Origin of the sequence: Pseudarthrobacter sp. P1 (genome assembly GCF_050156935.1) — a bacterium.
Lineage (GTDB): Bacteria > Actinomycetota > Actinomycetes > Actinomycetales > Micrococcaceae > Specibacter.
Window position 1 is genome coordinate 3,796,264 of record NZ_CP189584.1, and the last position, 56,908, is coordinate 3,853,171.

Here is a 56,908-nt window from a genome sequence, read left to right on the forward strand (position 1 = left end):
CATGGTGATGGACGACGGCAGCGGCGAGTTCCCGGCGGTGGCCCGCTTCACCGCGGTGGAGCCGCCGTCGCGCCTGGAACTGCATGAGCCGGCCTCGGAAATGTTCCCGTTCGAGATCACCATGAAGATCACCTTCGAGGACGTGGACGGCCGGACCCGGATGACCATCGTGCAGCACTTCGCGACGGAGTCCTTCGACTTCGACGATTCGGTCAAGGGCTGGGGCACGTCCTTGGAGAAGCTGCGCCGCCTGGCTTCATAGCCCAACTAGGGCGCATTTATCGTCGAAAACAGCGCGTTTTTCGACGATAAGTGCGCCCTAGTTGGGCGTACGGGCGGGGTGGAGGCGGAAATGCAGCTCGACGCCGGAGCGCCGGCCCGTGGCGGCGACGGCGACGGCGAGGGTTGCGGACGCAGCGTGCCAGCGGGGCGGGGCGACGGCGCGGTCCAGGGCGGCGCCCAGGGCGGCGGGGTCGGTGCACCACCAGCGGCACCAGGAGCGGCCCAGCCGGAATTCGACGGTGCCCAACAAGGCGTCGACCGCGGGCAGGGTCCGGACGCCCGCGGGCGCGGAGGCGGCGGACGGGGCGGCAAGGGAGGGGATGGTGCGGGCCATGGCGGACAGCCTTCGGTCGGTGCTCTTGACCGCGCCGGTGTGTCTTGGGCCGGGCGCGGACCGCTTCCTCATCCGAACCACCCGCGAACATGGGGTTGGTGTGCGGCCAGTCGGAGCTTGGCACCGCATCTCTTGAAGCTGGAACCAGCCTAAACCCAAGCCAACTACAACGGCGGCCGGGCTGCGCCATATGACGCAACCCGACCGCCGTCGGCGATGTAGTGCAGGTGTAGTGCGGTGGAGCCTAGTTGGCTGACGATGCGGCGCCCTCGGGCACCTCGTCCAGCTTGGCGCCGGCCACGCGGGCATCCCAGGCCGTGCGGATGGCTGCGGGGGTGGGCTTGGTGGACAGCGAGACCACGATGTAGACCACCAGGGAGGCGGCCAGACCGTAGTAGATGGGCTCGTTGGCGTAGACGCCGTCGGCGCTCGGGATGGCCCCCGTGGAGTAGAGGATCAGCAGGGTCAGGGTCAGAACACAGCCGACAGCCATGGACCAGGCCGCGCCGATGCCGGTGCCGCGCTTCCAGACCAAGCCACCGAGGATGGCGACCAGCAGACCGCCCACCAGGATGTCGTAGGCAATGGTCAAGGCGACGACGACGTCCTGGGTGATCATGGCGATCAGCACCGCGACCACGCCCAGGCCCAGCACCCAGTAGCGGTTGGCCTTGACGTCGTGCTCGGGGTTGTCGGTGTCGGAGGTGTCGATGGTCTTGCCGAACCAGCTGGCCACAAACGGGACGACGTCGGCGCGGGCCACGGTGGCGGCGGCGATCAGGGCGCCGGAAGCAGTGGACATCATCGCAGCCACGGCAGCGGCCATGACGATGCCGCCGATGCCGATCGGCAGGATGTGCGTGGCAACCTCGGCATAGACAACGTCCTTGCCCAGGGTGGCCACGTCAATGTCGGGCAGGGCCACGCGGGCGGCCAGGCCAATCAGCGCGCCGGCCACACCGTAGAGGATGCAGTAGATGCCGGCGGTGGAGCCGCCCCAGCGGGCCACCGTGGGGTTCTTGGCGGTGAAGACGCGCTGCCAGATGTCCTGGCCGATCAGCAGGCCCAGGGTGTAGACCACGAAATACGTGATGATGGTCTGGATGCCGATGCCGTCGAGCTGGAAGAACGAGGCGTCGACGCGGGCGCGGATGCCGTCCAGGCCGCCGGCCGCATTGAGGGCGAACGGCAGCATCAGGAAGAAGACGCCGACGGTCTTGATGACGAACTGGACCTGGTCGGCCAGGGTGATGGACCACATGCCGCCGATGGTGGAGTAGACCAGCACGATGGCGCCGCCGACGGCGATGGCCAGCCAGCGCTCCCAGCCGAACAGCACGACGAAGATGGTGGCGTAGGCGCCGGTGGAGGTGGCGCACAGCATCAGCGTGTAGGCCAGCATGACGATGCCGGAGGTCTTGGTGGCCTCCTGGCCGTAGCGCAGGCTCAGCATCTGGGAGACCGTGTAGATCTTCAGCTTCTGGATGGTGCCGGCGAAGAGCAGGCTCAGCAGCAGGACGCCGACGCCGATGGCGACCACCAGCCACATGCCGGAGATGCCGAACTTGTAGCCCAAGCCCACACCACCAACGGTGGATGCGCCACCGAGGACGACGGCGGCCATGGTGCCGGTGTAGAGGAACGGACCCAGGCGGCGGCCGGCCACTAGGAAGTCGCTGTTGTTCTTAGTGCGGGACTTGCCCCACCAGCCGAAGGCCAGCATGGCCACCAGGTAGATGGCGACAATGGCAATGTTCAGTGCCATGAGATGAACTCCAAGTGCAAGTGATGTGGACGGGATTCCCCAATGAGATTTGCCTCACAGGCAACATCTGTTGCCTTCTAGGCTATGCTGTGATCACGGTTACAGTCAATCGGCAACCCGGAACCCGTTGGGTTCCGCATGCTGGGGGACCGTGGCCAAACAAGGGCGGCCAAGGTGTGTAAAGTCACTCAGGCACGATCTTGCTGAGAAAAAAGGTGTCCCATGAAAGCGCTCCCCGTTGAACCCAGTGCCGCCCCGGTGGCGATCGGCTCGCGGCTGCGCGCGGCACGCCAGGCCCAGCGGTTGACGATAGAGCACGTCGCAGACGCGACGGGGCTCACCAAGGGCTTCCTGAGCCGGGTCGAACGGGACCTCACCTCACCCTCCATCGCCTCGCTGGTGACGCTCTGCCAGGTCCTCTCCATCGCCGTCGGCGACCTCTTTGCCGTTCCGGAAACCCACCTGTGCCGCAGGGACGAGGGGCCCAGGATCTCCCTCGGCGGTGAGGGCATCGTGGAGCGGCTGCTGACGGCCCGCTCCGAACGCCGGCTGCAGATCCTCAGCGCGACCATTGACCCGCACGGCAGCGGCGAATCCGAGCTTTACGCGGTGGACTGCGATGTGGACGTCCTGCACATCATCAGCGGCCGCCTGACCTTGCGCATGACCAACGCCACGTACGACCTCCACACCGGCGACACGCTGTCCTTCCCGGGCCGCGAGCCGCACACCTGGGTCAACGAGACGGACCAGCCGGTGGAGGCGCTGTGGATCCTGGTCCCGGCCGCCTCCGGCACGGGCGGCTGAGGCCCCCGGCGCTGTCTCAGCCGGTGCCTGCCTGATTCAAAGGCTCCGCATAGGAAGCCTGCGGATCATTGATTGCCTAGGGTGCTTTGGCACAAAGGCAAGGGGCAGGACATGGATGCACGCACAACCGGCAAGAGGATCGCCGCGGGGGTGACGACGGCGGTGGCGCTGGGCAGCCTTGGTGTGGCCGGGATTGCCGGCGCGGCCATCTACGCCGCCATCCCCACCACGGCATCCCCGGCGCCGTCCACCTCTTCGACGCCGTCGTCCTCCTCGCCGGACACGGGGTCCGGCTCCTCGGAGGACGGCTCAACCTCCGCCACGCAGCCCAGCGATCCGGGCTCCTCCGCCGTCCTGCCGGGCACCGGCGGCGCCGTGCACGGCCGGTCCGCGGGGTCCTGAGATGGAAACAACGCAAAACTGGACCGGCTGGGGGCTGGCGGCGTCCGTCGTGGTGACCGATGCCCGCCTGCTGGGCGAGGCCGCCGGGCTCGTCCGCACCACCATAGACGCCGTCGATGCCGCGTGCAGCAGGTTCCGCCCCGATTCCGAGCTCGCGCGCCTGGCACCCCGGCTGCCGGCCGGCGCCTGCGCCAGCCCGCTGCTGGCGCGGCTCGTGGAGCGGGCGCTGCTGGCCGCGGCCTGGACGGACGGCGACGTCGACCCCACGCTCGGCCACGACCTGGTGGCCCTGGGCTACGACCGCGACATCCTGCGCATCGACCCGTTTGCGCCTGCGCCGGCCCCGGGCCTGCCGGCCGGTGCGCTCCCCACCGGCGGACGGGCGCCCAGGACACCGGGCTGGCAGCGGATCGGCCTGGCCGGCGGTGTGCTCACCGTGCCCGCCGACCTGCTCCTGGACCTCGGAGCCACCGCCAAGGCCGTGGCCGCGGACCTGGCCGCGGAGAGCGTGGCCAGCACGCTGGGCTGCGGGGTCCTGGTCAGCCTGGGCGGGGACATCGCCACGGCCGGCCCGGCGCCGGAGGGCCGCTGGCAGATCCTGGTGCAGGACACCGACGGCGATCCGGGCCAGCGGATCTCCCTGGCGCCGGGGCACGCACTGGCCACCTCCAGCACCGCCAAACGGCGCTGGCAGCGCGGCGGACGCACCGTCCACCACATCCTGGATCCGCGCTTCGGCCTGCCGGCGCAGACCGTGTGGCGCAGCGCCACCGTGGCGGCCCCGACCTGCCTGCGGGCCAACGCGCTGAGCACGGCGGCCATCGTCCGCGGGCACGCGGCCGCCGGCTGGCTGGACACCCTGGGCGCCAGCGCCCGGCTGGTGGACCAGCAGCGCCGGACGGTGCGCACCGGAGCCTGGCCGCGCGGGGAGCAACGGCCGGTGGGTGCACATGGATGAGGCACTGTGGGCATTTGGCCGGGCCAGCGGATTCCTTTCCCTGGGCCTGTTGACCGTCTCCGTCCTGCTGGGCATCCTGACCCGCTCCGGGCGGCCGCTGGCCGGCCTGCCACGGTTTGCCGTGGCCCTCGTGCACCGCAACGTCGCCCTGCTGGCCAGCGGATTCCTGCTGCTCCACGTGGTGTCGCTGATGCTTGACTCGTACGCCCAGCTCAACCCGGTCGACGCCGCCGTCCCCTTCCTGGGCGCCTACCGGCCGCTCTGGCAGGGGCTGGGCACCGTGGCCCTGGACCTGCTGCTGGCCATCGTGGCCACCAGCTTGTTGCGGCGGCGGCTCGGCGCGCGGATGTTCCGGGTGGTCCATTGGCTGGTCTACGCCATGTGGCCGCTCGCGCTGGCCCACGCCATCGGCAACGGCACCGAGGGCACCAGCGGCTGGTTCCTGGCCGCCGGGATCGGCTCCGCGGCGGTGGTGGCCGCGGCCGTGGCGTGGCGCGCGTCGGGCCTGTTCACCGAATCGGCCAAGCTTCGCCAGGGAGGAACCCCATGAGCACCATTGCCAGCGCCGTGCCCGACGCCTGACCGGCCGCGGCGGAGCGGCCTTCGCCGCGTGGCGCAAACTGGCGGCCACCGGGGGCGCCGCAGGGAGCGCCGCCGGGACGGCCGGCCGCGGGCGCCGGAGAGGTCCGGTGGCGGTGGTGGCCAACGGTGCCGAGGGGGAACCCGGCAGTTTCAAGGACCGTACGCTGCTGCAGAATGCGCCGCATCTGGTGATCGACGGACTGCTTGCGGCCGCCGCTGCCTTGGCCGCCTCGGCGCTCTATGTGTATACGAATGCCGAAAACCTTCCGGCCGTCTCCGCGGCGCTGGCCGAACGGCCCGATGCGCGGGGCATCCGCCTGGTGGAGGCGCCGGAGACCTTTGTCGCGGGGGAGGCCAGCGCCGTCGTCCGGGCGGTCGGCGGCGGTCCGGCGCTGCCTCGGGACAAGACGGCGCGGATGAGCCAGAGCGGCGTCCGGGGCGGACCCACTCTGGTGCACAATGTGGAAACCCTGGCCCACATCGGGCTGATTGCCCGCTTCGGGGCGCTCTGGTTCCGCCTGCTCGGCACCGATGCCGATCCCGGCACCCGGCTGGTGACGGTGTGCGGCGACGTCCCCCAACCCAGGGTCTATGAGATTGCCGGCGGCACCCCGCTGCGGGACGTGCTGGGCACGGCCGGCGCAGCGGCCAACAGCGCGGTGCTGGTGGGAGGATTCCACGGCCGCTGGGTCCACCCGGGGGAGCTGCGGCTTTCGCCCGCCGGGACGGACTTGGACGCCGCCCACCCCGGCGCGGGCGTGCTGCAGGTGCTGGGCCCGGGCCGCTGCCCACCTGGCCGGGCACTGCAGCGCCACCGGCCGGAGGCTCCGGTGACGGCCGGCCGTCCGGCGGGGCTGCTCCACATTGACTGGACGGCGTGCGAGGGCCGGGGCCTGTGTGCGGAACTGCTGCCCGGCGTCCTGGCGCGGGACGAGTGGGGCTATCCGGTGGCGCGCGGTGCGGACCCGGGGGAGCGGACGGACGTTCCGCTGGTGTGGGAGGAGCTCGACGGCGCCCGGGACGCCGTCGCGCTGTGCCCGCGGCTGGCCCTGGCCCTGAAGCGGCTGCCCTAGCCCACGTGCACCCACTTGCACGCAGGGGCGCTTGGCCGGGTCCGCCGCAGCGGCTGGGGTGACCAAGCTAGCCCACGTGCACCCACTTGCACGCAGGGGCGCTTGGCCGGGTCCGCCGCAGCGGCTGGGGTGACCAAGCTAGCCCACGTGCACCCACTTGCATGCAGGGGCGCTTGGCCGGGTCCGCCGCAGCGGCTGGGGTGACCAAGCTAGCCCACGTGCACCCACTTGCACGCAGGGGCGCTTGGCCGGGTCCGCCGCAGCGGCTGGGGTGACCAAGCTAGCCCACGTGCACCCAGGGGCGCTTGGCCAGGTCCGGCTCGGCCTCGCGCAGCACCTCGCGCGTGACGGGGGCGATCTCACCCTCGCCAAAGAACAGGAACTTCAGCAGGTTGGCGATGGGGTTGCCCTCCGTCCAGCGGAAGTAGATGTGCGGCATGAGCTCGGTCTTGTCGCGGATGTGCAGCAGTACCGCGGCCACCGTGTTGGGCACATTGGAGGCGTGGACCTGAAGCACCCGGTAGCCGTGGTGGAGCACGCCGTTGACCTCCAGGGCCGTTTCAAAGTCCGAGGAATCGTCCACGATGACCTCCAGGAACACCACGTCCCGCGGATCGCCGATCTGGCTGACGGAGGCCGCGTGGTCCACCTTGCGGCGGTAGGCACCGGCGTCGGAGGTCTTGGGGTCGTGGGAGATGATCCGCAGCGTATCCTCCGGGATGTCTGCCATGAAGTCCATGGCGGCCCGGTCCAGCTGGATGTGGGTGGCGCGCAGTTCAAAGGACCGGCGCACGCGGGACATGAAGCTGACCACCAGGATGCCCAGAATGAACAAACCCGCGATCTTCAACCCGTCCGGGCGCTCGATCGAGTTGGCCACCGTCGTGTAGACGAACGCCACCGAGACGGTGCCAAAGCCCAGCGTCTGGGCGCGCTGGCCCTTGCGCCGGGCCGAGAGCGTGACGGCGATGGAGGCCGAGGTGATCAGGACCAGCACACCCGTGGCGTAGGCGCCGCCCTGGGCGTTGACGTCGGCCTTGAAGATGATGGTGATGATGATGGCGATGACGGTGAAGACCAGCACCAGCGGGCGCACGGCCCGGGCCCAGGCCGGCGCCATGCCGAAGCGCGGCAAGTAGCGCGGGACCAGGTTCAACAGGCCGGCCATGGCCGAGGCCCCGGCGAACCAGAGGATGGCAATGGTGCTCACATCGTAGACGGTGCCGAACCCCTCCCCGAGCAGTTCGTGCGCCAGGAAGGCCAGCGCGCGGCCGTCCGCCTTGCCGCCGGGCTGGAACTCGGCGGCCGGAATCAGCACGGTGGTGGCCAGACTGGAGGTGATCAGAAACGTGCTCATGATCAGTGCCGCGGTGGTCAGCAGCTTGTGTGCCCCGGCAATGCGTCCGGCCGGGTTGGCCTCGGTGTCCCCGGGACGGCCCTTGATCTGCGGCATCACGGCGACGCCGGTTTCAAAGCCGGACAGGCCCAGGGCCAGGCGGGGGAAGACCAGCAGGGCGATGGCCACCACCATGATTGGGTTGCCGTGCTGGGTGGTCAGGGCCGTCCACCAATCCGTGACGGCCAGCGGGCTGGTGGACACGTGGAACAGCGCGACGACGACGACCACGGCGTTCAGTGCCAGGAATGCCGCCACCAGCACCACGGCGACGCCGATGGCCTCCTTGAAGCCGCGCAGGAAGACGGCGCCGAGCATGACCACCAGGACCAGCGTGATGGCGATGTTCTGGCCCTGCAGGAAATCGGGGGCAAACGGGTTTTCGATCAGGTGGGCCGAGGCATCCGCCGCGGAGAGCGTAATGGTGATCATGAAGTCCGTGGCGGCAAAGCCCAGCAGGGCCAGGACAAAGATCTTTCCCCACCAGCGCGGGAGCAGCTTCTCCAGCATGGCGATGGAGCCCTCGCCCCGGGGGCTCTCGCTGGCCACCCGCCGGTAGACGGGCAGTGCGCCGACGAGGGTGACGATGACCAGCACGATGGTGGCCAGCGGCGCCAGCACGCCCGCGGCAAGGGCGGCGATGGCCGGCTGGTAGCCGAGGGTGGAGAAGTAGTCTAGGCCGGTCAGGCACATGACCCGCCACCAGGACGTTGGCTTGTGCTCGGCGGTGGGCTGCCCGTGCGGGCCTTGCCGTTTGCCGGCGGATTCCGGCATCCCCTCCAGCAGCCAGGCCTTGAACGCGGCCCGGCCCTTCGGCTTGCCGAGTTTGCCTGGCATGGCGGGCGGGTGCTGCATGGTGGTCACGATGGCCTCGAGGGATGGGTGGCGTATTGGCTTACGGAGCGTAGCAGTGGCGGGTGCCCCGTGGAGGGGGTCTTGATGAAATCTTTACGGCCGGACTGTTCTGTTGCGGAGTGGGTCTAGGGAGGTGCGAGGTGATGCTGGAAAAACTTTTGGTTCACATTAGGCAACAACGGTTGTACGATGGAACACATTCGCCCGGCTGTGACCTGGTCAACATTGTGTACGAAAAGAGGACGTTCATGAAAGAGCTTCGCATCGAAACCAACGGGATCCTTGGTCCGATCGACTCCGCACGGATTCCGCGCTACGCGGGCGCTGCCACCTATGCCCGCCTGCCGCGCCTGGACCAGGTCGCCAAGGCCGACGTTGCCGTCGTCGGCGTTCCCTTTGACTCGGGTGTGTCCTACCGCCCCGGCGCACGCTTTGGCGCCAACCACGTCCGCGAGGCCTCGCGCCTGCTGCGCCCGTACAACCCGGCCTGGGACGTGTCCCCGTTTGAGAACATCCAGGTGGCCGACGCCGGCGACATGGCCGTGAACCCCTTCAACATCAACGAGGCCATCGAGACCATCCAGGAGAACGCCCTGGACCTGACGGCCGGCGGCGCCAAGCTGCTGACCCTCGGTGGCGACCACACCATCTCCCTGCCGCTGCTGCGCGCCGCCGCCGAGCGCGCCGGCGCGCCCGTGGCCATGCTGCACTTCGACGCGCACCTGGACACCTGGGACACCTACTTCGGCGCCGAGTACACGCACGGCACCCCGTTCCGCCGCGCCGTCGAAGAGGGCATCCTGGACACCGAGGCCATCAGCCACGTCGGCACCCGCGGCCCGCTGTACGGCAAGAAGGACCTGGACGACGACCACCGCTTCGGCTTCGGCATCGTCACCAGCGCCGACGTCTACTACCAGGGCGTGCTGGAGACGGTGGCCAAGATCCGCGACCGGATCGGCAACCGCCCGCTGTACATCTCCGTGGACATCGACGTCCTGGACCCGGCGCACGCCCCCGGCACCGGCACCCCCGAGGCCGGCGGCATCTCCAGCCGCGAGCTGCTGGAGATCATCCGCGGCTTCCGCGGCATGAACCTCATCGGTGCTGACATCGTGGAGGTGGCCCCGGCCTACGACCACGCCGAGATCACCGGCGTCGCCGCCAGCCACGTGGGCTACGAGCTGCTGACCCTGCTGGCCGACAAGGCCATGGAGGGCGACCGCTTCGGCGCCCCGAACGGCTATGCCGCCCAGGCGCTCGACGCCGAGCCCGCCCGGGTCCCCGCAGGATTCTCCGCGGGGGGAACCAAGTGAGTCCCCAGCCGCTCCCCACCCTCGCAAGCTCGGCCGGGGACCCCTCGCGGCCGGAGGCCCCTGCGGACACCGCCGAGCGCAACGGTGGCGACCTGGTGGTGGAGACCCTCGCCGCCCTGGGTGCCCGCACCGTCTTCGGCATCCCCGGCCAGCACGCGCTGGGCCTGTTCGATGCCCTGAGCCGCTCGGAGCTGCACTTTGTCTCCTCCCGTGTGGAGAACAACTCGGCCTTCGCCGCGGACGGGTACTCCCGCGCCACCGGTGAGGTGGGCGTGCTGTTCCTCTCCACCGGCCCCGGCGCCCTGACGGCGCTGGCCGGCCTGCAGGAGGCCTACGCCACCGGCGTGCCGATGATCGTGGTGGCCAGCCAGATCCCGCTGGAGGGCCTGGGCGCCCGCCGCAAGGGCATGCTCCACCAGCTGGACGACCAGAAGGCCTCCGCGGCCAACGTCACCAAGAGCCAGCGCCTGATCCAGCACGCCTCGGGCATTCCCTCGGCCATCCAGGACGCCTGGACCGAGGCCGTGTCCTCGCCGGCCGGCCCGGTGTGGCTGGAGATCCCGCAGAACGTGCTGCTGGATCCGATCATGGTGCCGATGGTGGAGGACGCGCTCGCCGAGCCGTTCGACAACCCGCCGCGGGTGGAACTGATCCGCGAGGCCGTCAAGTGGCTCTCCGCGGCCGAGCGCCCGGCCATCATCGCCGGTGGCGGCACCCGCCGCGGCAAGGCCGAGGCCCAGCTGCTCGCCGTCGCCGAGAAGCTCAATGCCCCGGTGGTCTGCACCCCCGGCGGCAACGGCGCGTTCCCGTGGAACCACGAGCTCTCGCTGCAGTCCTGGGTGGAGGACCGCCACGTCACGGACGTCCTGGAGGACGCCGATGTGCTGGTGGTCGTGGGCTCCTCGCTCGGCGAGGTGACCAGCAACTACTTCACCATGGAGCCGCGCGGGCGGATCATCCAGATCGACGCCGAGCCGCGGGTGCTGGAATCCAACCGTCCGGCGCTGGGCATCCGTGCCGACGCCGGCCAGGCCCTGTCCGCGCTGGACGCGGCGCTCACGGAGCCACATGGCGAGCGCGCCAACTGGCACGGTGCCACCCCGCAGACGCTGGTCAAGGAAACCCTGGCGAAGGTTGCGGCGCGGCTGGACAGCCAGGACCTCGCTCTGGAGCGCAGGTTCATGGCGGACATCCGCGAGGCCGTCCCGGCGGACATGCAGACCTTCTGGGACATGACCATCTCCGCCTACTGGGGCTGGAGCTGCTGGGATTCGCGCCAGGGACAGTTCCACTCGGCGCAGGGTGCCGGCGGCCTCGGCTACGGCTTCCCGGCCGCCATCGGCGGCGCCCTGGGCCTGCAAAGCCAGGGCAAGAACGCCCGCGTGCTGGCCGTCTCCGGCGACGGCTCCTCGATGTACTCCATTGCCGAGCTGGCCACCGCCCGCCAGCACAATGCGCCCGTCACCTGGCTGATTGTCGACGACGGCGGCTACGGCATCCTGCGCGAGTACATGGTGGGCGCCTTCGGCAAGGCCACGCACACCGAGCTGTCCCGCCCGGACTTCGTGAAGCTGGCCGAGTCCTTCGGCGTTCCGGCCAAGCGTGTTCCGGCCGACAAGGTGGGGGAGGCCCTGCGCGAGGGCTTCGCCGCGGACGGCCCCAACGTCGTCGTGGTTGACGTGCTGCTGAAGATGTTCGGCCCCACGCACCTGGACCAGTAGGGACCGCGCATTTTTTGTCCGCGCGGCCCGCCTACGGTGCCATGGCTGCCATGGCTGGCAGGGCCGCCGGTGCCAGGGCGACGCCGACGGCGATCGCGGCCAGCGCGAGCGCGACGGCGCGGTTGGCCAGCCGCTTCCATGGGAGCATCTTTTCGACGGCGATGAACGCCCCCACGACAGCCATCCAGCCGACGCTCATCACACCGAGCGCAAACAGGGCCACCATCAGCGCCCAGCAGCAGCCCACGCACCAGGCTCCATGCTCGACCCCCATCCGCAAGGCGCCGCCATACCCGTTGCGCATGCGGTGCAGGATGAAGTCCATCGGCGTCCGGCACTTCACCAGGCACACGTCCTTGGCAGGCGTGAGCTGGTAGAGGGCGGCCGCGAAAATCACCCCGGCGGCCAGGTAGCGGCCGCCTTGGTTGGGGGCCAGCGCGCCGGGAAAGAGCGACGCCGCCACCCCATAGAGGGCAAAGGACACGAGGCCATAGGCCGTCCAGGTGGCCACGTAGGCGGCCACGAACACGGCCGTGCCGCCCGCCGGCGCCTGCCGCCCCGACTCGCGGCGGTGCCGCAGGATCCGGGCGTAGGCGACGACCATGGGCGCCACGGAGGGAAACATCATCGCCGCCAGCATCACCACCCACGTCGTGGTGAAGAAGCCCAGGGACCCGGGGTCCGTCCAGCTCCCCATGTCCATGCCGTCCATCCGCGCGGCCGTGAACACCCAGCTCACGGCCGCGAGTGCCAGCAGCACGGCCACCAGAGCGGCCTCGCGCAGGTCAACCCCGGCCAGCGTGGCGCGCGGATGCGCACCGGCTGCCGGCGTCAGCTTCCTGCGCGGCACGGTCCACCGCCGGTCATTTCCCAAGACATTGGATTCTCCTTGCTGGCGCCCGCGCCCAAGCGACATGCGCCGTGGGCGCACGGGGAGATTCGCAGAAACGAGACGAATGCCCCGCTAATCCCGACGCTAAACCCGTGGTCCAGGGGAGTCAATGGATTCCGGCGGCGGGACGGTCGCGGAACCGAATGCGAGTGATTGTGATTCGTAATGATGCTTTGCAATCACAAAATTTCACGCAAGCATGGGTGGACCACTGTCGATCCACCTGGAGCTGATCTTCCATGCCGCACCCGGCAACCGCCACCAGTCCGCGCCTGCATCCCGACCTCGACTGCGGAACCGGGGAGTGGGACAAGCTCCTCTACGGCAACCACCGGATGGTGGTGGAAGCGCCGGACGCCGCAGCGGCCACGGTGGTGCTGCCGTGGCGCCGCCAGGATGCGGACCCCGCGTCGGTGGACGTGATTGTCACCTCCGCCGCCTCCGGCCGGCGCGTGCGCAACGTCGTTGCCGGAGCACGGACAGCGCAAAGCGGAGAGTTCACCTTTGAGCCCATTGACGGCGCCGGCAGCTACTACTTCCACTACCTGCCCTACGCCATGGGCGGCCACGCCCACTATCCGCAGGCCGCCTACCTGCCGCACCGGCCGACGGCGGATCCGGCTTGGGTGGACCGCAATGCCTCCAGCATCTGGGACCAGGAGGCCGCCGCGGGGAACTCGGTGCTGCCGCCGGCGGTGGCCATCCGCTACGAGGCCGCCAGCGAGTGGGATTCGTTCGCCCCGATGAACTTCACCGCCACCGCCGCCGAAATGGAAGCCCTGCACGGCGCCCACGAGGGGGAGCCGTTTCTGCTCTTCGCCGAGGACCGGCGGCATCCGATCTCGATGCGCCGGCAGCTGCCCGCGCACTGGGCCATCGGGGGCCCGTCCGCCGGGCTGGCGGACACGGCGCTGCCCGGCGAGGACTATGTGGTGCAGCTGGGCCTGTACGCCCGGGTGGACCTCGACGGCGTGGCCGTCACAGTGGACTCCGCCGATGCCACCGGCCACTGCCTGAACACCACCGGAACTGACCGGCTGGGCCGTCCCCTGTCCAAGTCATTGGCAGTGCCAGCCGGCGAGGTGCAGGCGCTGTACATCCCGCTGCATCTTCCCGCCGCCTCGGCCGGGACCACCGTCCGGGCCACCATCACCGTCTCGGCCGACGGCGTCCCGGGCTCCGCCGTCGAGGTTGAGCTGGCGGTCGCCGAGGTGCCGGACCCGGATATCCTGGCTGGCGGCTTTGGCGATCCGCGGCTGTTGCGCCGGCTGGCCTGGCTGGATTCCACGCTGGCCCAGGACCACGGGTTGGTGGCACCCTTCACCGCCGTCGAACTGACGCGCGAATCCCGCACGTTGGGCATTCTGGGCCGGACCATGGAACTGGCCCCCAATGGCCTGCCCGCCCAGCTCGGATCCACCTTCACCCCGGCTGTCACGGGCACCGACGGCCCGGAGCGGACCCTGCTGGCCGCCCCCATGGCCTTTCTGGAGGGCATCGCCTGGGAGCATTCGCCGCTGGAATTCACCGTCAACGGCCCGGCCTCCGTGGCCTGGACCTGCCGGTGGACCAGCCCGGACTCGCCGCTGGAACTGGTGCTGGAAGGGGAGCTGGAGGCCGACGGCGCCGCCGGCTTCTCGCTGCGGCTCGCCAACGCCGGCCCCGAGCACGTGCGGCTCGACGACGTCCGGCTGGCCCTGCCGCTGGAGTCCGCCGCGGTTCCCTATGCGATGGGGCTGGGCGTGCCCGGCGGGCTGCGTCCGCAGGAGCTGGACTGGCGGTGGAACGTGGCCGAGAAGAACCAGGACGCGCTCTGGCTCGGCGATGCCAACATCGGGATGCAATTGGCGCTGCGGGACGATTCCTACGAGCGGCCGCTGAACACCAACTTCTACACCCAAAAGCCCCTGCTGGAACCGCGCAGCTGGGCCAACCGGGCCGGTGGCGATGTCCGTGGCGGCATCAGCCTGCGCACTGTGGGCCAGACGGTGGAGCTGGAAGCCTTCAGCGGGCCGCGCAGCCTGGCGCCCGGCGGGCAGCTGGACTTCGGCTTCCGGCTGCTGCTGACGCCGTTCAAGCCGATCGAACCCGCCCGCCACCTGGCAATCGATACTTCCATGGTGCGGGGACGCCGGAGCAGATCAAGGAAGCCGGCGCCACGGTGGTCAACATCCACCACGCCACCGCGCTGGCCCCGTACATCAACGATCCGCTGCTCAGCGCTGACACGCTGGCGGCCTACACGGAGTCGGCACACGGGCTGGGTCTGAAGGTCAAGGTCTACAACACCGTCCGTGAGCTCACCGCGCACAGCCCCGAGGTGCTGCCCCTGCTCCAGCTGGGCGGGGAGATCTTCCCCGACGGTGCGCAGACCGGCGGCGCGGGTGCCGGCCACATCTGGCTCCAGGAGCATGCCCCGGCGGGCTACGTCTCGGCCTGGTACGCGCCCAATGTGGACGACATCGCCGTCGTCACCGCGGGGGAGTCGCGCTGGCAGAACGCCTACATCCACGGGCTGGACCAGCTTCTCCGGCGCACCGGGCTGGACGGCGTCTACCTGGATGACATTGCCTATGACCGGCACACCATGAAGCGCGTCCGCAAGGTGCTGGCGCGCCACTGTGCGCAGCCGGAGGTGGATATCCATTCGGCCAACCAGTTCAACGCCAAGGACGGGCTGGCCTCCTCGGCCAATCTGTACCTGGAACTGCTGCCCTACACGGACAGGCTGTGGCTGGGCGAGTACTTTGACTACGACGCCGCCAGCGCCGCCTACTGGCTGGTGGAGGTCTCCGGGATTCCCTTCGGGTTGATGGGGGAGATGCTTGAAGGCGGCGGCAACCCCTGGCGGGGCATGGTCTTCGCCATGACGGGGCGCGCCCCGCGGGTGGACAACCGGCCGCTGTGGGACTTCTGGGCCAACCACCGCCTGGCCGAGGCGGACATGGTGGGTTGGTGGGCGGCCAACGCCCCGGTGCGGACCAGCCACCCTGAGGTGCTGGCCACCAGCTGGCTGACCCCTGCCGGGCTCGTGGTGGCGCTTGCCAGCTGGGCCGGCACAGAGGTGGATGTGCAGCTGGAGTTCTCTCCGGGCTACGCGCAACTGGCCAGCGCCGAAAGGGATGCCCCGCCCATACACGACTTCCAGGCTGGCCGGCGCTATGCTCCAAAGGAGCACATCACTGTTCGGCCGCAGCGCGGATTGCTGCTAGTGATTGGAACCTCCGCATGAACAATGCCACAGCCCCCGCCACGAGCCTTGCAGGGACCTCCACGCTGAGCGTGGAACGGCGGACCCTGGCGATGGCCGGGCTCGGCGCCGAATCCCCGCTTCCCGCCGTGGAGCCCCTGCTCGAGCCGCCCTACCGGGTGGGAGGGGACATCCCGCCGCAGATCGTTGCCGGGGCCCGCTACGGCAAGGCCCGCAACATCTACCCGTACCAGCTCCAGGATGCCTACGGCCGGGCCACCCGTCCCACCGAGCTCACCGCCGTCGTGCTGGAAAACAGCAGGATCAGGGCGGTGTTCCTGCCCGAGCTGGGCGGGCGGCTCTGGGAGCTGGTGGACAAGGCCAGCGGCAAGGAGCTGCTGCACACCCAGGACAGGATCCAGTTCGCCAACCTGGCCCTGCGCAACGCCTGGTTCGCCGGTGGGATCGAGTACAACATCGGCACGCGCGGCCATTCGCCCACCACCTGCACACCCCTGCACACGGCCGTGGTGACGACGCCTCAGGGGCAGCAGGTGCTGCGGATGTGGGAGTTCGACAGGCTCCGCGAGGTGGTCTTCCAGATCGACGCCTGGCTGCCGGCGGACTCGCCCGTGGTCTTCGTGGCCGTGCGCATCCGCAACCCCAACGCCGCGGAGGTGCCCATGTACTGGTGGACCAACGCCGCCGTCCCGCAGACGCCCGGCAGCCGCGTGGTCGCGCCCGCACGGGAGGCGTACGCCACCGACTACGACGGCAGCATGACGCGCGTCCGCCCGACGTCGTTCCATGGGCTCGACGCCAGCTGGCCGATGCGCAACAAGGCCGCCGCCGACTTCTTCTTCGACCTGCACCAGGAGCAGCGCCGCTGGATCGCCATGGCCGACGCCGACGGCGACGGGCTGGCACTGGTGTCCTCGGACCGGCTGCGTGGACGCAAGCTCTTTGTCTGGGGCGAGAGCGTGGGCGGGCACCGCTGGCAGGACTGGCTCAGCCCGGAGGGTGGCAGGTACGCCGAGATCCAGGCGGGCCTGGCCCAGACCCAGTTTGAGCATGTGCCGATGCCCGCTGAAGCCAGCTGGCAGTGGGTGGAGGCCTACGGCAATGCCGCCCTGGATCCCGCCGCGGCGCATTCGCCGGACTGGGACGCGGCAGTGGCCCACGGCGAGGAGCGGGTGGCAGCATTGGTGGACGCACGCACCGTGGAGCGGGCACTGGCCGACGCCGGCCGCTGGGCGGACGTGGCACCCGGGCCGCTGCTGGTGGCAGGCAGCGGGTGGGGCGCGCTGGAGACCATCCGCCGCGAGGCCGCAGCGACGACCTGGATCAACACCACCGGGACGCCCTTTGCGCCGGAGACCATGACGGAGCTGCAGCGGCCTTGGGCCGGCCTGCTCCAGGCGGAGACCGCGGAGGAGCATTTCACCGGCGCTGCGAGCTACGTCCGCGGCAAGGACTGGGTCAGGGCGCTGATGGCCCCGGAGTGGCTGGCCGATGCTCCCGTGGAGCCCAGCGCGGAGGCCGTCTTCCACCTCGCCGTGATGGCGCACGCGGCCGGCGACGTCGGCTGGGCGGCCGCCACCTACCGGCACGCCCTCGAGGGTGCCACCTCGCGCACCGATGCCGCCGCCCGGCTCTCCGGACCCAGCCGGGCGCTGGCCCTGCGCGGGCTGGGCCTGGCCCTGCTCTCGCTCGCCGATGGCGGGGACGAGGAGGGCAGCGGCGCCGTGGATGAGGAACCAACTGTCGACGGCGGCCTGGCCCTGCTGCGCGAGGGCTGTGCGGCGGAGCCGGGCAACCGCTGGCTGCTGGCGGAGGCCATGGCTGAACACATCGCGCGCTCGCAGGCGCCCGGTGCCTTGGAGCTGGTGGCCGGTGCCCCCGCGGCGGTGGCCGAGCTGGGCCGGATCCGGTTCCTGGCGGCGCTGGCCCATGCGCGGTCCGGGGCTCCGGAGCGGGCGGCATCGATGCTGCGCGCCGGGCTCGAGGTGCCTGACCTGCGCGAGGGGGAGAACTCCATCACCGAGCTCTGGAAGGAAGTCTGCCCCGGCGAGCCCGTCCCGCCGCAGTACCAGTTCAGCATGCACTGATTCCCGCCCCCGCCCCCGCGAACCGTCACTTGTGGCCAATCCGGACGCCCCGGACTGCCCACAAGTGACGGTTCGCGCATGGGCGGGGAGGCCTGGCGCCGGATGCATTGACAGCCACTGTGAGCCATGACATAGTTCTTTCCGTGAACCTGTCAGACAGCTGGACAGCCCAGCATGCCCCGATCCAACGCGTCAGCGCGGCCGAAGCGGTGCTGGACTCGCTCCGCTCCGCCATCGAGGGAGGGCACATCCCCGTGGGCGGGAAGCTGGCCGCCGAGACCGCCCTCGCCGCCCAATACGGGGTGAGCCGGTCGGTGCTGCGCGAGGCGCTGCGCTCCTGCCAGGCCCTCGGGCTGACGGAAACCAAGACGGGCAAGGGCACCTTTGTGGTCTCCGACCGCGCCTCCGGCGACCTTGCCCTGGGCCGGTTCTCCGCCCGGGCCTTGATGGAGGCACGCCCGCACATCGAGGTCCCGGCCGCGGAGTTGGCCGCCACGCGCCGCACCGGCGAGGACCTCGATTCGCTGCACGGCATCCTGGACGCCATGGTCCACGAGGACGATCCGCAGCTGTGGGTGGCCCTGGACGCCTCCTTCCACGCCGCCGTTGCCCGTGCCAGCGGCAACGAGGTCTTTGAACGGGTGCTTGCGGACATCCGCGACGGGCTGGCCAGCCAGTCCGAAACCATCAACCTGATGACGGGCCGCCAGCACTATTCCGACAAGGAGCATCTGGCGATCCTGGCCGCCATTGAGGGCGGCGACGCTGCCGCCGCTGCCACGGCCATGGGGGAGCATCTGGGCCAGGTGGCCCACGCGCTGGCAGAGATTTTTGGAACCAACGAAAGGAAGGCCGCGCATGCCCGGCACTGACGCCGCAGGACCCGGCACCACCACCCACCCGGCCGCCGCCTGGCTCGACGGTGCACTGCGGGTGCCCCGGCATGTGCCGCTGGTGGCGCAGGTGCGCTCGGGGATGGTGGAAAGCGTCCACTACGGCTCCTACATTGCCGTGGACGCCGACGGCGGAACCCTGCGCTCGGCCGGCGACCCCGGTGCGCTGTACTACCCCCGGTCCTCGCTCAAGCCGCTGCAGGCGGTGTCCATGCTGCGCGCGGGCCTGGACCTGCCGGCGCCGCTGCTGGCCCTGGCAGCCGCCAGCCACTCCGGCGCCGCCGTCCACGTGGACGGCGCCCAGGAGATCCTGGCCCGGCACGGGCTGGATGCCTCCGCCATGGCCAACCAGCCGGATCTGCCCTATGGTACGGCCGAGCGCGAGGCCTGGCTGCGGGCCGGCGGCGTGCCCACCGTGCTGGCGCAGAACTGCTCCGGCAAGCACGCCGCGATGCTGGCCACCTGTGCGCTCAACGGCTGGCCGCTGGCCGGCTACCTGGAACCGCACCATCCACTCCAGCGCCTGGTCCACGACGTCGTCGAGGAGCTGGCGGGGGAGCGCCTCACCCATGCCAGCACCGACGGCTGCGGCACCCCCGTCTACGCCGTGACGCTGGCCGGCATGGCCCGCGCCTACGCCGCCATCGCCGGCGCGGCCCCCGGCAGCGCCGAGGCGCGCGTGGCGGCGGCCATGGCCTCGTTCCCGGAGAATGTGGCCGGCGAGGGCCGCGACGTTACGGCCCTGATGCGGGCCGTCCCGGGGCTGCTGGCCAAGGACGGTTTCGAGGGCATCCAGGCCGTGGGCCTGCCCGACGGGCGGGCGCTGGTGGTCAAGATCGCCGACGGCGGGGACAGGGCGCGCATGCCCATCACGCTGGAACTGCTGCGCCGGCTGGGCGTGGACGCCGCGGCGCTGGCGGGGATCGCCACGGCGCCCGTCCTGGGCGGCGGACATCCCGTGGGAGCACTGGTGGTGCTCCCACACACCAACGGACCAACGGCACACCTGGGCGAGGAGCACCATGACTGAGACCGCGACGCGGCGCGAACACGATCTGCTGGGGGACAGGGATGTCCCGGCGGACGCCTATTGGGGCGTCCACACGCTGCGGGCGGTGGAGAACTTCCCCATCACCGGGCAGCAGCTCTCCAGCAACACCAACCTCATCCGCGGCCTGGCCATGGTGAAGATGGCCGCCGCCTTGTCCAACCAGGAGCTCGGACTGCTCGATCCCGTCCGCGGCGGGGCCATCGTGGCCGCCTGCCAGGAGATCATGGACGGCAAGCTGCACGGAGAGTTCGTGGTGGACGTGATCCAGGGCGGTGCCGGGACCTCCTCGAACATGAACGCCAACGAGGTCATTGCCAACCGTGCGCTGGAAATCCTCGGCCATGCCAAGGGCGACTACGGGCACCTGCACCCGAACGACCATGTGAACCTGAGCCAGTCCACCAACGACGTCTACCCGACGGCGGCCAAGGTGGGCACCATCTTTGCCGTCCAGGCGCTGGGGGCCGCGATGGCCGTGCTGGCCGAGGCCTTCGCCGCCAAGTCCACCGAATTCCGCGATGTCGTGAAGATGGGCCGCACCCAGCTCCAGGACGCCGTGCCCATGACCCTGGGCCAGGAATTCGGCACCTACGCCGTCATGATCGGCGAGGACCGGGCACGCCTGGCGGAGGCCGCGCAGCTGGTCCACGAAATCAACCTGGGCGCCACGGCGATCGGCACCGGGCTCAACGCCCCGGCCGGCTACGCGCAGGTGGCCTGCCGCCACCTGGCCCAGATCAGCGGCCTGCCGCTGGTGACGGCCCTGGACCTGATCGAGGCCACCCAGGACGTGGGCTCGTTCGTCCAGCTCTCCGGCGTGCTCAAGCGCATCGCCGTGAAGCTGTCCAAGATCTGCAACGATCTGCGCCTGCTATCCTCCGGCCCGCGGGCCGGCTGGGCGAAATCAATCAACCTGCCGCCCGTCCAGTCCGGGTCATCGATCATGCCCGGCAAGGTCAACCCGGTCATCCCGGAGGTGGTGAACCAGGTGGCCTACGAGGTGATCGGCAACGACGTCACCATCACCATGGCCGCCGAGGGCGGGCAGCTGCAGCTCAACGCCTTTGAACCGATCATCGTGCACTCCCTCACGGGCAGCATCCTCCACCTCGAGGCGGCCTGCCTGACACTGGCGGAGCGCTGCGTCCGCGGCATCACGGCCAACGTCGAGAAGCTGCGCCTGAGCGTGGGGCAGTCCATCGGGCTGGCCACGGCGCTCAACCCGCGGCTGGGCTACGCCGCGGCCACGGCCATTGCACTTCAGGCCCAGCAGACGGGCCGCGGCGTGGCCGAACTGGTGCTCGAGCACAGCCTGCTCAGCCCCGAGGAACTCAACGAACTGCTTTCGCCCGAACGTCTGGCAAATCTCTCCGACTAAGGCCCGGTGGCGCAAGGGGGCGCCAGTGGGCCAGTTGAAAGGAACCACCATGCAGCACCCGTCACAACCCGAGACTTCCGACCTGGTCCAGGACATCCCTGACCCGTCCCTGACCGCCGAGGATGCCGGCTACCACAAGGGCCTCAAGGCCCGGCAGATCCAGATGATTGCCATTGGCGGGGCCATCGGCACGGGCCTGTTCATGGGCGCCGGCGGCCGGCTGGCCACCGCCGGGCCCGGCCTGGTGCTCAGCTACGCGCTCTGCGGCTTCTTTGCCTTCCTGATCCTGCGGGCCCTGGGCGAGCTGGTGCTGCACCGCCCGTCGTCGGGCTCCTTTGTCTCCTATGCCCGCGAGTTCTTCGGCGAGAAGGCGGCGTTCGTCTCCGGCTGGCTGTACTGGCTGAACTGGGCCATGACGGCCATCGTGGACATCACCGCCATTGCCCTCTATATGCACTTCTTCGCCAAATACGTGCCTTGGATCGGTTCCGTGCCGCAGTGGGTGTGGGCCCTGGCGGCCCTGCTGGTGGTACTGGGGCTGAACCTGGTCTCGGTGAAGGTGTTCGGCGAGATGGAATTCTGGTTCGCCCTGATCAAGGTGGTGGCGCTGGTGGCCTTCCTCGCCATCGGGCTGTTCTTTGTCATTTTTGGCACCCCGGTGCCCGGCCAGCAGGTGGGCTTCAGCCTCCTTGCCGACCACGGCGGCATCCTCCCCAACGGGCTGCTGCCCGTGGTGCTGGTGATGCAGGGCGTCGTGTTCGCCTACGCTTCCATCGAGCTCATCGGCACCGCGGCCGGCGAGACGGAGAACCCGGAAAAGATCATGCCCAAGGCGATCAACACGGTGGTCATCCGGATCGGCGTCTTCTACGTCGGCTCGCTGATCCTGCTCTCGCTGCTGCTGCCGTACACCGCGTACAAGGCCGGGGAGAGCCCGTTCGTGACGTTCTTTGGCTCCATCGGGGTCGATGGCGTGGACGCCATCATGAACCTGGTGGTCCTCACCGCCGCGATGTCCTCGCTGAACGCCGGGCTCTATTCCACCGGACGCATCCTGCGCTCCATGGCCATGTCCGGCTCGGCGCCGAGGTTTGCCGCCCGGATGAACAAGAACGGCGTCCCTTACGGCGGCATCGCCCTGACTGCCAGCGTCGCCGTGCTTGGTGTGGTGCTGAACGCGGTGCTGCCGGCCAGTGCCTTCGAGATTGTGCTCAACGTGGCCTCGCTGGGCATCATCAGCTCCTGGGGCACCATCGTGCTCTGCCAGCTGGCGCTGCACCGGCTGGCCAAGAAGGGCCTGCTGGTGCGCCCGGCGTTCCGGATGTTCGGCGCCCCCTACACCGGCTACCTGACGCTGGTCTTCCTGGTGAGCGTGCTGGTCCTGATGGCCTTCGATGCCCCGGTGGGCACCTGGACCGTGGGGTCCATCGTGGTCATCGTGCCGCTGCTGATGCTCGGCTGGAAGCTGTCCAAGCACCGGATCCTGGAGATCGCGCACGGCCGCGAGGGCTTCACCGGCCCGCATCCGGTCATTGCGCACCACTCGCTGGGCGCCGGCGCAGCGTCCACGAAGGACTAGGGAATATTCGGGCAGACCCGCGGGTTGGAGTGTATAGATGCAAACGCATGAATACATGCCACCTCGTAGGGAGCCCACAATGCAGCGCAAGATCCTGGTAGTTTCGGCCGGACTCGGCGTTCCGTCGTCCACGCGCATGCTGGCCGACCAGCTGGCCCTTGCCACCAAGGGCCAGCTGGAACAGCTCGGCACCACGGTGGAGATCGACGTCGTCGAACTGCGCGACTACGCGGGGGAGATTGCGAACAACCTGGTCACCGGCTATGCCGGCCCGGCGCTGGCGGACGTCATTGCGCGCCTGGCCGACGCCGATGCCCTGATTGCCGTCACGCCCACCTTCAGCGCCTCCTACAGCGGCCTGTTCAAATCCTTCTTCGACGTGCTGGACCCCAAGATGCTCGACGGCATGCCCGTGCTCTTCGGTGCCACCGGCGGCTCGTCCCGGCACTCGCTGGTCCTGGAGATGGCCATCCGCCCGCTCTTCAGCTACCTGCGCGCCCGCACCATGCCCACCGGCGTCTATGCCTCGCCGGAGGACTGGGGCCAGGGCGAGGCCGGCACGGGCGGCCTTGACCGCCGGATCGCCCAGGCCGCGGGGGAGCTGGCCACCGCCATCGCCCCAGGCCGGACTGCCGGGACGCCCGACGGCGGCGCCGCCGGGGTGCCCGACCACAAGGCCAAGCGCAGCGCGCGCGAGGCCGAAAAGATGGAGTCGCTGCCGTTCGAGCAGCTGCTGGCACAGATCACCGGGCGTTAGGCAGCGCGGGCGTTGGGCGCACCGCGCCCCCGGGCTCCAACCGGGGGGCGTGCGCTCAGTTTTCCAGGATGCCGGCGGGCAGCATCGAGAGGGCGATCCGCCGGGCCGCATCAAGGATTTCCACGTCCGTGGCCTCCACGCCTTCGGAGACCATGCCGACCATCGTGACGGACATGAGCGCCATCTTGACGCGGAGCCTGTCTTCGACGCTGGCATTGGGCGGTGTGATGAGCCCGGTCAGGATGTCCACCTGGCCGGACATGCCCGCCTTGTCCGGGCGGATGCCGTGGATCAGCGCCTTGTTGGCCATCATGAAGCGGAACATCGCCACCCCGTGCGCCTGGAGAATGACGCCCCAGCGCTCCAGGATGTCCCGGCGCAGGGCCGGCGTGACCTCCTGGTCCGCGGCCCATTGGGCCAGCGCGGTGATCTGGTCCATGGTGGACTCCACCACGGCCCGGACAATGTCTTCCTTGCTGCTGAAGTGGTAGTAGAGCGCGGCCTTGGTGATGTTCAGCTGTTCGGCAATCTCGCGCATGGACGTGGCCTCGTAGCCGCGCCCGGCAAACAGCTCCAACGCCACCAGCGGGATCCGCTCCTTGGTGCTCAGGCCCGCCGTGTGGCCCTGCGTGACGCTCATGGTGGCTCGTTCTTTCCGCAAGTCAAATAGGTGGTTCCAGCATACCCGATTGCTTACTTACCGGTAGGTAAGTAGACTGCTAACCGATCGGTAAGTGCTCTGAACAACCATTCCCGGAAAGACTCCCATGACAAGCAATGCACCACAGCCGCCGGCGCAGGCGGCCCCCGACGTGGACAAGCGCAGCATCCTGCTGGTGTTTGCCGGCCTGTTGGTGGCCATGCTGCTGGCCTCGCTGGACCAGACCATCTTCAGCACCGCCCTGCCCACCATCGTGGGCGAGCTCAACGGCGTCGAGCACATGCTCTGGGTGACGACGTCGTACATCCTGGCCGCCACCATCATGCTGCCCATCTACGGCAAGCTCGGCGACCTGATCGGCCGCAAGGGCCTGTTCATCTTTGCCATCAGCATCTTCCTGGTGGGCTCCGTCATCGGCGGCCTGTCCCAGAACATGACCGAGCTGATCATCGGCCGCGCGGTCCAGGGGCTGGGCGGCGGCGGGCTGATGCTGCTCTCGCAGGCCATCATTGCCGACGTCATTCCGGCCCGGCAGCGCGGGAAGTACATGGGCGTCATGGGTGGCGTCTTCGCGCTGTCCTCGGTGGCCGGCCCGCTGCTGGGCGGCTGGTTCACCGAGAGCATCGGCTGGCGCTGGGCCTTCTGGATGAACCTGCCGCTGGGCGCACTGGCCATCCTGGCCGCCGTGCTCTTCCTGCACCTGCCCCAGGGCACCAACGCCAAACCGCGGCTGGACATCGCGGGCATGGGCCTGCTGGCCATCGCCACCACCGCCCTGGTGCTGTTCACCACCTGGGGCGGCACCCAGTACGCCTGGGATTCGGTGCAGATCATCGCGCTGATTGCCGGCACCATTGTGGCGGGCGTGCTCTTCGTCCTGGTGGAGCGCCGGGCCGCCGAGCCGATCATGCCGCTGCATCTGTTCAAGGACCGCAACTTCAACCTGGCCACGCTGGCCGGACTGATCACCGGTGTGGCCATGTTCGGCGCCATCGGCTACCTGCCCACCTACCTGCAGATGGTCACGGGCGTCAACGCCACCCTGGCCGGATTCATGATGATCCCGATGATGGCGGCCCTGCTGGTCACCTCCATCGTCTCGGGCATCCTGGTGAGCCGGACCGGGCGGTACAAGTGGCTGCCCATCACCGGCACCACCATCGTGGCCGGCGCCCTGGCGCTGCTGTCCACGATGACCCCCGACACCCCCGTCTGGATCCTCTGCTCATACCTGGCGCTGATGGGCCTGGGGCTGGGCATGACCATGCAGATCTTCATCCTGATCGTGCAGAATTCCTTCCCCATCACCCAGGTGGGCACGGCCACCGCCGGCAACAACTTCTTCCGCCAGGTGGGCGCATCGCTGGGCTCGGCCATCGTGGGCTCCCTGTTTGTCTCGCGGCTGACCACGCTGCTGGCCGAGCGGCTGCCGCAGACCCCGGGGGCGCCGTCGTCGGGCGGGTTGAACTCGCTCACGCCGTCCCTGGTGAAGGCCATGCCCGACGCCGTGCGGATGCCCATCATCTCCTCCTACAACGACGCCCTGGTGCCGGTGTTCCTGTACATGGTGCCGCTGGTGCTCATCGCCGTCGTGCTCCTGTGCTTCCTGGTGGAGAAGCCGCTGGCCACGCGCATTGAGCGGGACATCCTGCCCGAGTCCATCGCCGAGGGTGAGCTGCTCATCACCGGCGGCCTGGAGGCCGTGGGCCCGGACGGTGCGCCCATCACGGACGACGGCGGGTCCCCGGCCACCAGGCGTACAGCCTAGAAATACCGCCTAGAAATACCGCCGGCGCGGCTGCGGGATGCCCGGCAGGGGGGCCAGGGCATCCTGCAGCACGCGCAGGGCCGTGCTGTAGGTCTCGGAGTTGAACTCGGGGCTGGCATGGCCGGTGTGCGGCACATCGTATTGGAAGGCCGTGTTGGCCGGCAGCAGCACCCGCCAGCCGCGGATCGCGGCGGCCGCGTCCACGATGAAGTCCTCGGGATCGTAGAGCAGCCCGACCTCTGTCGCGGGGGAGACCCCGCCGTCGAACTGGGCCGGGAAGGCCTGCAGGAAGGTGGCCTGGGTGGTGGCCAGGATCAGCGAACTGTGCGTCGGGTCCAGCTGCTGGGCCACGCCGGAGCGCGCCGCCTGGTACATGTCCTCCCCGTTCGGGTTGGCCAGCCCGCTCCACACCCCGGCGGCCAGCCGGCCCACCACGCCCATGTAGGGCACCACCACCCCGGCGAGGGCGATGTATTCCTTGCCCGGATCCTTCACCTGGGCCACATTGCTGGGGGCAGAGGCCAGCACCATCATCCGCACATGGATGCCATTCTGCTCCAGCAGCGGGGCCAGCACCGCTGCCACCATCCCGCCAAAGCTGTCGCCGTAGAGGTAGGCGGTGGTGATCTTGCGGGCGTAGGCATCGGCCCGGATGGCAATGAAGAGCTGGGCTACGTCGATGCCCTCGTTGGAATAGCCGATGTACGACGCCGGCGCCCGCTCGTTCATCGCCCCCTGCAGGGCCGCAAGCTTCCGCGCCGCGGTCCGGTTGGACACCCGGAAGCCGCCCAGCAGGTACCAGGCCGAGCCGGGATGCCGCGCGGCGGCGGCGTCGTTGCCCGGGTTCGGCGGCGTGACCACCTTGAAGGACTTGTCCTCGGTGAGCTGGTAGTCGGCGGCGATGTTGGCCCGGAAGGCTGTCACCACGGCCGCGGCGCCAAGGGCCATCAGCAGTCGGCGGCGGCCGATGTCTGCGATCTGGTGCTTGCTGGCCCGGCGCGGGCCCGGTGTGGTGTTCATGGAAACCTCTAGAGCGATTCTTGCACAGTCCCGGCCCGTCGGTGCGGCGCGGTTGCGTTGAGCCGGGGCGGAGGTGGTGCGACGATGGGTGGGTGCAGCCCTTCTTCGATTTCCTGTCCCATTATTGGTGGTTGGTCTTTCCGCTGGCCGGCATTGCCGGCGGCTGGGGGCGGGCCTGGTCCAAGGCCGCCGAGCGCCGCCACCAGCGCAGGCTGGAGCTGCTGGCGGTCCGCAACCAGCTGGCCGGCGTGCAGCAGCAGGCCGACGCGGTGGACTCGGCCAAGGTGGCGGAGGTCCAGGCCCTGGTGGACCGGCACGACGGCGTCAACGCCCGCTGGCTGGACTACGAGCTGGACGTGGCCAAGCTGATCGACTTCCCGATGATGACTGACGTCCGCCAGCCGCTGACGGTGGCCTTCCTGCGGGCCAAGCGCGACGCCGATGCCCTCCGCCCGGACGATCCCGCACAGATGTCCACGCGGGCCAGGCTGGACGAATACCGCTCGGCCGTGAACGCCTATGACGTGGCCTTCGACGTCGCCGAACGCGAGGCCCGCCGCGTCAAGGACAGCGCCTACAACGAGCCCGAGCGCGCCCGGCTGGCCACCGCCCGCACCCTGGCCGCCCTGGCCGGGGACGACGGCGCCACCCCCGCCGAGCGGTCCACCGCCTACCAGCGGCTCAAGCGCGAGCTGGACGGAGTGCTGGTGCTCCCCGATGCCAGCGTCGCGGCCCTGGAGGAAAAGGTTGCCAAAATGCTGGGCACCGGCACCGCCTAAGGTTTCAGCCACCGCCGTGCCTGGTCTCGACAGGCTCGACCACCGGTCTCGGTGATCTTCCCTCGGATTGCCTGTGCAACTTAATGAGAGTGCGCCCACCGACTTTCGCGTCAATCATTTCGCAGATACGCAGCTCCATAAGTGCAATGGACTGGTAGTTGAGGGCCGCGCTGCTGCCATTACCCGGTGGGCCAAATTGTCCAGAATTGGCGTGCGCGTCAATGGTGGCTCCCCATAATCAAAATGCGGGGGCCGGGCCTTCCGGACAGTATCGGGGCAAGGATCCGGCAGCGTCGGGGCAATTGCCCTATTCACCATCAAACAATGAGGTGTTCTCGATGGCGGGCGCCCACGGCTGCTCGACAGGCACGGACCGGAAGGTCAGTGCAGCGATGACTGTAACGCTCAACCACAGCGTGCCAAGGGTGGTGAACGATTCGTCGGTGAACTGAAACCAGGACAAGGCCAAGACGTAGACGGTCAGACCAAGCAGGAGTGCGCCGGATGCCTTGAGCAAATCGAGCGACCGCCGATGCGGGTCTGCCGCCACCGGTGGCATGAACAGCAGGAGCGACGCCAAGGCCAGTGCAACCATGAGGAATCGTGCCGCCCCGCTCCACGCGGCCGGGAGCAGCATGCCGGCATGGATGACGACCAATGGAACCACGGCAAGGCCAAGGACCACGTTGGAATCAATCCGCCATCTGGGGTAGACACAGGCACCCAGCGCCAAGACCGTGGCGATGACGGTCAGCAGCAGGGTGATTTGGACCGCCGTCGCAATGCTGTACCAAGGCGGCAACGCCGAATCGAAGACAACCAGCACGAGCACGGGTACAAGGTATAGGACGGTTGAAAGGGCGATCCACTGGCCCGCCGTGCCATGGAACCGCGGCCACAACACCACGATGCCCAGCGAGACCAGGATGGCGAGCTGGATTAATGGGTACCAGTCGACCCAGCCATCGGGAAGGTAGCTGGCGCCGGAGACAGCTGTCACTGCCATCCCCACGACCACCGCGATCCATGAGAGCGCGAGCTGGAGAATGCCGGCCACCGAAATGGCGGAGGAAACCCTGCGGACACCGCGCCGGATGAGTGGACGGCGGGCCGAGCGGACGGCGATGAAGGCCAGCAGGGAGGCCACCGCCGCGGCGTGGATCCACGACATGGGCAGTTTGTGCCATGGATCCCAGATCCGGCCGTCGTACTCGCTGAAAATGCCGCGCGCCACGGTGAACCGGAGCGCCAGCACTGCGGCTGCCGCCAGCACCACTGCCAGAACGACGCCCGGGGGCAGCCTGCGGCGCTGTCGCTGCCTGACCAGCCGGACGCGCGATTCCGAGGCCTTAACAATCCCGTAGTACGTTCCGAACGCAGCGAACGTGGCCGCGAACCAGAAAATGGCGAGCCATGACCAGCTGCTGGTCCCCGGCAAAGGCGTGAATTGGTAGGCGAACATCAGCAACCACGGCAGGGCAACCACGACCCCGACGGGTGGTGCGGCCGCTGCTCCCTTCCCCTCCCACATGAGGTGGACCAGGACCTCGACGAAAACGAACAGCGCTGTTGCACCGATAGCGAACACTGTCGCTCGGTCGGCGGCCATGGCCAGTGCCGGAAACCCTGCGACTATTGCCAGGACCGCCTCGGGAAGCACCCGGGACCGGCGCGCCCGGGGGATCCGTGCGGTGCGGGCCATGGTCATCACGACGACACCCGTGACGGCCAGGACCCCAACGACGGCGGACAAGGCGAGGCGGAACCAGAGGGGCGCTTCAAACCCCGCGACTGGGTCGCCGTCGGCAGTTTGCTGCGGCCTGAGAATCGAGGACGGATCCCCGAAGACGACGATGGCCACTAAGACGACGGTTGCAGCCCAGCATCCCAGAACAAAGGCCAGATGCCTGCGGGGAATCATGTCCGGCCGCAATCGGCGCATGCGGGTCTTGACATCCGAAACCACACGGCGGGGGATCGAGGCCTTCTGAGTCATTGCCATGGCAGTCCACTCATCGAGTTCAGGTGGCACGGACACTACTCCGGCCCCGGCCCCGAAGCAAGGGAATCCATCCGCGGTGAATGCTGCTTGGCCCGCGCGTCTGCGCCAATGGTGCCCCGGCCGTTCCGCTAACAATCATCAAACAGTTGGCAAACGGGCCGGAACATGGCGGCGGAGCCGAAATCCGCCGTCGTGCCCGCCCCGGCACAGCTGGACCGCGGGAATCCGCGCAGGCCCCTCGGTGGCGGATCCTGGCCGCAAATGGGTGCGGAAGCGGCCGCAAAGGAGGCGATGTGGCCTTCGTCACGACACGCAGTGACGGCTATCTCTTTTAGGGCTGGCACCGGGATGCGATTTATGTATACTGGCGTTAGTTGTAGTGTTGCGCATTTCGAGGTTGAAGCGACGACCCCCTAAAGGGACGCCGCTTTTCTGAAGATAGCGGACAGGACACCGTAACTGGAGGCCCGACGGTCGGGCGGAATCTCCAACTTCAGAAGGAAAAGAATAATGGCAACAGGTACCGTCAAGTGGTTCAACTCCGAAAAGGGCTTCGGCTTCATCTCCCCGGATGACCAGAGCCAGGATGTTTTCGCTCACTACTCCGCAATCAACTCCAGCGGCTACCGCTCCCTCGAAGAGAACCAGAAGGTTTCCTTCGATGTCGAGCAGGGCCCCAAGGGACCGCAGGCAGTAAACATCCAGGCCATCTAATTCATTAGATCCTGGACGAAGGCAGGGCCGGCATTGCGCCGGTCCTGCCTTTGTTTTGCCCCCCAAGCGCCCGTTTCCGGGCCCGTACCAGGCCCGCAGTGGCGGTGGAGGTGCGTTCCACCCCCGCCCGGCCCGGCGTTGCAGCCGGTGTTGCACAGCCAGCCATGGCACCATTGGAGACGATGAAAAAGAAAGCAGACACTAGCGGCGGACTGCCAATGCCGCTGTGGCTGCAGGGCATGGTGGAGAGCGCGGGGGCCGCACTGGTCTCCGCCCTGTTGGTGATTGTCCCGTTGTTGGGCGTGTGGTGGGCTGACGGCTTTGCCGACAAGTCCCTGTCCACGCTGGCGCGGCTTGCCGGCCAGGCCTGGTTGGTCATCCACGGCGTGCCGCTGCACCTGACCACCAACGACGGCCCCAGCTCGGCCACGCTGCAAAGCGGCACCCTGAGCCTGGTCCCGCTGGGCCTGACCCTCATTCCCTTCCTGCTGTCCTGGCGCGCCGGGCGGCGGCTGGCCCGCGCCTCCTACACCGACCAGCTCTGGCAGGCCCTGCTGGGTGCACTGGCCATCTACGCCGGGGTGGGGCTCGCGACGGCGTTTGTCTGCAGTGCCCCCGGCGTCGAGGCCAGCCTGGCCCTGTCCACTGTGGTGCCGCTGGTCCCGGTGGGGCTGGGGCTGGTAGTCGGAGCGCGGCGCGAGGCCGGCGCCTGGGGCCGGCTGATCGGCGTCGAGGCGGTGGACTGGATTGCGGCCACCAGCCAGCATTCGCGCTGGGCCGGTTCGTATTTGTGGGCGGCCGTGCGGGCCGGTTTTGTCGCCGCTGCCGCGGCGCTGGCGCTCTCCGCCGTGCTGCTGGCCGTGAACCTGGCCCTGCATTGGGCCGACATCGCCGCCGTCTTCCAGGGTCTGCGCTCCGGCGCGCTCGGCGGTGCGGTATTGACCGTCGCCCAGCTCGGTTTCATCCCCAACCTGGCCATCTGGACGCTGTCCTGGGCCTCGGGCGCCGGCTTTGCGCTCGGCACCGGATCCACGGTGGGGCCGCTGGGCACCGTCGTCGCGCCGATACCTGCCATCCCCGTGCTGGGCGCCCTTCCGGTGGGCGAGCTGTCCTGGGGTGTGGTGGCCATGGTGCTGCCCGTGCTTGCTGGCGTGCTGGGCGGCTGGTGGTTCCTGCGTGCGGGGGAGAACCACTTTGACGAGTGGCTCTCCATCAAGGTCAAGCACCGCTGGTTCACCGCACCGGCCTCGACGCTGGTGCTCGGCGCCGTCGTCGGCTCCGCCGCGGGCATCTTTGCCGGTGCGCTGGCATGGCTGTCGCACGGCTCGGCGGGCATTGGCCGCCTGACGGACCTTGGCCCGGACTTCCTCACCACCGGGCTCTGGGTGGCCGCCGAGGTGGGGATCGGCGTCGTCGTGGGCTCCGCGCTGGGGCCGTGGCTGGAACGCGAGCCGCAGCCGGCCACCACCCCGGGCGCCGCTGCCCGCAGGGCCGGCAGAAGCGGCGAATAGGGCCGGGCCCGCCCGCTCGCCTAAGGTTGTTCCATGCGCATTGTTGTTCTTGTCTCCGGCACCGGCTCCAACCTCCAGTCCGTCATTGACGCCGCCGCCACCGGGGAGCTGCCCGTCGAGATTGCCGCCGTCGGCGCGGACCGGCCCGGCACCGCCGGCATCGCCCGCTCCGCCGACGCCGGGCTGGAGACCTTCGTGGTGGACTTCAAGGACTTCGCCACCCGCGGCGAGTGGGATGCCGCCCTGCTGGCCGCCGTCCAGGCCTACACGCCGGACTACGTGGTGTCCTCGGGCTTCATGCGGATCGTGGCGCCGAGCTTCATCGACGCCTTCCCGGGCCGCTACGTCAACACGCACCCGGCCCTGCTGCCCGCCTTCCCCGGCGCGCACGGCGTCCGCGATGCCATGGCATACGGCGTCAAGGTCACCGGTTGCACGGTGCACTTTGCCGACGCCGGCGTGGACACCGGCCCCATCATCGCCCAGACGGCCGTGGAGGTCCTGGACTCGGACACCGAGGAGTCGCTGCACGAGCGCATCAAGGTCGCCGAGCGCACCCTGCTGATCTCCGTGCTCAAGGACCTGGCCGCGCCCTTCAACTGACGGGCCCCGTCCTTTGGGCGGCCCCGTCCTGAGGGCGGGGAGCACGACGGCGGCTGCCGGGTCCAGCGCCGCCGCTGCCGCCGCACCGACGGCCGCCTCGGCCACCGCCGCCGCCCGCAACATCCCCGTACCCACCCCGTTCACGGGCATGGACAAGGACGGCGTCGACGGGCTGAAGGCCTTCACCTTCTACTGGTTCGACGTCCAGAACTACCTGCTGCAGACCGGCGATGACGCGCCGCTCAGGGCGCTCTCCGACCCCGCCTGCGTGTATTGCACTGAGCAGTCGGCCGCACTGGCCACGCTGTACAAGGATGGCGGCTGGATGCAGGGAGGCCAGCCCAAGGTGCTGAACATCTACCCGGCGGACGCCACGGACGGCGGCGTGGTGAAGGCCGTACTGGACTACCGCTCCGACGCCTCCACCACGTACGCCAAGGATGGCTCCACCACGGCGTCGGTGCCATATGTGGCGGCTTCCACGCTGATGACCGTCGAGGCGAAGTACGCCCACGGCAAGTGGACGATGCTCTCCGTGGCCCACACCCCTGACGCTGCCATTCCGGGCGAGGCGGGCTAGCGGATCAATCCAGCCGGATCCCCTTGGTCTCCGGCGCGGCGACGGCCATCGCGATGACCGCCAGCACCACCAGCAGCCCCGTGAGGGCGAAGGTCAGCGGCAGTCCCAGCACCGGCCACAGCAGCGAACCGAAGATCAGGGGGACCAGCCCGGCGCCCACCCGGGAAATGGTGGAGGCCCAGCCAAAGCCCGTGCCGCGCAGCTCGGTGGGGTAGAGCTCCGAGACGTAGGTGTAGAGCACCGGGATGGCCACCTGGATGAGCAGGCCAAACACCAGCAGCCAGGCCTGCGCCGCGGCGGGGGCGTCCAGCACCAGGGCGAAGACCACCAGCGACGCAGCGGACAGCGGAGCGGTGATGGCCAGCAGCCATTTGCGGCCCACCCGCTCCACCAGCAGCGCCGCCAGCACCACGCCCACCAGCCCGATGCCCGTCATGCCCGCGGTGGCCATGAATGCCTTGGCCTCGCCAAAGCCGGTGGAGACCAGAATGGCAGGCATCCACGTCAGCGCCCCGTAGTAGACCAGCAGGATGGTCAGGAACAGCGACCAGGCCACGGCGGTGGTCCGCCAGTTGTAGCGCCACAGCTGCGCCAGCTGCACTGTGACCTTGCCGAGGGAGAGTTTGGGGGCTTCGCTGACCAGCGGCAGCCGCCAGCCGCCCACGGTGGCCCCGGTGCGGCGGATGAGGGAATTGATGACCTGGGCCGCCTCCTCGGGCCGCCCGGCGCGCACCAGGTAGAGCGGGGACTCCGGCACGGAGCGCCGCACCCAGAAGACCAGCAGCGCCGGCAGCACCATCACCAGCATCAGCGCGCGCCAATTGCCGGTGGCCGAGATGAGCGCAGCGGAGACCAGCCCGCACAGCGAGGCGCCGATGGGCCACCACGCATCCATCACCGTCAGGACCCGGCCGCGGTGCCGGCGCGGGGTGAACTCGCCCACCAGTGCGTAGTCCACGGGGATGCAGCCGCCCAGCCCGAAGCCGGCAACGAAGCGGAAGATGTAGAACCACACATAGTCCGGTGCTGCCGCCCCGAGCACGGTGAAGAGGGAGAAGACCAGCAGCGTCAGGGTGAAGGCCTTCTTGCGGCCGATCTGGTCCGCAATCGAGCCCCAGGCGAACGCGCCGATGGCCATGCCGATCAGGTTGGAGGTGCCCACCCAGGCGGCACCGCCGGCGTCGAGGTGCCATTCCTTGGACAGCAGCGGGATGAGGAAACCGTTCAGGGTCACATCCCAGGCATCGAACATGAAGCCCAGGCCACCGATGAGGAAGATGCTGCCCTGGACGCGCCAGCGCCACGGCAGGTCCTGGACGACGGCGTCGCCACTGGGAAGTGTGGTGCTGGTGGTCATGGGGTGCCTCCGTGGGTGCTGTGCCTGCACTCCATTATCGGCCCCGGGACAGCTCCCGGACGGCCTCGGAGACTTGGACGCGCAGGGCCGTTGCGTCGGAGCGGCCGCGGTTCGGGTGCACCCGGTTGGCCAGCACGACGGCGCTGGAGCCGGCCGCGCGGTCCACCAGCAGCGAGGTGCCCGTGAATCCGCCATGGCCGCGGCCCTGCCCGCCGTGCTTTCCCATCCAGTCCAGCTGGCCGATGCGCAGGCCCAGCCCCTGATGCCAGCCCGGTGCGCCCGCCCGCCATGACGGGCCCAGCACCCGCGGCAGCTGGTTCTCCCACATCTGCTCCGCCAGCGCGGGGGAGAGGATGCCGTCCAGCCCGGTGCGCAGGGCCTCGGTAAAGTCCAGCAGCGCCGGCGCGCTGGCGAACAGCCCGGCGTTCCCGCTCACCCCGCCCAGCTGCCAGGCGGCCTCGTCGTGGACCACTCCGCACACCATGCCGCGGCCCAGTCCGGGCATGTCCTCGGTGGCCGCGCAGGCTTGAGCCGAGGGCGTGCCGGTGATGGCGCCGGTGCCCAATGGATCCAGCACGCGCGCCCGGACCCGGGCCGCCCAGGGCTGCGGCGTGGCGGCCTCGGCCAGCGCCATGACGGTGTTGAAACCCGTGCAGGAATAGGAAAACCGGGTCCCCGGTGTGGACTCCAGCGGTGTGGAGAGCAGATCGGCCACCAGAGCGGCCCTGCCCACGGGCGCGCCGGCGGCCAGCGGGGCCCGCCAGCCGTCCCATTCGGCCGGCAGGCCCGCGGTGTGGGTCAGCAGATGCCGCAGCGTCACGCTGGCCTTCGCCCCGCTCCGGTAGGCCGGGAGCCAGGCGCCCACCGGCTCGTCCAGCGCCAGTGTGCCGCCGTCCACCAGGGCCAGGGCCGCGATGGTGGTGAAGAGCTTGGTGACGGAGGCCAGGTCGTACAGGGTCTCCGGGGTGGCCGGAACCCGCTCGGCGGCAGGCAGCACGGCGTCGCCGGCCGGATCGGCGCCCGCGGCCGCGTAGCGCACGGCATCGCCCACGGCGACCACCGGCAGCCGCTCGCCGTGCAGGGCCACGGCGCACACGGCCGACGGCGCCACGCCGCCGGCCACCGCGGCCGAGAGGATGCCCTCGATCCGCTGCGCCGCGCCGCGGGCCGCCATGCTAGCTGTCCGGGTGGGCGATGGCCTTGGACAGGTGCCCGCCGTGGGACGCCAGCACAGTGGCCGCGGCCGCGGGGGAGAGCCCGGTCAGAACCACCAGGATGGCGGCCTTCACCGAGCCGTCGACGCTGGCCAGGGCCGCCGCCGCGGTGGCCGGGTCCGTGCCGGTGGCGCGGAGAACGGTGCGTTCGCTGCGGGCGCGCAGCTTGTCGTTGGTGGCGCGCAGGTCCACCATCACGTTCTTGTACGTCTTGCCCAGCCGGACCATGGTGATGGTGCTGATCATGTTCAGCACCAGCTTCTGTGCGGTGCCGGACTTCAGCCGGGTGGAGCCGGAGAGGAACTCGGGGCCCACCTCCGTCTCGATGGCGATGTCTGCGGCGGCGCCCAGCGGGGAGCCGGCGTTGCAGGCGAAGCCCACGGTGTAGGCCCCGGCGGCCCGGGCGGCGGCGACGGCGGCCAGTACATAGGGCGTGCGGCCCGAGGCGGAGATGCCCACCACGGAATCGTCCGGGCCCAACGCCAGCGCGGCCATGTCGGCGGCACCGGCGTCCTCGTCGTCCTCGGCGTTCTCCACCGCCGAGCCGATGGCCGCGCTGCCGCCGGCGATGACGCCCACCACGGTGGAGGGGTCGGTGCCAAAGGTGGGCGGACACTCGCTGGCATCCAGGATGCCCAGCCGGCCCGGGGTTCCGGCGCCGGCGTAGATGAGCCGGCCGCCGCGGGCCATCCGGACCGCAATCTCGTCGATCGCGGCGGCGATGGCCGGAACCACCAGGGACACGGCGGCGGGCACTGTACTGTCCTCGCCGTTCATCGCGGTGGCCAGCGCCAGAGTGTCCAGCGCGGCCAGATCGGGGTACCGGTCGTTGGCGGATTCGGTGACGAGCGTGCCCAGCTGGCTGCGCAGTGCCGCGTTGGTGTCGGTGCCGTTCATGGTGCCTTCCGTAGGTGTGGGCGCGTGGTGTCGCGGCTACGCGCCGGCCAGCAGCAGCCGGGCCACGGCCGCGGCGCTGACCCGGCTGGAGCCGTGGCAGTGGATGGTGCTCAGCGGAGCGAGCTGGCCGGGGGCCGGCGCCAGGCCGGCATTGATGCAGATCGCGGGGACCCCTGCCGCCTTGGCCGCCGCCGCGACGTCGGCCAGGACCGCCTGCTGGCCGGGGCTGGCCAGCGCATCGGCGATGGCCACCACGGGCAGCCCGGCCGGCAGGGCGGCGGTGAGGTCCCCGGGGCCGAGCAGGTGCACGGTGACGCTGGCCTCAAGCGCGGTGGCAAAGAAGTTGGCGGTGGGCCCGGCGGCCATGTTGTGCTCGGTGCGCGCGTCCAGCACGACGACGTCGGTGCTGCCGGGCGGCAGCGTGGCCGGGCCGTGCGTGGCCGAGACCGTGCAGGCGCGCTCGGCGTCGTCGACCCAGCGGAAGGGCGATCCGGCGGTGGCGCCGGTGGCCTCCCAGTGGGCGGCGGACCATTGCGCAAAGGCCGCCACGCGTTCGGCGGCCCGGGTGAGGACCCCGGCGGACAGCCGGCCGCTGCCCGCGGCGGCGATGAGGGCGTCGCGGACCTGGACATAGCAGTCGAAATCGTTGCCGCCGCTGCTGTAGTCGTTGAGCGGGTTGCCGACGCACAGCAGGTCGGCGCCGGCCAGCATGGCCAGCACCGCCCCCTCGCCCGGTCCGACGGTGGCGCGGATGGCCGCCATGTCCAGGGCATCGGTGATCTGGAGCCCGGTGAAGCCGCTGGAGCGCAGCAGTGCGCCCACGGCGGGGTTCAGCGTGGCCGGGGCCTCGCCCAGCTCCGGGATGATGATGTGCGCGCTCATCACGGACGCCACGCCGGCCTCGAAGGCGGCGGCGAACGGGGGCAGGTGGGCCGCGGCGATCTCGTCCATGCCCAGTTCCAGCCGCGCGGTGTCAAGGTGGGAATCGGCCACCGTGTCCCCGTGTCCGGGGTAGTGCTTGGCGCAGGCGCCCACGCCGGTGGACTGGATGCCGCGGACCACCGCCGCGGTGTGCCGGCTGACCAGGGCGGTGTCGGCGCCAAAGGCCCGCACGCCGATGACGGGGTTGAGCGGGTTGGTGTTCACGTCGGCCACCGGGGCAAGGGCCAGGTTGATGCCGCCCGCGTGGCAGAGCAGCCCGAGGTCCCGGCCGGCCGCCTCGCTCACTGTAACGTCGTCGAGCGCCCCCAACACGGCGGCACCGGGCACGGTGGACCCGTCCCGGGCCTGCAGCCGGGTGACATTGCCGCCCTCCTCGTCCACGCCGATCACGGCGGCGGGGTTCGCGGCGCGGATCGCGGCGGAAAGGGCCGGCAGCTGGGTGCGGGACTCGGGGTCGATGTTGTGGCTGAAATAGACCACTCCGGCCAGTCCGTCCGAGAGCGCCTGGGCGAGCCAGACCGGGACGGTGGTGCCCACAAAGCCCGGCCAGATCACCGAATTCACCAGCCGGAGCAGCTGCTCGGGAACATCGGGACGTGTCTGGATGTGGGCTGTCTCACGTGCAGTCATAGGGACAGCCTACCGGCGAGGCAGTGGCCTAAACTTGAAATGTCGCCTTCTTCGACCAACCCCTGGAGATTTTCCGTGAGCAACTCACACTTCGATCGTGTTCCCATCCGCCGGGCCCTTATCTCGGTGTACGACAAGACCGGGTTGGAGGAGCTGGCCGCGGGCCTGCACGCCGCCGGTGTCCGCATCGTGTCCACCGGTTCGACGGCCAAGAAGATTGCCGCCGCGGGCATTCCGGTCCAGGAAGTCGAAGAAGTCACCGGGTCCCCGGAAATGCTGGATGGCCGCGTCAAGACGCTGCACCCGCGCGTGCACGGCGGCATCCTGGCCGACCGCCGCGTCCCGGCCCACATGGAGACCCTGGCGTCCATGGAGATCGAGGCCTTCGACCTGGTGGTGGTGAACCTCTACCCGTTCGTGGAGACGGTCCGCTCCGGCGCCGCCATGGACGACGTCGTCGAGCAGATCGACATCGGTGGCCCCGCCATGGTGCGTTCGGCCGCGAAGAACCACGCCGCCGTCGCCATCGTGGTTGACCCGGCCAGCTACGCCGACGTCGTTGCGGCCGCCGCCGCCGGTGGTTTCGACCTGAAGACCCGCCGCCGCCTGGCCGCCAAGGCCTTCGCCCACACCGCCAGCTACGACACCGCCGTGGCCACCTGGACCGCCAGCCAGTTCCTGGACGAGGACGGCGACGGCGTCATCGACTGGCCCGCCTACACCGGCATGGCCCTGGAGCGCTCCGAGGTGCTGCGCTACGGCGAGAACCCGCACCAGCAGGCCGCCCTCTACGTGGACAAGGCCGCCCCGGCGGGCATTGCCCAGGCCGACCAGCTGCACGGCAAGGCCATGAGCTACAACAACTACGTCGACGCCGACGCCGCCCTGCGCGCCGCCTTCGACTTCGACGCCCCGGCCGTCGCCATCATCAAGCACGCCAACCCGTGCGGTGTGGCAGTGGCCTCCCCGGACGCCGTGGACCCGATTGCGGACGCCCACGCCAAGGCGCACGCCTGTGACCCGCTCTCCGCCTTCGGTGGCGTGATCGCCGCCAACCGCCCGGTCACCGCCGCCATGGCCGCGACGGTGAAGGACATCTTCACCGAGGTGGTCATCGCCCCGAGCTTTGAGCCGGAGGCCGTGGAGATCCTGTCCAAGAAGAAGAACATCCGCCTGCTGGCCCTGCCGGAGGGCTATGGCCGCTACCCGGCCGAAGTCCGCCAGGTCTCCGGCGGCGCGCTGGTGCAGGTCAGCGACAAGGTGGACGCCGACGGCGACAACCCCGCCAACTGGACGCTGGCCGCCGGCGAGGCCGCCGACGCCGCCACGCTGGCCGACCTCGTGTTTGCCTGGACGGCCGTCCGCGCCGCCAAGTCCAATGCCATCCTACTGGCCAGCAACGGTGCCGCAGTGGGCATCGGCATGGGCCAGGTCAACCGCGTTGACTCCTGCAAGCTGGCCGTCGAGCGCGCCAACACCCTCGGTGTGGCCGTCGAGGGTGCCGACGCACCGGGCGGTGCCTCCGGCGCGGCCGAAGGTTCCGTCTCCGCCAAGCGCTCCTTCGGTGCCGTGGCCTCCTCGGACGCGTTCTTCCCCTTCGCCGACGGCCTGCAGATCCTCCTGGATGCCGGCGTGAAGGCTGTTGTCCAGCCCGGCGGCTCGGTGCGCGACGAAGAGGTCATCGCCGCGGCCAACGCCGCCGGCATCACGATGTACTTCACCGGCGCACGCCACTTCTTCCACTAGGAATTCCCCTAGGAAGCCCATGGGTGCCCGCGCCGGATGCCGGGGCGGGCACCCAAGGCCCCCGGCCGCCGTGGTTGGGCCCGTCGCAAAGACGGGCGCAGGCGGCGCGTCGGGTAAGTTAGACCCGTTGAGATAACACACGATTTGCGAAGAAATCCGTCGTGAATCCGCAGAGATTCTTAGGAGACGCCGCACCAATGGCCAAGATTATCTATACCCACACCGATGAAGCGCCGATGCTGGCAACCTATTCGCTGCTGCCGGTCATCCAGGCATACGCATCGACCGCTGGTGTGGAAGTGGAAACCCGCGACATCTCCCTCTCCGGCCGGATCATTTCCGCCTTCGGGGACCACCTGCGCGAGGACCAGCGCGTCGACGACGCTCTGGCCGAGCTGGGCGCTTTGGCCAAGACGCCCGAAGCCAACATCATCAAGCTGCCCAACATCAGCGCCTCCATTCCGCAGCTGAAGGCCGCCATCGCAGAGCTCCAGGGCCAGGGCTACGCCCTCCCGGACTACCCGGATGACCCCTCCACGGACGAGGACAAGGACATCCGCGCCCGCTACGACAAGATCAAGGGCAGCGCCGTCAACCCGGTGCTGCGCGAGGGAAACTCGGACCGCCGCGCCCCGCTGTCGGTGAAGAACTACGCCCGCAAGAACCCGCACACCATGGGGGCCTGGTCCGCGGACTCCAAGACCAACGTGGCCACCATGGGTGCCGGCGACTTCCGCTCCAACGAGAAGTCCGTGGTGATTCCCGCCGACGACAAGATCAAGATCGAGTTCGTCGCCGAGGACGGCACCGTCTCGGTCCTGAAGGACTACTTCCCGGTCCTGGCCGGCGAGGTGGTGGATGGCACCGTGCTGCGTGCCGCCGCCCTGGACACCTTCCTGGCCGCCCAGATTGCCCGCGCCAAGGACGAGGGCATCCTCTTCTCCGCGCACCTGAAGGCCACCATGATGAAGGTCTCAGACCCCATCATCTTCGGCCACGTGGTCAAGGCCTACTTCCCGGAGCTGTTCGCCAACTACGGCGACGCGCTGGCCGCCGCGGGCCTGAGCGCGAACAACGGCTTGGCCTCCATCATTGCCGGCCTGCCCAACCTGGCCGAGGACGTCCGCACCGGCGTCGAGGCCGCCATCGCGAAGGGCTACGCCGAGGGCCCCGCCCTGGCCATGGTCGATTCCGACAAGGGCATCACCGGCCTGCACGTGCCCAGCGACATCATCGTTGACGCCTCGATGCCGGCCATGATCCGCACCTCCGGCCACATGTGGGGCCCCAGCGGCGAGGAGGCCGACACCCTGGCCGTCATTCCGGACAGCTGCTACGCCGGCGTGTACCAGGTGGTCATCGACGATTGCCGCGCCAACGGCGCCTTCGACCCCACCACCATGGGCACCGTTCCCAACGTGGGCCTGATGGCCCAGGCCGCCGAGGAATACGGCAGCCACGACAAGACCTTTGAAATCGCGTCCGCCGGCACCGTCCAGGTGCTCGACGGCGCCGGCAAGGTGCTGATCTCCCACGAGGTCTCCGCCGGGGACATCTGGCGCGCCTGCCAGACCAAGGACCTGCCGATCCGCGACTGGGTCAAGCTGGCCGTCACCCGTGCCCGCGCCTCCGCCACCCCTGCCATCTTCTGGCTTGACGAGGACCGCGCGCACGACGCCAACCTGATCGCCAAGGTCAAGGCGTACCTGCTCGAGCACGACACCGAGGGCCTGGCGATCGAGATCATGTCCCCGGAGAGGGCCACCGCCTTCACCCTGGAGCGCATCCGCCGCGGCGAGGACACCATCTCCGTCTCCGGCAACGTGCTGCGCGACTACCTGACGGACCTGTTCCCGATCCTGGAGCTGGGCACCAGCGCCAAGATGCTCTCCGTGGTTCCGCTGATCAACGGTGGCGGACTGTTCGAGACCGGCGCCGGCGGCTCCGCTCCGAAGCACGTCTCCCAGCTGCTGAAGGAAAACCACCTGCGCTGGGATTCCCTGGGCGAGTTCCTGGCCCTGGCCGTCTCCTTCGAGCACCTGGCCACCACCACCGGCAACGCCCGCGCCCAGGTGCTGGCCGACACGCTGGACCGCGCCACGGGAACCTTCCTGCTGGACGACAAGTCCCCCAAGCGCAAGGCGGGCGAGCTCGACAACCGCGGCAGCCACTTCTTCCTGGCCAAGTACTGGGCCCAGGAGCTGGCTGCGCAGAGTGCCGACGCCGAGCTGGCCGGCGACTTCGCCGCCATCGCCGAGGCCCTCTCCGCCAACGAGGAGGCCATCACGGCCGAGCTGCTCACCGTCCAGGGCTCGCCCGTGGACATCGGCGGCTACTACCGCCCGGACGAGGCCAAGGCCTCGGACATCATGCGGCCCTCGGCCACGCTGAACGGTGTGCTGGCCACCCTGGCCTAAGCTCTCCCGTCCGACAGCGGTGCGCGGCCCACGAAAGTGGGCGGCGCACCGCTGTGGGCGCTTAACGCGCAAAGCGGGCCAATAGATCCGAAGCGGCCGTGTTCGTTATCTGATCTTTATGTATCAATATGTGTTGCATGCCACATTCGTGCAGGTAGTCTCAGGGAACGTAATTCGGAACAAGCGCTGGGACAACGCGGTCCCAGCGCCAAAGATGCGCTCGGAAGGCAGACTCCATGTACCGAAAGAAAGTCCTTACCACCCTGGCCACAGCAGCCACCCTTGGCATGCTGCTCGCCTCGTGCGCCAACCAGGCGTCCACGGGCGGGCAGACTACCGCGAATGCCAACAAGGTCAATATCCCCGCACTGACCAAAATCGATACCCCAGCCGACGCCGCCCTGCCGGCCGGTGATGGCAAGGGCACCTGCCCCTCCACCACCACGCTGGCCTACGCCGGCGCCGAAACCGGCTCCAACGCCCAGCTGGGCATCAACATCTACAACGGCATCCAGCTGGCCATCAACCAGCACAACGAGGCCAACCCGGGCTGCCAGGTGCAGTTCAAGAAGTTCGACACCGAAGGCGACCCGAACAAGGCCACCGGCCCTGTCACCCAGCTGGTGAGCGAAGCGGACATCATCGGCGTCGTCGGCCTCCCGTTCTCCGGCGAATCCAAGGCAACAGGCAACATCTTCGAACAGAAGGGCCTGGTCCACATCACCCCGTCGGCCACCAACCCCACGCTGACGTCCAACGGCTGGACCACCTTCTTCCGTGGCCTGGGCAACGACGCCGTGCAGGGCCCGGCCGCCGCCAAGTTCCTCACTGGCAAGCTCGAGGCCAAGAAGGTCTACCTGGTCCAGGACGACTCGGACTACGGCATCGGCCTGGGCACCGCCACCTCGGCGGCCCTGGGCGGCGCACTGGCCGGCACTGACAAGATCACCACGGGCCAGAAGGACTTCTCCGCCGTGATCTCCAAGATCATGAACGCCAAGGTCGACGCCGTCTTCTATTCCGGCTACTACGCCGAGGGTGCACCCTTCGACCAGCAGCTGGTGGGCAAGGGCTTCACCGGCACGTTTGTCGGCCCCGACGGCGTGAAGGATGACCAGTTCATCAAGCTGGCCGGCGACGCCTCCTCCAACGCGTACTTCACCTGCCCCTGCATCCCCGGTGAGCTGATCCCGACGTTCGAGTCCGCGTACAAGGCGCTGGCCAACGCCGAGCCCGGCACGTACTCCATCGAGGGCTACGACGCCGCCACGGTGCTGCTCGCGGGCATCGACGCCGGCAAGCAGGACCGCGCGGCCCTGAAGGACTGGGTCAAGACCTACGACAAGGATGGACTGAGCAAGCACTACAAGTGGGATGACAAGGGCGAACTCCAGGCTCCCACCGTGTACGGCTACAAGGTCGAAAACGGCAAGATCCTTCCCATCGGTGCGATCGGCGAGTAGAAACCAATGAAGGGATGCTGTGGGGCGCGCGGTTGGTGCCCCACAGCATTTTTTCTGGTTTCCGCCATCAACAGCTCTATATCCCCGCTGCCCCGGCCAGAACCCGGACGGGGCATCATCGAGGTCCTTGAACCGTTCAGGATGTGACCATGCTTAGTGCACTCGCAATGTCCCTACCAACGGACAACAGCTGGATCAATTTCGACGTACCGTCGCTGATCCAAAACTTCTGGAGCGCAACCTTTGACGGGTTGACCTTCGGAGCCATCTACGCCCTCGTGGCGCTGGGGTACACGCTCGTCTACGGCGTGCTGAACCTGATCAACTTTGCCCACTCGGAAGTCTTCATCATGGGCTGCTACGGCGTGTTCTTCACGCTGAGCTTCCTGGGCTTCGGCCCGTCCGTGCCCAACCTGGACATCTGGTCCATCGTGCTCAACCTGGTCTTGGCCCTGATCGTGGCGATGCTGGCCTCGGCGCTGACGGCCTTCATCGTGGAGCGGGTGGCGTACCGCCCGCTGCGCCGGCGCAACGCGCCCCGGCTGGTCTACCTGATCACCGCCATCGGCGTCTCCTTCACCATCCAGTACTCGATCTTCGTCTGGCGCGGCCCCAACCCCGAGGTTGCCCTGACCATGTTCCGGCCCAAGCCCATCTTTGAGGTCTTTGGCACCGTCATCGACTCCCAGCAGCTGGTCATCGTGCTGGCGGCAGTGGTCATGATGATCGCCACCGACCAGTTCATCAGCAAGTCCCGCACCGGGCGCGGCATCCGCGCCGTGGCCCAGTCCCCGGACACGGCCACCCTGATGGGTGTGAACAAGGAACGCATCATCATTACCACCTTCATCATCGGCGGTGTGCTGGCCGGGGCCGCGGCCCTGTTCTACGTCATGAAGATCCCCTCCGGTGTGCAGTACAGCGGCGGTTTCGTCCTGGGTGTCAAGGCCTTCGCGGCCGCCGTCCTCGGCGGCATCGGCAACGTCCGCGGCGCCCTGCTGGGCGGCCTGCTGCTGGGCCTGATCGGCAACTACGGCCAGATCCTCCTCGGCAGCTCGCAGTGGACGGACGTTGTGGCCTTCGTGGTCCTGGTCCTGGTGCTGCTGGTGCGGCCCGAGGGCATCCTGGGCACGTCCCTTGGAAGGAGCAAAGCATGAGCATGGTAGATGGACCCACCCCGCTGCCGGGCGCCAAGGCCGGCCAGGCGGCGCAGGACCGCGAGGCGGAAACGACGGGCCCCGGGGCCAGCATCGACGCCCAAAAGAACGGCGGTGCGCTCAAGTCCTTCGGCTCCCGGTGGAATGCGCTGCCGCGCCAGCAGCAATGGGCCTGGCTGGCGATCATCGTTGTCCTGGCCTACCTGCTGCCGGTCATCAACCCGCCGCTGATCTCCACCGAACCGGGCAACAACTTTGCCCTGGCCTGCTTCGACATGGCCCGGTTCGCCCTGATCGCCGTCGGGCTGAACGTGGTGATCGGCTACGCCGGCCTGCTTGACCTGGGCTATGTGGCCTTCTTCGCCGTCGGCTCCTACACCGCGGCCATGCTGACCAGCCCGGACTCGACGTTCCTGAAGATCCCGTACCTGTGGACCATCCCGGTGGCCATGGCCGTGACCATGTTCTTCGGTGTGGTCCTCGGCGTGCCGACGCTGCGGCTGCGCGGCGACTACCTGGCCATCGTGACCCTCGGCTTTGGTGAAATCGTCCGCATCCTGGCCACCATCATCCCGGCCATGGCCGGCCAGGTCGGTTTCCAGAACGTGGGCCACCCGCCCGGCACTGAGGCCGACGGCACCCCGATCTTCTCGAACTCGAACGGCACGCCCTGGTACTGGCTGGTGTTGACGGTGTTGATCGTCGTGCTCCTGCTGGCCGGCAACCTGGAACGCAGCCGCGTGGGCCGGGCCTGGATCGCCATCCGCGAGGACGAGGACGCCGCCGAAATCATGGGCGTCCCCACCTTCAAGTACAAGGTCTGGGCGTTCGCCATCGGCGCCGGCGTGGGCGGGCTCTCCGGGGCCCTGTTTGCCGGCCAGGTGGGCTTCGTGAACAACCAGAAGTTCGACGTCGTCACCTCCATCCTGTTTGTCGCCGCCGTGGTGCTGGGCGGCGCGGGCAACAAGGTCGGTGCCATCCTCGGCGGCGCGCTGGTCAGCTACATTCCGCTGCGCTTCACGGCGATCGCGGAGTACAAGTACCTGATCTTCGGCATCGCCCTGGTCCTGATCATGATCTTCCGGTCCCAGGGCCTGCTGCCGGCCCGCCAACGGCTGCTGGCCTATGGCCGGATGGCCTACAACCGCGCGGCCACGGCGGCCACCGGCAAACACGCGGGACCGGCGCCGTCGGCCGGCACGGGAGCGGGCACCGGACCGCAGACGGAGGCAGGAGCATGAGCAACATGGAACCGTCGGATGCACCCCGGAGCGCACCGGAGGGTGCACCGGACACGGCCGCTGGCACCGCCTCGGAGATCGATGAGGCGGTGATGGCGGAGGCGGGCATCGACCTCGACGTGGCCCAGGCCGTTGCCCCGGACCGGGAGATCGCCGTGAATGTGGGCGACAGCCTGGTCCAGGTGCAGAACCTGACCATCAAGTTTGGTGGCCTCACCGCCCTGGACAACATCTCCTTCGACATCAAGCGCGGCGAGATCCTGGGCCTGATCGGCCCCAACGGTGCCGGCAAGACCACCTGCTTCAATGCCATGACGGGCGTCTACAAGCCCACCAGCGGCAAGATCCTGCTGGAGGGCACCTCCATCGGCGGGCTGAAGCAGCACAAGATCACCCGCATGGGCCTGGCCCGCACCTTCCAGAACATCCGGCTCTTTGGCGAGATGACGGCGCTGGAAAACGTGGTGGTGGGGCTCGATGCCCGGCACCGGACCAGTGTGGGCGGGGCGCTGCTGCGCCTGCCCACGCACGTGAGGGAGGAGAAGAGCGCCATTGAGCGCGGCATGGCGCTGCTGGAATTCGTGGGGGTGGCAGACCATGCCGCCACCCTCTCCCGGCATCTCTCCTACGGCCACCAGCGGCGGCTGGAGATTGCCCGCGCCCTGGCCACCGACCCCAAGGTGCTCTGCCTCGATGAGCCGGCCGCCGGCTTCAACCCGGCGGAGAAGGAGGAGCTGATGGAGTTGATCCGCACCATCCGCGCCGACGGCTACACCGTGCTGCTCATTGAGCACGACATGAAGCTGGTCATGGGGGTCACGGACCGCATTGTGGTGTTGGAGTTCGGCAAGAAGATTGCCGACGCCGTTCCGGCAGCCATCCGCGCGGATCCGCGCGTGGTTGCCGCCTACCTAGGGGAGCCCGAAGATGACGTTGCTTGAGCTGAAGAACATCTCCGTCCACTACGGCCGGATCCAGGCCATCAAGGACCTGTCCTTCACCGTCAACGAGGGGGAGATTGTCTCCCTTATTGGTGCCAACGGTGCGGGCAAGACCACCACGATGAAAACCATCTCGGGCCTGCTGAACCCCTCCGCCGGCTCCATTGAGTTTGCCGGCGAGGACATCACCAAGATGAAGGCGCACATCCGCGTGGTGCAGGGGATCTCCCAGGCGCCCGAGGGGCGCGGCATTTTCCCGGGCATGACGGTCATGGAAAACCTGGACATGGGCACCTTCGGGCGCAGGGACAAGTCCGGCGTGCCGGCGGACCTGGAGCGGGTCTTTGACCTGTTCCCGCGCCTGCTCGAGCGCCAGAAGCAGTACGGCGGCACCATGAGCGGCGGCGAGCAGCAGATGCTGGCCATCGGGCGCGCCCTGATGTCCAGCCCGAAGCTGCTGCTGCTGGACGAGCCCTCCATGGGCCTGGCCCCGCAGTTCATCCGGCAGATCTTCAAGATCATCACCGAGATCAACAAGCAGGGCACCACCGTGCTGCTGGTGGAGCAGAACGCCAACCAGGCCCTGGCCCGGGCCGACCGTGCCTTTGTCCTGGAGACGGGCTCCATCACGCACAGCGGCACCGGCAAGGAGCTGCTGGTCAACCCGGCCATCAAGGAGGCCTACCTGGGCGCCGGCTGACCCGCCGCTGGAGCGGAGCCGAAACCCGGTGGGACGGGAGTGTCCCCGGGTGCCGCCGACGTCGAGTCCCGTTCAGGACGCAGTAGTGGTCGTGTCATGAACGGGAAGCGGCGTCATGGATGCAGTTGTGCGTCCTGGACGGCCGCCGTCGTTGGCCGCCGGGGAGACACTTAGGGCGTGTCTCCCAATGCGGCGCTCCAGATGACGACGGCGTGCAGGACGGCCGCTGAGCGGTAGGTGAGGGCCAGTTTGTCGTAGCGGGTGGCCAGGGACCGCCATTGCTTGAGGGTGTTGAAGCTGCGCTCGACCACATTGCGCCGTTTGTAGGCGTCCCTGTCGTATCTGACGGGGCGTCCCCCGGCGGAGCCCTTGCGTTTCCGGTTGGCCTTCTGGTCGTCCTTTTCCGGGATAACGCACTCGATGCCCCGCCCGCGCAGGTACGCCCGGATTGCTTTGGAGGAATAGGCCTTGTCGGCCATGGCCCGGTCCGGGCGGGTGCGGGCCCGGCCGGGACCGGGCCTTTCTACCTTCAGGGCCTCCATGAGGTTCTCAAACATCGGCGAGTCCCCGCCCTGGCCCGGCCCCAGCAGCAGGACCAGGGGACGCATGTTGCCATCCACCAGGGCGTGGATCTTGGTGGTCAGCCCGCCGCGGGACCGGCCGATGGCATGGTCCTCAGGCTCGTCGAGCAGATTCCTGTAATTCGACAGGTCCCCCTGTGTGGCGGGGCAGGTTCGTGCCGTGCTGGTGGGCACGGTTGACCGTGGAGTCGATCGAGACCTCCCAGTTGATCAGCCCGGCCGTGTCCGCGCGGGTCAGCAACGCCGCCAGGACCTTGTCCCAGGTCCCGTTGGCGGCGTTGCGGCGGTGGTGCTTCCACACGGTCTTCCACGACCCGAAATAGGCAGGGAGATCACGCCATGGGATCCCTGCCCGGTAGCGGTAGATGATGCCCTCGGTCATCAGCCGGTGGTCGTTGAAGGGTCGGCCCGGTTTCCCCGACGAATCGGGCATCAACGGGGCAATGGACTCCCACTGGGCATCGGACAACACGGAATAGCGAGAAGGCACCCATCAATCATGCCAAACCGCAAAACCACTGATTAGGAGACACACCCTAGGCCGGCGGCACCTGGTCGTTGGCGTAGACCACGCCCAGCTGGGCGCGCACGCCGTCGAACAGGTCCATGATGGCCACGGAATCGGCCAGCGGCATGGTGGGGCTTTCCAGCAGCCCGGACTGGATGCAGCGGGTGACCTCGCGCAGCTGGTAGGTGTACCCGTTGCCGGGCTCCTCGAAGGACTCCTCGCGGCTGGTGTCCCAGCCGGTCGTGATCCGGATGGTCCGGGGGTTGTTCACCGAGCCCACGGTTTCGATCATGCCCTTGATGCCGGAGACCACTGCCGCGCGGGGGCCAAAGGAGCTCAGGTAGCTCATCAGCTGGGCCTGCGCACCGCCGTCGTAGTCCAGTGTCAGGGCGTTCTGGCTGTCCACGCCAAAGTCCGTCACCGTGCCGGTGGCGTGGACGGCGGTGGGCGCGCCCAGCGCACCCCAGGCCCAGAGCAGCGGGTACACGGTCAGGTCCAGCAGGGCGCCGCCGCCGTCGGCCGGGGCCCAGATCCTGGCGCTGAGGTCCTCCGGTGCCGGGAAGCCGAGGTCCGCCCGGACCCAGCGCACCGTGCCGATCTCGCCCGAGGCGATGATGTCCAGGGCGCGCTGGATGCCCGGCACAAACCGGGCCCAGACCGCCTCCATGAGGAACACTCCGCGGGCACGGGCCAGCTCCACCAGCGCGCGTGCCTCCGCGGCATTGATGGTCAAGGCCTTCTCGCACAACACGTGCTTGCCGGCCTCCAGCGCGGCCTTGGCCACCTGGTAGTGCTGGGCGTGCGGGGTGGCGATGTAGACCACGTCCACGTCCGGGTCCTGGACCAGCTGCTCGTAGCCGGCCGGGCCGGCGCCGTCGGTTCCGCCGTCGTAGTAGGAGGCGGCAAAGCCGAACTGTGCCGCGAATTCCTCCGCCTTGGCCCGGGTGCGCGAACTTACGGCCTGCAGGACCACATCCTCCAGCAGCGCCAGATCCGCCGTCACCGCGTGGGCAATGCCGCCGGTGGCCACCACACCCCAGCGCAGGGCGGTGCCGGTGGCGGACAGGGTGTCGGGATTGTCGCTGGTGTACCAGCTGGGCCTGATGATGTGGCGGGGTTCAGTCATGCGCACATTCTGCCACCGGCACGCGGCGCCGCGGCGAAGATGTCGGGCCGGTGCGCCCTGCACGGGCCATACATAGATACGCGGTATAGTGGCTGCAATGTCCATGGGGGGACCGCTGCCTGTGGGGAAGTATGCGAAAGAGTGGATATGAGAATTCTTAGACGAATTGTTTTTCCGGTGGCCTGGCTGCTGGTCTTTGCCGTGATTGCCGCGGCCCTGGTCAAGATGGCCTTCATTGACGGGCTCCAGCAGGAGGCCGCACCGCTGGTGCCCCGGGCGGGCCTGGCCTCGCCGGCGGTGCCGGTGGCCCTGGGCACAGTGGTGAACACCCTGGAGCTCAAGGGCACTGTGGCCAGCGATCCGGACGTGACGGCCAAGGCCACGGCGGCCGGCAAGGTGGTCTACCTGTTCGCCGCCGCCGGGGACGCCGTCGCCAAGGGCGACAGGCTGCTCCAGATCCGTTCCGAGGTGGTGCCCGAGGCCGGTGCCGCCGTGCGGCCGCCCGCCGGAGAGGAGCCTGCCGCCCCCGCCGCCCCGGTGTACAGCTACACGGATGTGCTGGCCCCGGTGGCCGGGACGCTCGCGACGCTGCCGCTGCTGCTCAACCAACAGGTGGGCGTGGGCGATGCCGCGGCGACGGTGGCCACCGGCACCTTCACCATCAGCGCGCCGCTGGATGCCGCGGCGCAGTACCGGCTTCTGGGCCGGCCCAGCACGGCCAAGGGTTTCGTCACCGGCGGTCCGGGTGCCTTCGACTGCGTGGACGTCAAGACCCGGAACGCCGACGCCGGCACGGGTGCCGTCTCGGGTGCCGGCACCACCACCGGCGGATTGTCGGCGCCGCTGGCTGCGGCGGGGCCCGGCATGGGGCAGGCGTCCGACGGCGGCGCGGCCGGCCCCAGCGGCACCACCACGGGCACCGTCACCTGCGCCGTTCCGGCGGACACCCCTGTCTTTGCCGGGCTCGGGGCCACCGTGACAGTCAGCGCTGGCGAGGCCAGCAATGTGCTCACGGTTCCGCTCACCGCCGTCAAGGGCAGCGTCAGCGAGGGCGTGGTGTGGGTCCAATCGGTGGCCGGCGCGCCCGAACAGCGCACCGTGTCGCTGGGGCTGAACGACGGCGCCCGGGTGGAAGTCACCCAGGGCCTCGCCGAGGGCGAATCCGTGCTGGAATTCGTGCCGGGTGCGCCCGCCGTTGGCCAGCCGGGGATGCCCGCCTACGGTGGAGGGATGGGCGGATGAGCACCGGCACCCTGGACCGGGAACCGGGCGAGGTCCTTCTCGAGCTGGCGGACGTCACCCGCACCGTGCTGCTGCCCGACGACGAAGAGCTGCACATTCTCCGCGGCGTGACCCTGCGGGTCTCGGCCGGGGACCATGTGGCCATTGTGGGGCGGTCCGGCTGCGGAAAGTCCACACTGCTGAACCTGCTGGGCCTGCTGGATGTGCCCACCAGCGGGCGGCTGGACTTCGCCGGCCGCCCGGTGTCCAGCCTGCGCTCCAACGCCCGGGCCCGGCTGCGCGGGGCCTCGGTGGGCTTCGTCTTCCAGCAGTTCAACCTGCTGCCCGGCCGCACTGCACTGGAAAACGTGGCCATGCCGCTGCTCTATGCCAGGGGCCGCGATTTCTGGCGCCGCAACGAGCTCGCCATGGAGATGCTGGACCGGGTGGGCCTGGCCGGCCGGGCCGACACCGCACAGCACATGCTCTCCGGCGGCGAGCAGCAGCGGGTGGCCATTGCCCGTGCGCTGGTGCGCCGCCCCCGGCTGATCCTGGCCGACGAGCCCACCGGCGCACTGGACGTGGAGACGGGCCTGCATGTCATGGAACTGCTGGAGAGCGTGGCCGCCGAGTCGGGCGCCGCGCTGGTGGCCATCACCCACGACCCCAATGTCGCCGCCCGCGCCCGGACCCGGTACGCCCTGGACCAGGGCGTCCTGGCCCCCGCGGCCACAGCTGCGGTGGTGGGCGCATGAGCGGGTTCATCTCCGCACTGGTGGAGGCCTTCTCCGAGCTGCGGATCCACAAGACCCGCATCCTGCTGGCCCTGGTGGGGGTGGCTGTCTCGGTCGCGGCCCTGGCCTCGGTGGTGGGGGTGGGGGAGCTGGTCCGCGAATCCATGCGGGCTGACTCCGAGCGCAACGGCGGCCGGGAGGCGAGCCTGAGCATCTATGCCAATCCCGGCTCGGCCAGCGACACCGCCAAGCTTGACGCCGCCTTCGGCTCCGTCGTCGAACGCTACGGCATCGGCTACGCCACCCGGGTGGGGCACGCCAGCGGCAGCTTCCAGTTTGCCCGCGGTGTGCAGAGCGTGGACGTCAGCGTGGTGGACCCCGCCTATGGTGTGATCCACCGGGTGGAGCCGGTGGCGGGTGCGTGGTTTGCCGACGACGACGGCGACCGGCTGGCCCCGGCGCTGGTGGTCAACGAGGCCTTCTACTCCTTCATGGGACGCCCCGACCTGGCCACCTCCCCGCGCGCCACGGTGCGCGGGGACAGGGAATACGCCGCCGTCGTCATTGGGGTGGTGCGCGACCAGTATCCGGGCATGGGCCCGGCGGCCTTCATGCTCGCTAAGGGCGCCGAACTCAGCGGGATCACCGGTGGCGGCGGCCAGCGGCCCACCGAATACCGGATGTGGGTGCCGCCGGCCATGGCCGGGATGCTCAGCGCCGCCATCGCTGCGGACCTGCAGACGGCCCTGCCCGGCATGGGCCTGCAGGTGAACCGCAGCGACTTCGCCGCGTACGGGGACCCCTTCGGGCAGGTCCAGCTGGTGATCGGCGGCATCGCCGTGCTGGTGCTGCTGCTGGGGGCCATCGGCCTGTTGAACATCTCCATGGTGACGGTGCGGTACAGGGTGCGCGAGATCGGCATCCGGCGCAGCTTTGGCGCCACCTCCGGGCGGATCTTTGCCGGGGTGCTGATGGAATCGGTGGTGGCCACCACCGTGGCCGGCGCCGTCGGCGTCATGGCGGCCATCGCCGTCGTCAAAAACCCGTGGGTCCAGCACCAGCTGGCGCCCGGGCTCAGCGAGTACCCGGCATTCCCGCTCGAGGCCGCGCTGCTGGGGCTGGGGGCCGCCGTGTTGGTGGGCGCGCTCGCCGGCGCCATTCCGGCCCTGGTGGCCATCCGGATCAAGGTGATCGACGCGATCCGGTTCTAGGCCGTTCACGGGATAATGCGCAAGGGCCCGGATCGTGGAAACGATCCGGGCCCTCTGACTTGTCTGTGGAACGCTGGCGCTACTTGGTCAGCGGGCCAAGCACCTTGTCATTCTTGTACTGCTCGGCAGCGTTGGCCTTGGTGACGATCTGCGGAACCAGCAGGTAGGCCGGAACCACCTTGACGCCATTGTTGTAGGACTTGGGGTCGTTGATCTCCGGGGTCTTGCCGGCCTGCAGGTCCTTCACCATCTGGATGGCGTGCTTGACCAGGGCGGTGGTGTCCTTGTTGATGGTGGAGTACTGCTCGCCGGCCATGATGGACTTGACGGACTCAACCTCGGAATCCTGGCCGGTGACGATCGGGATCGGCTTCCCGGCGGCCTTCACCGAGGTGAGGATGGCGCGGGCCAGGGTGTCGTTGGGGGAGAGGACGCCATCCAGCTCGGCGGAGCCGTAGCTGCCGGCCAGCAACGTGTCCATGCGCTTCTGGGCGTTCTCGGCCTTCCAGCCCTGGGTGACGGCCTGCTCGAAGGTCTTCTGGCCCGAGACAACCTTCAGGGTCCCGTCGTCGATCTTCGGCTGGAGGACGTTCATGGCGCCGTCAAAGAAGACCTTGGCGTTGGCATCGTCCGGGGAGCCGGCAAAGAGCTCGATGTTGTACGGACCGGAGTCCTTCTTGCCCTTCATTCCGTCCAGAAGCGCCTGGCCCTGCAGCTGGCCCACCTTGTAGTTGTCGTACGCCACGTAGTAGTCAACGTTTTCGGTGTTCAGCAGCAGCCGGTCGTAGGCAATGACCGTGGCGCCGGCATCCTTGGCCTGCTTGAGCTGGGTGCCCAGCTGGGCACCGTCAATGGCACCGACGATGATGACCTTGGCGCCCTTGGTGACCATGGAGCTGATCTGGTTCTGCTGGTCCGAGACACCGCCGTTGGCGAACTGGACGTCGGCCTTGAAACCTGCGCTCTTCAGCCCGTCGTTGAACAGCCCCTCGGCCAGGACCCAGTTTTCGCTGGTCTTCTGCGGCAGGGCCACGCCGATCTCGGCATCCTGGGCAAACCCGCCGGCTGCCCCGGAGGTGCCGGCGGGGGTCTCCGCGCGCCCGCAGCCGGTCAGGGCCAGGGCGGATACGGCGGCAATGACAGCAAGCGACTTCACCGATTTATTGAACGTCAACATTGATTTTCACTTTCTTCCAAGGTGGGAATGGTGCATCTGCAGCGGATTGCTAGGGCTCGGAGGGGACGGAAATGACATCTTTGGTGTCGGCCGTTTCGACCTCGGGCCGGGTGCCGAAGCTCTTCATGATCATGCCGATCAGGGACTTCTTGCCCTGGGTCTTGTTGTAGACGTCGAAGGCGACGGCGGCGAGCAGGACCAGGCCCTTGATGATCTGGGTGGCGTCGGCGCCGATGCCCAGCAGCTGCAGGCCGTTGTTCAGCACGGCCATCACCAGGCCACCGATCACGGAGCCGACGACGGTGCCCACACCACCGGTGACGGCGGCGCCGCCGATGAAGACGGCCGCGATGGCGTCCAGCTCCCAGCCCACGCCGTCGAAGGGTCCGGAGGCGTTGGACCGGCCCACGAAGATCATGCCCGCCAGGCCCGCCAGCACGGCCATGTTCATCATGACCAGGAAGTTGACCCGCCGGCTCTTCACACCGGAGAGCTCGGCCGCGTGCCGGTTGCCACCGACGGCGTAGATGTGGCGGCCGACGACGGTCTTGGCGGAGATGAAGCCGTACACCAGCACCAGCACGCCCAGGATCAGGCCGGGGACGGGGAAGGAAGTGCCCGGGCGCCCCGTGGCGAACAGGTAGGTGGCGTAGAGCACGGCAGCGGAGAGCAGCACCAGCTTGGTCACGGACACCCAGCGCGGGGCCACCTCGGCGCCCAGGAAGATGGCGTTCCTCCGGGACCGGATCTCGCCCCAGATGATCGCGGCGACCATGACCACACCGATCAGCAGGGTGAGGTTGTTGTAGCCCGTGTCAGGTCCGATTTCGGGCAGGTAGCCGGCGCCAATGAATTGGAAGTCCTTGGGCACCGGGATGGTGTTGGACTTGCCGACAAACTGGTTGGCGCCGCGGAAGAGCAGCATGCCGGCCAGGGTGACGATGAAGGCCGGGATGCCGACATAGGCCACCCAAAACCCCTGCCACGCACCAATCAGGGCGCCCAGCACCAGGCCCAGGAGGATGCCGACAAACCAGGGCAGATGCCAGTCCCGCATGGTGATGGCCACGACGATGCCGACAAAGGCCGCGATGGAGCCGACGGACAGGTCGATGTGTCCGGCGATGATGACCAGCACCATGCCGATGGCCAATATCAGGATGTAGGCGTTGCCATTGAACAGGTTGATCACATTGTCCGGAGTCAGGGTCAGTCCGCCCGTGAGGATCTGGAAAAAGACAACCAAGGCGATCAGGGCAAAGATCATGCCGAATTGCCGGGTGTTGCCGCCAAAGAGCTGTTTGAGCGCGTTCATTGTTTTGGTCCTCTATCTTCGAAGCGTTCAGGCGGTTTTCTTGGCCGCGGTCATCAATTTCATGAGGCTTTCCTGGTTGGCCTCGTCCTTGTCCAGCACCCCGGTGATGGCGCCCTCAAAGATGGTGTAGATCCGGTCGGAGAGGCCCAGCAGTTCCGGCAGCTCCGAGGAGATGACGATGACGCCCTTGCCCTGGTTGGCCAGCTGCTGGATGATGCCGTAGATCTCGTATTTGGCCCCGACGTCGATGCCTCGCGTCGGCTCGTCCAGGATCAGCAGGTCCGGATCGGTGAACATCCATTTGGCCAGCACCACCTTCTGCTGGTTTCCGCCGGAGAGCTTGGCCACACCCTCGTCCACGCTGGGCGCCTTGGTGCGCAGCTGGCGCCGGTATTCCTCCGCCACTGCGTATTCGCGGTTCACGTCCACCACCGTGTTTTTGGAGATCTTCTCCAGCGCGGCGGACACCGTGGTGGTCTTGATGTCGTCGAGCAGGTTCAGCCCGAGCGACTTGCGGTCCTCGGTGACGTAGCCCAGGCCGTGGTGGATGGCCTGGGGCACGGTTTTCAGCGCGACCTCCTTGCCGTCCTTGACGATCTGGCCGGAGATGAAGTTTCCATAGGACCGCCCGAAAACCGACCGGGCCAGCTCGGTGCGGCCGGCACCCATCAGCCCGGCGAAGCCGACAATCTCGCCGCGGCGGACGTTGAAGCTGGAGTTCTTGCAGACCATCCGGTCCGCGATGGCCGGGTGCGCGACGTTCCAGTTCTTCACCTCGAAGAAGACCTCGCCGATCTTTGGCTCGTGGTCCGGGAAGCGCGATTCCAGGGTCCGCCCCACCATGCCCTTGATGATCCGGTCCTCGTCGACGCCGTCGGCCTCGACGTCGAGGGTCTCGATCGTCTTCCCGTCGCGGATGATGGTGATGGAGTCCGCCACGGCTTCGATCTCGTTGAGTTTGTGGGAGATCATGATGGAGCTGATGCCCTTGCTCTTCAGGCCGCGGATCAGATCCAGCAGGTGCTGGGAATCCGATTCGTTCAGGGCGGCCGTGGGTTCGTCGAGGATGAGCAGTTTCACGGACTTGTTCAGGGCCTTGGCGATTTCGACCAGCTGCTGCTTGCCGACGCCGATCTCCTTCACGGGGGTGTCAGGGTCGTCGCTGAGGCCGACCCTGGCCATCAGCTCGATGGTCCGTTTGCGGGCCTCGGTCCAATTGATCACCCCGAAGCGGGTGGGCTCGTTGCCGAGGAAAATGTTTTCCGTGATGGACAGTTCGGGGATCAGCGCCAGCTCCTGGTGGATGATGACGATCCCCGCGGCCTCGCTGGCCCTGATGTCCTTGAATTCGCA

The 56,908-nt window shown here is 68.8% G+C and carries 48 protein-coding genes and 1 riboswitch (2 of these 49 running past the window's edge); of the genes, 32 read left to right on the forward strand and 16 right to left on the reverse strand.

From position 1 onward, the window contains the following. Positions 1–262, forward strand: the 3' portion of a protein-coding gene (locus ACQCSX_RS17855; RefSeq protein ID WP_427016574.1) for an SRPBCC family protein. Its footprint begins 230 nt before the window's first position; the window shows 262 of its 492 coding nt (coding positions 231–492); its start codon lies beyond the left edge, outside the window; its stop codon occupies positions 260–262. A gap of 57 nt (positions 263–319) precedes the next feature. Here the strand turns inward: ACQCSX_RS17855 and ACQCSX_RS17860 are convergent, their stop codons facing one another. Next, the gene (locus ACQCSX_RS17860) at positions 320–616 is read right to left on the reverse strand and encodes a hypothetical protein (protein ID WP_427016575.1); all 297 of its coding nucleotides are present in this window, start codon (positions 614–616) and stop codon (positions 320–322) included. A 16-nt stretch (positions 617–632) separates the two neighbouring features. Beyond that, a riboswitch (SAM riboswitch) is annotated at positions 633–754 on the reverse strand. A gap of 106 nt (positions 755–860) precedes the next feature. Then, complete coding sequence (locus ACQCSX_RS17865) at positions 861–2,381, reverse strand: sodium:solute symporter (protein ID WP_427016576.1); 1,521 nt, start codon at positions 2,379–2,381, stop codon at positions 861–863. 222 nt (positions 2,382–2,603) lie between these two features. Between ACQCSX_RS17865 and ACQCSX_RS17870 the strand changes: the two genes are divergently transcribed. The 5 genes from ACQCSX_RS17870 to ACQCSX_RS17890 all read left to right on the forward strand — a co-directional run bounded on the left by ACQCSX_RS17870 (position 2,604) and on the right by ACQCSX_RS17890 (position 6,203). Beyond that, the gene (locus ACQCSX_RS17870) at positions 2,604–3,188 is read left to right on the forward strand and encodes a helix-turn-helix domain-containing protein (protein WP_427016577.1); all 585 of its coding nucleotides are present in this window, start codon (positions 2,604–2,606) and stop codon (positions 3,186–3,188) included. A gap of 111 nt (positions 3,189–3,299) precedes the next feature. Then, complete coding sequence (locus ACQCSX_RS17875; RefSeq protein ID WP_427016578.1) at positions 3,300–3,590, forward strand: hypothetical protein; 291 nt, start codon at positions 3,300–3,302, stop codon at positions 3,588–3,590. A 1-nt stretch (position 3,591) separates the two neighbouring features. Then, positions 3,592–4,548, forward strand: a complete 957-nt coding sequence (locus tag ACQCSX_RS17880) for an FAD:protein FMN transferase (RefSeq protein WP_427016579.1) — start codon at positions 3,592–3,594, stop codon at positions 4,546–4,548. Next, positions 4,541–5,098 carry a ferric reductase-like transmembrane domain-containing protein gene (locus ACQCSX_RS17885; RefSeq protein ID WP_427016580.1) on the forward strand — a complete coding sequence of 186 codons (558 nt, stop codon included), beginning with the start codon at positions 4,541–4,543 and terminating at the stop codon, positions 5,096–5,098. Before ACQCSX_RS17880 ends, ACQCSX_RS17885 begins: the two co-directional genes overlap by 8 nt. 28 nt (positions 5,099–5,126) lie before the next feature. After that, the gene (locus tag ACQCSX_RS17890) at positions 5,127–6,203 is read left to right on the forward strand and encodes a ferredoxin (protein WP_427019091.1); all 1,077 of its coding nucleotides are present in this window, start codon (positions 5,127–5,129) and stop codon (positions 6,201–6,203) included. A 280-nt stretch (positions 6,204–6,483) separates the two neighbouring features. Here ACQCSX_RS17890 and ACQCSX_RS17895 read toward each other — a convergent pair whose 3' ends face one another. Further along, positions 6,484–8,463, reverse strand: coding sequence for an amino acid transporter (locus ACQCSX_RS17895; RefSeq protein WP_427016581.1), 1,980 nt, complete (start codon positions 8,461–8,463; stop codon positions 6,484–6,486). A gap of 239 nt (positions 8,464–8,702) precedes the next feature. Between ACQCSX_RS17895 and speB the strand changes: the two genes are divergently transcribed. Both speB and ACQCSX_RS17905 read left to right on the forward strand, forming a co-directional pair. Then, the gene (gene speB / locus ACQCSX_RS17900) at positions 8,703–9,770 is read left to right on the forward strand and encodes an agmatinase (protein ID WP_427016582.1); all 1,068 of its coding nucleotides are present in this window, start codon (positions 8,703–8,705) and stop codon (positions 9,768–9,770) included. A 95-nt stretch (positions 9,771–9,865) separates the two neighbouring features. Continuing rightward, a complete protein-coding gene (locus tag ACQCSX_RS17905) occupies positions 9,866–11,491 on the forward strand; it encodes a thiamine pyrophosphate-binding protein (RefSeq protein ID WP_427019092.1) in 1,626 nt (541 codons plus the stop codon). A gap of 31 nt (positions 11,492–11,522) precedes the next feature. Here ACQCSX_RS17905 and ACQCSX_RS17910 read toward each other — a convergent pair whose 3' ends face one another. Continuing rightward, positions 11,523–12,341, reverse strand: a complete 819-nt coding sequence (locus ACQCSX_RS17910; protein ID WP_427016583.1) for a DUF2182 domain-containing protein — start codon at positions 12,339–12,341, stop codon at positions 11,523–11,525. A gap of 281 nt (positions 12,342–12,622) precedes the next feature. Between ACQCSX_RS17910 and ACQCSX_RS17915 the strand changes: the two genes are divergently transcribed. The 8 genes from ACQCSX_RS17915 (at position 12,623) to ACQCSX_RS17950 (ending at position 23,339) form a co-directional block, all read left to right on the forward strand. Further along, a complete protein-coding gene (locus tag ACQCSX_RS17915; protein WP_427016584.1) occupies positions 12,623–14,653 on the forward strand; it encodes a glycoside hydrolase domain-containing protein in 2,031 nt (676 codons plus the stop codon). Next, positions 14,545–15,615, forward strand: coding sequence for a glycoside hydrolase domain-containing protein (locus tag ACQCSX_RS17920; protein ID WP_427016585.1), 1,071 nt, complete (start codon positions 14,545–14,547; stop codon positions 15,613–15,615). The genes ACQCSX_RS17915 and ACQCSX_RS17920 overlap by 109 nt, the downstream gene beginning before the upstream one ends. Then, positions 15,612–17,681, forward strand: a complete 2,070-nt coding sequence (locus ACQCSX_RS17925; protein ID WP_427016586.1) for a DUF5107 domain-containing protein — start codon at positions 15,612–15,614, stop codon at positions 17,679–17,681. Before ACQCSX_RS17920 ends, ACQCSX_RS17925 begins: the two co-directional genes overlap by 4 nt. 143 nt (positions 17,682–17,824) lie before the next feature. Further along, positions 17,825–18,553, forward strand: a complete 729-nt coding sequence (locus ACQCSX_RS17930; protein ID WP_427016587.1) for a FadR/GntR family transcriptional regulator — start codon at positions 17,825–17,827, stop codon at positions 18,551–18,553. Next, positions 18,540–19,604: an asparaginase gene (locus ACQCSX_RS17935; protein WP_427016588.1), complete on the forward strand. Its 1,065-nt coding sequence runs from the start codon at positions 18,540–18,542 to the stop codon at positions 19,602–19,604. Before ACQCSX_RS17930 ends, ACQCSX_RS17935 begins: the two co-directional genes overlap by 14 nt. Continuing rightward, positions 19,597–21,003, forward strand: a complete 1,407-nt coding sequence (locus tag ACQCSX_RS17940) for an aspartate ammonia-lyase (protein ID WP_427016589.1) — start codon at positions 19,597–19,599, stop codon at positions 21,001–21,003. The genes ACQCSX_RS17935 and ACQCSX_RS17940 overlap by 8 nt, the downstream gene beginning before the upstream one ends. Positions 21,004–21,052: 49 nt before the next feature. After that, positions 21,053–22,582 (forward strand): amino acid permease, encoded by a 1,530-nt coding sequence (locus tag ACQCSX_RS17945; RefSeq protein WP_427016590.1) that lies wholly within the window; start codon positions 21,053–21,055, stop codon positions 22,580–22,582. A gap of 79 nt (positions 22,583–22,661) precedes the next feature. Continuing rightward, on the forward strand, positions 22,662–23,339 hold the full coding sequence (locus tag ACQCSX_RS17950) for an FMN reductase (RefSeq protein ID WP_427016591.1): 678 nt from the start codon (positions 22,662–22,664) through the stop codon (positions 23,337–23,339). A gap of 55 nt (positions 23,340–23,394) precedes the next feature. Here ACQCSX_RS17950 and ACQCSX_RS17955 read toward each other — a convergent pair whose 3' ends face one another. Then, on the reverse strand, positions 23,395–23,979 hold the full coding sequence (locus ACQCSX_RS17955; RefSeq protein WP_427016592.1) for a TetR/AcrR family transcriptional regulator: 585 nt from the start codon (positions 23,977–23,979) through the stop codon (positions 23,395–23,397). Positions 23,980–24,106: 127 nt separating this feature from the next. On the opposite strand from ACQCSX_RS17955, the gene ACQCSX_RS17960 reads away from it, so the two are divergent. Next, the gene (locus ACQCSX_RS17960) at positions 24,107–25,768 is read left to right on the forward strand and encodes an MDR family MFS transporter (protein ID WP_427016593.1); all 1,662 of its coding nucleotides are present in this window, start codon (positions 24,107–24,109) and stop codon (positions 25,766–25,768) included. A gap of 9 nt (positions 25,769–25,777) precedes the next feature. Here the strand turns inward: ACQCSX_RS17960 and ACQCSX_RS17965 are convergent, their stop codons facing one another. Continuing rightward, positions 25,778–26,788 carry a hypothetical protein gene (locus ACQCSX_RS17965; RefSeq protein ID WP_427016594.1) on the reverse strand — a complete coding sequence of 337 codons (1,011 nt, stop codon included), beginning with the start codon at positions 26,786–26,788 and terminating at the stop codon, positions 25,778–25,780. 92 nt (positions 26,789–26,880) lie between these two features. On the opposite strand from ACQCSX_RS17965, the gene ACQCSX_RS17970 reads away from it, so the two are divergent. Further along, the gene (locus ACQCSX_RS17970) at positions 26,881–27,567 is read left to right on the forward strand and encodes a hypothetical protein (protein WP_427016595.1); all 687 of its coding nucleotides are present in this window, start codon (positions 26,881–26,883) and stop codon (positions 27,565–27,567) included. Between the two features lie 307 nt (positions 27,568–27,874). On the opposite strand, the gene ACQCSX_RS17975 is transcribed toward ACQCSX_RS17970, so the two are convergent. Continuing rightward, positions 27,875–29,569 carry a hypothetical protein gene (locus tag ACQCSX_RS17975; RefSeq protein ID WP_427016596.1) on the reverse strand — a complete coding sequence of 565 codons (1,695 nt, stop codon included), beginning with the start codon at positions 29,567–29,569 and terminating at the stop codon, positions 27,875–27,877. A gap of 510 nt (positions 29,570–30,079) precedes the next feature. Here ACQCSX_RS17975 and ACQCSX_RS17980 point away from each other — a divergent pair. The 4 genes from ACQCSX_RS17980 (at position 30,080) to ACQCSX_RS17995 (ending at position 32,977) form a co-directional block, all read left to right on the forward strand. Then, positions 30,080–30,283: a cold-shock protein gene (locus ACQCSX_RS17980; protein WP_026553738.1), complete on the forward strand. Its 204-nt coding sequence runs from the start codon at positions 30,080–30,082 to the stop codon at positions 30,281–30,283. A gap of 182 nt (positions 30,284–30,465) precedes the next feature. Continuing rightward, entirely contained in the window at positions 30,466–31,794 is a 1,329-nt protein-coding gene (locus ACQCSX_RS17985) for a DUF6350 family protein (protein WP_427016597.1), read from the forward strand. Between the two features lie 33 nt (positions 31,795–31,827). After that, positions 31,828–32,397 carry a phosphoribosylglycinamide formyltransferase gene (gene purN, locus ACQCSX_RS17990; protein WP_427016598.1) on the forward strand — a complete coding sequence of 190 codons (570 nt, stop codon included), beginning with the start codon at positions 31,828–31,830 and terminating at the stop codon, positions 32,395–32,397. Between the two features lie 13 nt (positions 32,398–32,410). Beyond that, positions 32,411–32,977: a DUF6318 family protein gene (locus tag ACQCSX_RS17995; protein WP_427016599.1), complete on the forward strand. Its 567-nt coding sequence runs from the start codon at positions 32,411–32,413 to the stop codon at positions 32,975–32,977. 4 nt (positions 32,978–32,981) lie between these two features. Here ACQCSX_RS17995 and ACQCSX_RS18000 read toward each other — a convergent pair whose 3' ends face one another. From ACQCSX_RS18000 to ACQCSX_RS18015, 4 genes are read right to left on the reverse strand one after another with little or no spacing between them, the layout of a single operon-like run. Further along, positions 32,982–34,334, reverse strand: coding sequence for an MFS transporter (locus tag ACQCSX_RS18000; RefSeq protein ID WP_427016600.1), 1,353 nt, complete (start codon positions 34,332–34,334; stop codon positions 32,982–32,984). 34 nt (positions 34,335–34,368) lie between these two features. Continuing rightward, entirely contained in the window at positions 34,369–35,508 is a 1,140-nt protein-coding gene (locus ACQCSX_RS18005; RefSeq protein WP_427016601.1) for a serine hydrolase domain-containing protein, read from the reverse strand. Between the two features lies 1 nt (position 35,509). After that, on the reverse strand, positions 35,510–36,445 hold the full coding sequence (gene murQ / locus ACQCSX_RS18010) for an N-acetylmuramic acid 6-phosphate etherase (RefSeq protein WP_427016602.1): 936 nt from the start codon (positions 36,443–36,445) through the stop codon (positions 35,510–35,512). Positions 36,446–36,481: 36 nt separating this feature from the next. Then, entirely contained in the window at positions 36,482–38,017 is a 1,536-nt protein-coding gene (locus ACQCSX_RS18015; protein ID WP_427016603.1) for a glycoside hydrolase family 3 protein, read from the reverse strand. 39 nt (positions 38,018–38,056) lie between these two features. Between ACQCSX_RS18015 and purH the strand changes: the two genes are divergently transcribed. The 7 genes from purH (at position 38,057) to ACQCSX_RS18050 (ending at position 47,682) form a co-directional block, all read left to right on the forward strand. Next, a complete protein-coding gene (gene purH / locus ACQCSX_RS18020; protein ID WP_427016604.1) occupies positions 38,057–39,763 on the forward strand; it encodes a bifunctional phosphoribosylaminoimidazolecarboxamide formyltransferase/IMP cyclohydrolase in 1,707 nt (568 codons plus the stop codon). Positions 39,764–39,960: 197 nt separating this feature from the next. Then, the gene (locus ACQCSX_RS18025; RefSeq protein WP_427016605.1) at positions 39,961–42,180 is read left to right on the forward strand and encodes an NADP-dependent isocitrate dehydrogenase; all 2,220 of its coding nucleotides are present in this window, start codon (positions 39,961–39,963) and stop codon (positions 42,178–42,180) included. Between the two features lie 236 nt (positions 42,181–42,416). Then, positions 42,417–43,643 carry a branched-chain amino acid ABC transporter substrate-binding protein gene (locus ACQCSX_RS18030; protein ID WP_427016606.1) on the forward strand — a complete coding sequence of 409 codons (1,227 nt, stop codon included), beginning with the start codon at positions 42,417–42,419 and terminating at the stop codon, positions 43,641–43,643. Between the two features lie 149 nt (positions 43,644–43,792). Continuing rightward, complete coding sequence (locus ACQCSX_RS18035; protein ID WP_427016607.1) at positions 43,793–44,800, forward strand: branched-chain amino acid ABC transporter permease; 1,008 nt, start codon at positions 43,793–43,795, stop codon at positions 44,798–44,800. Further along, positions 44,797–46,041 carry a branched-chain amino acid ABC transporter permease gene (locus ACQCSX_RS18040; RefSeq protein ID WP_427016608.1) on the forward strand — a complete coding sequence of 415 codons (1,245 nt, stop codon included), beginning with the start codon at positions 44,797–44,799 and terminating at the stop codon, positions 46,039–46,041. Before ACQCSX_RS18035 ends, ACQCSX_RS18040 begins: the two co-directional genes overlap by 4 nt. Further along, positions 46,038–46,982, forward strand: coding sequence for an ABC transporter ATP-binding protein (locus tag ACQCSX_RS18045; RefSeq protein WP_427016609.1), 945 nt, complete (start codon positions 46,038–46,040; stop codon positions 46,980–46,982). Before ACQCSX_RS18040 ends, ACQCSX_RS18045 begins: the two co-directional genes overlap by 4 nt. Beyond that, the gene (locus ACQCSX_RS18050; RefSeq protein ID WP_427016610.1) at positions 46,969–47,682 is read left to right on the forward strand and encodes an ABC transporter ATP-binding protein; all 714 of its coding nucleotides are present in this window, start codon (positions 46,969–46,971) and stop codon (positions 47,680–47,682) included. The genes ACQCSX_RS18045 and ACQCSX_RS18050 overlap by 14 nt, the downstream gene beginning before the upstream one ends. A 170-nt stretch (positions 47,683–47,852) precedes the next feature. On the opposite strand, the gene ACQCSX_RS18055 is transcribed toward ACQCSX_RS18050, so the two are convergent. Together ACQCSX_RS18055 and ACQCSX_RS18060 are read right to left on the reverse strand one after the other, a co-directional pair. After that, positions 47,853–48,696, reverse strand: a protein-coding gene (locus ACQCSX_RS18055; protein ID WP_427018933.1) for an IS5 family transposase whose coding sequence is annotated in 2 segments (ribosomal slippage) — positions 47,853–48,389 and positions 48,391–48,696 — 843 coding nt in all. Because the reading frame shifts where the segments join, the coding sequence is not laid out codon by codon here. A 103-nt stretch (positions 48,697–48,799) separates the two neighbouring features. Further along, positions 48,800–49,897: a Gfo/Idh/MocA family protein gene (locus tag ACQCSX_RS18060; protein ID WP_427016611.1), complete on the reverse strand. Its 1,098-nt coding sequence runs from the start codon at positions 49,895–49,897 to the stop codon at positions 48,800–48,802. Positions 49,898–50,074: 177 nt separating this feature from the next. Here ACQCSX_RS18060 and ACQCSX_RS18065 point away from each other — a divergent pair, with 177 nt between their 5' ends. The 3 genes from ACQCSX_RS18065 to ACQCSX_RS18075 are packed head-to-tail and all read left to right on the forward strand — an operon-like array spanning position 50,075 to position 53,063. Beyond that, positions 50,075–51,139, forward strand: a complete 1,065-nt coding sequence (locus ACQCSX_RS18065) for a hypothetical protein (RefSeq protein WP_427016612.1) — start codon at positions 50,075–50,077, stop codon at positions 51,137–51,139. After that, positions 51,136–51,873: an ABC transporter ATP-binding protein gene (locus ACQCSX_RS18070; RefSeq protein WP_427016613.1), complete on the forward strand. Its 738-nt coding sequence runs from the start codon at positions 51,136–51,138 to the stop codon at positions 51,871–51,873. The genes ACQCSX_RS18065 and ACQCSX_RS18070 overlap by 4 nt, the downstream gene beginning before the upstream one ends. Next, positions 51,870–53,063, forward strand: coding sequence for an ABC transporter permease (locus ACQCSX_RS18075; RefSeq protein ID WP_427016614.1), 1,194 nt, complete (start codon positions 51,870–51,872; stop codon positions 53,061–53,063). The genes ACQCSX_RS18070 and ACQCSX_RS18075 overlap by 4 nt, the downstream gene beginning before the upstream one ends. 79 nt (positions 53,064–53,142) lie before the next feature. On the opposite strand, the gene ACQCSX_RS18080 is transcribed toward ACQCSX_RS18075, so the two are convergent. The 3 genes in view from ACQCSX_RS18080 to mmsA are tightly spaced (at most 49 nt apart) and all read right to left on the reverse strand, a layout consistent with a single transcriptional unit that may run on beyond the window. Beyond that, positions 53,143–54,240 carry a substrate-binding domain-containing protein gene (locus ACQCSX_RS18080; protein ID WP_427016615.1) on the reverse strand — a complete coding sequence of 366 codons (1,098 nt, stop codon included), beginning with the start codon at positions 54,238–54,240 and terminating at the stop codon, positions 53,143–53,145. A 49-nt stretch (positions 54,241–54,289) separates the two neighbouring features. Next, positions 54,290–55,555 carry a multiple monosaccharide ABC transporter permease gene (gene mmsB, locus ACQCSX_RS18085; RefSeq protein WP_427016616.1) on the reverse strand — a complete coding sequence of 422 codons (1,266 nt, stop codon included), beginning with the start codon at positions 55,553–55,555 and terminating at the stop codon, positions 54,290–54,292. 27 nt (positions 55,556–55,582) lie between these two features. Then, positions 55,583–56,908, reverse strand: partial view of a multiple monosaccharide ABC transporter ATP-binding protein gene (gene mmsA / locus ACQCSX_RS18090; RefSeq protein WP_427016617.1) — the 3' portion only. It continues 219 nt past the right edge of the window; 1,326 of the gene's 1,545 nt are visible here — the last part of the coding sequence; its start codon lies off the right edge, out of view — the gene reads right to left on this strand; it ends in the stop codon at positions 55,583–55,585.

Coding starts and splice junctions, on each gene's coding strand:
- ACQCSX_RS17860 (WP_427016575.1), bottom strand. CDS start 616: ATGGCCCGCACCATCCCCTCCCTTGCCGCCCCGTCCGCCGCCTCCGCG.
- ACQCSX_RS17865 (WP_427016576.1), bottom strand. CDS start 2,381: ATGGCACTGAACATTGCCATTGTCGCCATCTACCTGGTGGCCATGCTG.
- ACQCSX_RS17870 (WP_427016577.1), top strand. CDS start 2,604: ATGAAAGCGCTCCCCGTTGAACCCAGTGCCGCCCCGGTGGCGATCGGC.
- ACQCSX_RS17875 (WP_427016578.1), top strand. CDS start 3,300: ATGGATGCACGCACAACCGGCAAGAGGATCGCCGCGGGGGTGACGACG.
- ACQCSX_RS17880 (WP_427016579.1), top strand. CDS start 3,592: ATGGAAACAACGCAAAACTGGACCGGCTGGGGGCTGGCGGCGTCCGTC.
- ACQCSX_RS17885 (WP_427016580.1), top strand. CDS start 4,541: ATGGATGAGGCACTGTGGGCATTTGGCCGGGCCAGCGGATTCCTTTCC.
- speB (WP_427016582.1), top strand. CDS start 8,703: ATGAAAGAGCTTCGCATCGAAACCAACGGGATCCTTGGTCCGATCGAC.
- ACQCSX_RS17915 (WP_427016584.1), top strand. CDS start 12,623: ATGCCGCACCCGGCAACCGCCACCAGTCCGCGCCTGCATCCCGACCTC.
- ACQCSX_RS17925 (WP_427016586.1), top strand. CDS start 15,612: ATGAACAATGCCACAGCCCCCGCCACGAGCCTTGCAGGGACCTCCACG.
- ACQCSX_RS17935 (WP_427016588.1), top strand. CDS start 18,540: ATGCCCGGCACTGACGCCGCAGGACCCGGCACCACCACCCACCCGGCC.
- ACQCSX_RS17940 (WP_427016589.1), top strand. CDS start 19,597: ATGACTGAGACCGCGACGCGGCGCGAACACGATCTGCTGGGGGACAGG.
- ACQCSX_RS17945 (WP_427016590.1), top strand. CDS start 21,053: ATGCAGCACCCGTCACAACCCGAGACTTCCGACCTGGTCCAGGACATC.
- ACQCSX_RS17950 (WP_427016591.1), top strand. CDS start 22,662: ATGCAGCGCAAGATCCTGGTAGTTTCGGCCGGACTCGGCGTTCCGTCG.
- ACQCSX_RS17955 (WP_427016592.1), bottom strand. CDS start 23,979: ATGAGCGTCACGCAGGGCCACACGGCGGGCCTGAGCACCAAGGAGCGG.
- ACQCSX_RS17960 (WP_427016593.1), top strand. CDS start 24,107: ATGACAAGCAATGCACCACAGCCGCCGGCGCAGGCGGCCCCCGACGTG.
- ACQCSX_RS17965 (WP_427016594.1), bottom strand. CDS start 26,788: ATGAACACCACACCGGGCCCGCGCCGGGCCAGCAAGCACCAGATCGCA.
- ACQCSX_RS17975 (WP_427016596.1), bottom strand. CDS start 29,569: ATGGCAATGACTCAGAAGGCCTCGATCCCCCGCCGTGTGGTTTCGGAT.
- ACQCSX_RS17980 (WP_026553738.1), top strand. CDS start 30,080: ATGGCAACAGGTACCGTCAAGTGGTTCAACTCCGAAAAGGGCTTCGGC.
- ACQCSX_RS17985 (WP_427016597.1), top strand. CDS start 30,466: ATGAAAAAGAAAGCAGACACTAGCGGCGGACTGCCAATGCCGCTGTGG.
- purN (WP_427016598.1), top strand. CDS start 31,828: ATGCGCATTGTTGTTCTTGTCTCCGGCACCGGCTCCAACCTCCAGTCC.
- ACQCSX_RS18000 (WP_427016600.1), bottom strand. CDS start 34,334: ATGACCACCAGCACCACACTTCCCAGTGGCGACGCCGTCGTCCAGGAC.
- ACQCSX_RS18005 (WP_427016601.1), bottom strand. CDS start 35,508: ATGGCGGCCCGCGGCGCGGCGCAGCGGATCGAGGGCATCCTCTCGGCC.
- murQ (WP_427016602.1), bottom strand. CDS start 36,445: ATGAACGGCACCGACACCAACGCGGCACTGCGCAGCCAGCTGGGCACG.
- ACQCSX_RS18015 (WP_427016603.1), bottom strand. CDS start 38,017: ATGACTGCACGTGAGACAGCCCACATCCAGACACGTCCCGATGTTCCC.
- purH (WP_427016604.1), top strand. CDS start 38,057: ATGTCGCCTTCTTCGACCAACCCCTGGAGATTTTCCGTGAGCAACTCA.
- ACQCSX_RS18025 (WP_427016605.1), top strand. CDS start 39,961: ATGGCCAAGATTATCTATACCCACACCGATGAAGCGCCGATGCTGGCA.
- ACQCSX_RS18030 (WP_427016606.1), top strand. CDS start 42,417: ATGTACCGAAAGAAAGTCCTTACCACCCTGGCCACAGCAGCCACCCTT.
- ACQCSX_RS18035 (WP_427016607.1), top strand. CDS start 43,793: ATGCTTAGTGCACTCGCAATGTCCCTACCAACGGACAACAGCTGGATC.
- ACQCSX_RS18040 (WP_427016608.1), top strand. CDS start 44,797: ATGAGCATGGTAGATGGACCCACCCCGCTGCCGGGCGCCAAGGCCGGC.
- ACQCSX_RS18045 (WP_427016609.1), top strand. CDS start 46,038: ATGAGCAACATGGAACCGTCGGATGCACCCCGGAGCGCACCGGAGGGT.
- ACQCSX_RS18050 (WP_427016610.1), top strand. CDS start 46,969: ATGACGTTGCTTGAGCTGAAGAACATCTCCGTCCACTACGGCCGGATC.
- ACQCSX_RS18060 (WP_427016611.1), bottom strand. CDS start 49,897: ATGACTGAACCCCGCCACATCATCAGGCCCAGCTGGTACACCAGCGAC.
- ACQCSX_RS18070 (WP_427016613.1), top strand. CDS start 51,136: ATGAGCACCGGCACCCTGGACCGGGAACCGGGCGAGGTCCTTCTCGAG.
- ACQCSX_RS18075 (WP_427016614.1), top strand. CDS start 51,870: ATGAGCGGGTTCATCTCCGCACTGGTGGAGGCCTTCTCCGAGCTGCGG.
- ACQCSX_RS18080 (WP_427016615.1), bottom strand. CDS start 54,240: ATGTTGACGTTCAATAAATCGGTGAAGTCGCTTGCTGTCATTGCCGCC.
- mmsB (WP_427016616.1), bottom strand. CDS start 55,555: ATGAACGCGCTCAAACAGCTCTTTGGCGGCAACACCCGGCAATTCGGC.